The 55,254-nt window shown below is 65.0% G+C and carries 58 protein-coding genes and 1 pseudogene (2 of these 59 running past the window's edge); 20 read left to right on the top strand and 39 right to left on the bottom strand.

All coding sequences use genetic code 11. The annotated features are described in order from the left end of the window. From QCE63_RS02430 to QCE63_RS02415, 4 genes are all read right to left on the bottom strand, one after another. A protein-coding gene (locus QCE63_RS02430) for a dicarboxylate/amino acid:cation symporter (RefSeq protein WP_309830193.1) crosses the window boundary here: on the bottom strand, positions 1-341 show its 5' portion. 949 nt of this gene lie to the left of the window's left edge; 341 of the gene's 1,290 nt are visible here — the first part of the coding sequence; its start codon is at positions 339-341; its stop codon lies off the left edge, out of view. A 480-nt stretch (positions 342-821) separates the two neighbouring features. Continuing rightward, the gene (gene lipA, locus QCE63_RS02425) at positions 822-1,823 is read right to left on the bottom strand and encodes a lipoyl synthase (RefSeq protein ID WP_309830191.1); all 1,002 of its coding nucleotides are present in this window, start codon (positions 1,821-1,823) and stop codon (positions 822-824) included. Continuing rightward, positions 1,820-2,611, bottom strand: coding sequence for a lipoyl(octanoyl) transferase LipB (gene lipB / locus QCE63_RS02420; protein WP_309830189.1), 792 nt, complete (start codon positions 2,609-2,611; stop codon positions 1,820-1,822). The genes lipA and lipB overlap by 4 nt, the downstream gene beginning before the upstream one ends. Before the next feature lie 89 nt (positions 2,612-2,700). Further along, positions 2,701-3,027 (bottom strand): DUF2917 domain-containing protein, encoded by a 327-nt coding sequence (locus QCE63_RS02415; RefSeq protein WP_309830187.1) that lies wholly within the window; start codon positions 3,025-3,027, stop codon positions 2,701-2,703. A gap of 123 nt (positions 3,028-3,150) precedes the next feature. Between QCE63_RS02415 and QCE63_RS02410 the strand changes: the two genes are divergently transcribed. Next, positions 3,151-4,104 (top strand): transcriptional regulator GcvA, encoded by a 954-nt coding sequence (locus QCE63_RS02410; protein WP_309830185.1) that lies wholly within the window; start codon positions 3,151-3,153, stop codon positions 4,102-4,104. Here QCE63_RS02410 and QCE63_RS02405 read toward each other — a convergent pair. The 10 genes from QCE63_RS02405 to QCE63_RS02360 form a co-directional block, all read right to left on the bottom strand. Continuing rightward, the gene (locus tag QCE63_RS02405; protein ID WP_309830184.1) at positions 4,088-4,411 is read right to left on the bottom strand and encodes a DUF493 family protein; all 324 of its coding nucleotides are present in this window, start codon (positions 4,409-4,411) and stop codon (positions 4,088-4,090) included. The two genes, QCE63_RS02410 and QCE63_RS02405, sit on opposite strands and share 17 nt — an antisense overlap. Positions 4,412-4,422: 11 nt before the next feature. Continuing rightward, a complete protein-coding gene (locus QCE63_RS02400) occupies positions 4,423-5,334 on the bottom strand; it encodes a D-amino acid aminotransferase (protein WP_309830182.1) in 912 nt (303 codons plus the stop codon). A gap of 27 nt (positions 5,335-5,361) precedes the next feature. Beyond that, positions 5,362-6,564: a D-alanyl-D-alanine carboxypeptidase family protein gene (locus QCE63_RS02395; RefSeq protein ID WP_309830180.1), complete on the bottom strand. Its 1,203-nt coding sequence runs from the start codon at positions 6,562-6,564 to the stop codon at positions 5,362-5,364. 405 nt (positions 6,565-6,969) lie between these two features. Further along, on the bottom strand, positions 6,970-7,596 hold the full coding sequence (locus tag QCE63_RS02390) for an alpha/beta hydrolase (protein ID WP_309830178.1): 627 nt from the start codon (positions 7,594-7,596) through the stop codon (positions 6,970-6,972). After that, complete coding sequence (locus QCE63_RS02385) at positions 7,593-7,922, bottom strand: (2Fe-2S) ferredoxin domain-containing protein (RefSeq protein WP_309830177.1); 330 nt, start codon at positions 7,920-7,922, stop codon at positions 7,593-7,595. Before QCE63_RS02385 ends, QCE63_RS02390 begins: the two co-directional genes overlap by 4 nt. A 76-nt stretch (positions 7,923-7,998) precedes the next feature. Beyond that, the gene (locus QCE63_RS02380) at positions 7,999-9,162 is read right to left on the bottom strand and encodes a VanZ family protein (protein WP_309830175.1); all 1,164 of its coding nucleotides are present in this window, start codon (positions 9,160-9,162) and stop codon (positions 7,999-8,001) included. Positions 9,163-9,211: 49 nt separating this feature from the next. Next, positions 9,212-9,850, bottom strand: a complete 639-nt coding sequence (locus tag QCE63_RS02375; protein ID WP_309830174.1) for an ABC-type transport auxiliary lipoprotein family protein — start codon at positions 9,848-9,850, stop codon at positions 9,212-9,214. Positions 9,851-9,863: 13 nt separating this feature from the next. Further along, positions 9,864-10,823 carry an MlaD family protein gene (locus QCE63_RS02370; RefSeq protein ID WP_309830172.1) on the bottom strand — a complete coding sequence of 320 codons (960 nt, stop codon included), beginning with the start codon at positions 10,821-10,823 and terminating at the stop codon, positions 9,864-9,866. Between the two features lie 54 nt (positions 10,824-10,877). Continuing rightward, positions 10,878-11,756, bottom strand: coding sequence for an ABC transporter ATP-binding protein (locus QCE63_RS02365; protein ID WP_309830170.1), 879 nt, complete (start codon positions 11,754-11,756; stop codon positions 10,878-10,880). A gap of 6 nt (positions 11,757-11,762) precedes the next feature. Further along, positions 11,763-12,890 carry an ABC transporter permease gene (locus tag QCE63_RS02360; protein WP_309830168.1) on the bottom strand — a complete coding sequence of 376 codons (1,128 nt, stop codon included), beginning with the start codon at positions 12,888-12,890 and terminating at the stop codon, positions 11,763-11,765. A gap of 160 nt (positions 12,891-13,050) precedes the next feature. On the opposite strand from QCE63_RS02360, the gene QCE63_RS02355 reads away from it, so the two are divergent. From QCE63_RS02355 to QCE63_RS02335, 5 genes are read left to right on the top strand one after another with little or no spacing between them, the layout of a single operon-like run. Next, the gene (locus QCE63_RS02355; RefSeq protein WP_309830166.1) at positions 13,051-13,395 is read left to right on the top strand and encodes a type II toxin-antitoxin system RelE/ParE family toxin; all 345 of its coding nucleotides are present in this window, start codon (positions 13,051-13,053) and stop codon (positions 13,393-13,395) included. Continuing rightward, on the top strand, positions 13,388-13,720 hold the full coding sequence (locus QCE63_RS02350; protein ID WP_309830164.1) for a helix-turn-helix transcriptional regulator: 333 nt from the start codon (positions 13,388-13,390) through the stop codon (positions 13,718-13,720). Before QCE63_RS02355 ends, QCE63_RS02350 begins: the two co-directional genes overlap by 8 nt. Positions 13,721-13,767: 47 nt before the next feature. Next, positions 13,768-14,667: a biotin--[acetyl-CoA-carboxylase] ligase gene (locus tag QCE63_RS02345; RefSeq protein ID WP_309830161.1), complete on the top strand. Its 900-nt coding sequence runs from the start codon at positions 13,768-13,770 to the stop codon at positions 14,665-14,667. Continuing rightward, positions 14,664-15,473: a type III pantothenate kinase gene (locus tag QCE63_RS02340; protein WP_309830159.1), complete on the top strand. Its 810-nt coding sequence runs from the start codon at positions 14,664-14,666 to the stop codon at positions 15,471-15,473. Before QCE63_RS02345 ends, QCE63_RS02340 begins: the two co-directional genes overlap by 4 nt. Positions 15,474-15,502: 29 nt before the next feature. Then, the gene (locus tag QCE63_RS02335) at positions 15,503-15,742 is read left to right on the top strand and encodes a hypothetical protein (protein ID WP_309830157.1); all 240 of its coding nucleotides are present in this window, start codon (positions 15,503-15,505) and stop codon (positions 15,740-15,742) included. Between the two features lie 12 nt (positions 15,743-15,754). On the opposite strand, the gene rfaE2 is transcribed toward QCE63_RS02335, so the two are convergent. The 7 genes from rfaE2 to QCE63_RS02300 all read right to left on the bottom strand — a co-directional run bounded on the left by rfaE2 (position 15,755) and on the right by QCE63_RS02300 (position 22,963). Next, positions 15,755-16,237: a D-glycero-beta-D-manno-heptose 1-phosphate adenylyltransferase gene (rfaE2, locus tag QCE63_RS02330; RefSeq protein ID WP_309830155.1), complete on the bottom strand. Its 483-nt coding sequence runs from the start codon at positions 16,235-16,237 to the stop codon at positions 15,755-15,757. Positions 16,238-16,399: 162 nt separating this feature from the next. Further along, positions 16,400-17,278, bottom strand: coding sequence for a ferritin-like domain-containing protein (locus QCE63_RS02325; protein WP_309830153.1), 879 nt, complete (start codon positions 17,276-17,278; stop codon positions 16,400-16,402). A gap of 466 nt (positions 17,279-17,744) precedes the next feature. Then, entirely contained in the window at positions 17,745-18,677 is a 933-nt protein-coding gene (locus QCE63_RS02320; RefSeq protein WP_309830151.1) for a MerR family transcriptional regulator, read from the bottom strand. Between the two features lie 369 nt (positions 18,678-19,046). Then, positions 19,047-19,805, bottom strand: coding sequence for a PhaM family polyhydroxyalkanoate granule multifunctional regulatory protein (locus tag QCE63_RS02315; RefSeq protein WP_309830149.1), 759 nt, complete (start codon positions 19,803-19,805; stop codon positions 19,047-19,049). 45 nt (positions 19,806-19,850) lie between these two features. Then, positions 19,851-20,678 (bottom strand): enoyl-CoA hydratase/isomerase family protein, encoded by an 828-nt coding sequence (locus QCE63_RS02310; RefSeq protein WP_309830147.1) that lies wholly within the window; start codon positions 20,676-20,678, stop codon positions 19,851-19,853. A 19-nt stretch (positions 20,679-20,697) separates the two neighbouring features. Then, positions 20,698-21,864: an ABC transporter substrate-binding protein gene (locus QCE63_RS02305; protein ID WP_309830145.1), complete on the bottom strand. Its 1,167-nt coding sequence runs from the start codon at positions 21,862-21,864 to the stop codon at positions 20,698-20,700. A gap of 112 nt (positions 21,865-21,976) precedes the next feature. Further along, on the bottom strand, positions 21,977-22,963 hold the full coding sequence (locus QCE63_RS02300) for a fumarylacetoacetate hydrolase family protein (RefSeq protein WP_309830143.1): 987 nt from the start codon (positions 22,961-22,963) through the stop codon (positions 21,977-21,979). 91 nt (positions 22,964-23,054) lie between these two features. Between QCE63_RS02300 and QCE63_RS02295 the strand changes: the two genes are divergently transcribed. The 7 genes and pseudogenes from QCE63_RS02295 (at position 23,055) to QCE63_RS02265 (ending at position 30,971) form a co-directional block, all read left to right on the top strand. Further along, positions 23,055-23,897, top strand: coding sequence for an IclR family transcriptional regulator (locus tag QCE63_RS02295; protein WP_309830141.1), 843 nt, complete (start codon positions 23,055-23,057; stop codon positions 23,895-23,897). Between the two features lie 110 nt (positions 23,898-24,007). Further along, a complete protein-coding gene (locus tag QCE63_RS02290) occupies positions 24,008-25,240 on the top strand; it encodes a DUF3108 domain-containing protein (protein WP_309830138.1) in 1,233 nt (410 codons plus the stop codon). A 139-nt stretch (positions 25,241-25,379) separates the two neighbouring features. Further along, positions 25,380-26,168, top strand: coding sequence for an alpha/beta fold hydrolase (locus tag QCE63_RS02285; protein ID WP_309830136.1), 789 nt, complete (start codon positions 25,380-25,382; stop codon positions 26,166-26,168). A 133-nt stretch (positions 26,169-26,301) separates the two neighbouring features. Further along, entirely contained in the window at positions 26,302-26,559 is a 258-nt protein-coding gene (locus QCE63_RS02280) for a DUF3567 domain-containing protein (RefSeq protein WP_309830134.1), read from the top strand. 231 nt (positions 26,560-26,790) lie between these two features. Further along, complete coding sequence (locus QCE63_RS02275; protein WP_309830132.1) at positions 26,791-27,849, top strand: homocysteine S-methyltransferase family protein; 1,059 nt, start codon at positions 26,791-26,793, stop codon at positions 27,847-27,849. A gap of 28 nt (positions 27,850-27,877) precedes the next feature. Beyond that, a pseudogene (gene metH, locus QCE63_RS02270) lies at positions 27,878-30,584 on the top strand (methionine synthase). 198 nt (positions 30,585-30,782) lie between these two features. Continuing rightward, positions 30,783-30,971 carry a hypothetical protein gene (locus tag QCE63_RS02265; protein ID WP_309830130.1) on the top strand — a complete coding sequence of 63 codons (189 nt, stop codon included), beginning with the start codon at positions 30,783-30,785 and terminating at the stop codon, positions 30,969-30,971. 159 nt (positions 30,972-31,130) lie between these two features. Here the strand turns inward: QCE63_RS02265 and QCE63_RS02260 are convergent, their stop codons facing one another. After that, positions 31,131-31,457, bottom strand: coding sequence for a DUF1840 domain-containing protein (locus QCE63_RS02260; RefSeq protein WP_309830126.1), 327 nt, complete (start codon positions 31,455-31,457; stop codon positions 31,131-31,133). Between the two features lie 314 nt (positions 31,458-31,771). Here QCE63_RS02260 and argS point away from each other — a divergent pair, with 314 nt between their 5' ends. The 4 genes from argS (at position 31,772) to QCE63_RS02240 (ending at position 36,079) form a co-directional block, all read left to right on the top strand. Then, entirely contained in the window at positions 31,772-33,556 is a 1,785-nt protein-coding gene (gene argS, locus QCE63_RS02255; RefSeq protein ID WP_309830124.1) for an arginine--tRNA ligase, read from the top strand. Positions 33,557-33,697: 141 nt separating this feature from the next. Beyond that, the gene (locus QCE63_RS02250; protein WP_309830121.1) at positions 33,698-34,459 is read left to right on the top strand and encodes an SPOR domain-containing protein; all 762 of its coding nucleotides are present in this window, start codon (positions 33,698-33,700) and stop codon (positions 34,457-34,459) included. Positions 34,460-34,634: 175 nt separating this feature from the next. Further along, a complete protein-coding gene (locus tag QCE63_RS02245; RefSeq protein ID WP_309830119.1) occupies positions 34,635-35,282 on the top strand; it encodes a thiol:disulfide interchange protein DsbA/DsbL in 648 nt (215 codons plus the stop codon). 20 nt (positions 35,283-35,302) lie between these two features. Continuing rightward, positions 35,303-36,079: an SDR family oxidoreductase gene (locus tag QCE63_RS02240; protein WP_309830117.1), complete on the top strand. Its 777-nt coding sequence runs from the start codon at positions 35,303-35,305 to the stop codon at positions 36,077-36,079. A 57-nt stretch (positions 36,080-36,136) separates the two neighbouring features. Here QCE63_RS02240 and QCE63_RS02235 read toward each other — a convergent pair whose 3' ends face one another. The 15 genes from QCE63_RS02235 to flhD all read right to left on the bottom strand — a co-directional run bounded on the left by QCE63_RS02235 (position 36,137) and on the right by flhD (position 50,640). After that, positions 36,137-37,450 carry a DUF3443 domain-containing protein gene (locus QCE63_RS02235; RefSeq protein ID WP_309830115.1) on the bottom strand — a complete coding sequence of 438 codons (1,314 nt, stop codon included), beginning with the start codon at positions 37,448-37,450 and terminating at the stop codon, positions 36,137-36,139. An 18-nt stretch (positions 37,451-37,468) separates the two neighbouring features. Continuing rightward, positions 37,469-37,990, bottom strand: a complete 522-nt coding sequence (locus QCE63_RS02230; RefSeq protein ID WP_309830113.1) for a DUF2844 domain-containing protein — start codon at positions 37,988-37,990, stop codon at positions 37,469-37,471. Between the two features lie 251 nt (positions 37,991-38,241). Next, the gene (cheZ, locus tag QCE63_RS02225; RefSeq protein ID WP_309833649.1) at positions 38,242-38,934 is read right to left on the bottom strand and encodes a protein phosphatase CheZ; all 693 of its coding nucleotides are present in this window, start codon (positions 38,932-38,934) and stop codon (positions 38,242-38,244) included. Positions 38,935-38,957: 23 nt separating this feature from the next. After that, the gene (cheY, locus tag QCE63_RS02220) at positions 38,958-39,353 is read right to left on the bottom strand and encodes a chemotaxis response regulator CheY (RefSeq protein ID WP_309830111.1); all 396 of its coding nucleotides are present in this window, start codon (positions 39,351-39,353) and stop codon (positions 38,958-38,960) included. Between the two features lie 50 nt (positions 39,354-39,403). Further along, the gene (locus QCE63_RS02215) at positions 39,404-40,525 is read right to left on the bottom strand and encodes a chemotaxis response regulator protein-glutamate methylesterase (protein ID WP_309830109.1); all 1,122 of its coding nucleotides are present in this window, start codon (positions 40,523-40,525) and stop codon (positions 39,404-39,406) included. Next, positions 40,522-41,274, bottom strand: a complete 753-nt coding sequence (gene cheD, locus QCE63_RS02210) for a chemoreceptor glutamine deamidase CheD (RefSeq protein ID WP_309830107.1) — start codon at positions 41,272-41,274, stop codon at positions 40,522-40,524. The genes QCE63_RS02215 and cheD overlap by 4 nt, the downstream gene beginning before the upstream one ends. Beyond that, positions 41,271-42,197: a CheR family methyltransferase gene (locus QCE63_RS02205; protein ID WP_309830105.1), complete on the bottom strand. Its 927-nt coding sequence runs from the start codon at positions 42,195-42,197 to the stop codon at positions 41,271-41,273. Before QCE63_RS02205 ends, cheD begins: the two co-directional genes overlap by 4 nt. Positions 42,198-42,386: 189 nt before the next feature. Further along, complete coding sequence (locus QCE63_RS02200; RefSeq protein ID WP_309830102.1) at positions 42,387-44,246, bottom strand: methyl-accepting chemotaxis protein; 1,860 nt, start codon at positions 44,244-44,246, stop codon at positions 42,387-42,389. Positions 44,247-44,275: 29 nt separating this feature from the next. After that, positions 44,276-44,800 (bottom strand): chemotaxis protein CheW, encoded by a 525-nt coding sequence (cheW, locus tag QCE63_RS02195; RefSeq protein WP_309830099.1) that lies wholly within the window; start codon positions 44,798-44,800, stop codon positions 44,276-44,278. A 36-nt stretch (positions 44,801-44,836) separates the two neighbouring features. Continuing rightward, on the bottom strand, positions 44,837-47,134 hold the full coding sequence (cheA, locus tag QCE63_RS02190; protein WP_309830097.1) for a chemotaxis protein CheA: 2,298 nt from the start codon (positions 47,132-47,134) through the stop codon (positions 44,837-44,839). 75 nt (positions 47,135-47,209) lie between these two features. Beyond that, positions 47,210-47,587, bottom strand: coding sequence for a response regulator (locus QCE63_RS02185; protein WP_309830096.1), 378 nt, complete (start codon positions 47,585-47,587; stop codon positions 47,210-47,212). A 92-nt stretch (positions 47,588-47,679) separates the two neighbouring features. Then, complete coding sequence (motB, locus tag QCE63_RS02180; protein WP_309830094.1) at positions 47,680-48,678, bottom strand: flagellar motor protein MotB; 999 nt, start codon at positions 48,676-48,678, stop codon at positions 47,680-47,682. A 40-nt stretch (positions 48,679-48,718) separates the two neighbouring features. Beyond that, a complete protein-coding gene (motA, locus tag QCE63_RS02175) occupies positions 48,719-49,579 on the bottom strand; it encodes a flagellar motor stator protein MotA (protein WP_309830092.1) in 861 nt (286 codons plus the stop codon). A gap of 142 nt (positions 49,580-49,721) precedes the next feature. Further along, on the bottom strand, positions 49,722-50,297 hold the full coding sequence (flhC, locus tag QCE63_RS02170) for a flagellar transcriptional regulator FlhC (protein WP_309830090.1): 576 nt from the start codon (positions 50,295-50,297) through the stop codon (positions 49,722-49,724). A gap of 19 nt (positions 50,298-50,316) precedes the next feature. After that, positions 50,317-50,640, bottom strand: coding sequence for a flagellar transcriptional regulator FlhD (gene flhD, locus QCE63_RS02165; RefSeq protein ID WP_309807015.1), 324 nt, complete (start codon positions 50,638-50,640; stop codon positions 50,317-50,319). Positions 50,641-51,359: 719 nt separating this feature from the next. On the opposite strand from flhD, the gene QCE63_RS02160 reads away from it, so the two are divergent. The 3 genes from QCE63_RS02160 (at position 51,360) to QCE63_RS02150 (ending at position 54,052) form a co-directional block, all read left to right on the top strand. Continuing rightward, the gene (locus QCE63_RS02160) at positions 51,360-52,424 is read left to right on the top strand and encodes a glycosyltransferase family 4 protein (RefSeq protein WP_309830088.1); all 1,065 of its coding nucleotides are present in this window, start codon (positions 51,360-51,362) and stop codon (positions 52,422-52,424) included. Positions 52,425-52,678: 254 nt separating this feature from the next. Further along, positions 52,679-53,458 (top strand): aquaporin Z, encoded by a 780-nt coding sequence (gene aqpZ / locus QCE63_RS02155; RefSeq protein WP_309830086.1) that lies wholly within the window; start codon positions 52,679-52,681, stop codon positions 53,456-53,458. Between the two features lie 312 nt (positions 53,459-53,770). After that, on the top strand, positions 53,771-54,052 hold the full coding sequence (locus tag QCE63_RS02150; protein WP_309830085.1) for a hypothetical protein: 282 nt from the start codon (positions 53,771-53,773) through the stop codon (positions 54,050-54,052). A gap of 87 nt (positions 54,053-54,139) precedes the next feature. Here the strand turns inward: QCE63_RS02150 and QCE63_RS02145 are convergent, their stop codons facing one another. Both QCE63_RS02145 and QCE63_RS02140 read right to left on the bottom strand, forming a co-directional pair. Then, complete coding sequence (locus QCE63_RS02145) at positions 54,140-54,979, bottom strand: Cof-type HAD-IIB family hydrolase (RefSeq protein WP_309830083.1); 840 nt, start codon at positions 54,977-54,979, stop codon at positions 54,140-54,142. Positions 54,980-55,083: 104 nt separating this feature from the next. Continuing rightward, positions 55,084-55,254 carry the 3' portion of a BadF/BadG/BcrA/BcrD ATPase family protein gene (locus tag QCE63_RS02140; protein ID WP_309830081.1) on the bottom strand. It continues 759 nt past the right edge of the window, so only the last 171 of its 930 coding nucleotides appear in the window; its start codon lies beyond the right edge, outside the window; the stop codon is at positions 55,084-55,086.

Raw genomic sequence — 55,254 nt, 5'->3', positions numbered from 1 at the left:
TGGTCGAGCGTGGCCGGATCCACGTTGAAGCCGACGCCCGGACGCAGGATGTGGGTCGCGGCGAGGCCGAGGATCAGCGCGAAGGTGGAGACGATTTCGAAGTACAGCAGCGCCTTGCCGCCCACGCGTCCCACCTTCTTCATGTCTTCCATGCCGGCGATGCCGGTCACGACAGTACAGAAGATGATCGGGCCGATCACCATCTTGATGAGCTTGATGAACGCGTCGCCGAGCGGCTTCATGTCGGTGGCGAGCGCGGGATAGAAGTGCCCGAGCGCGATGCCGATGATGATGGCCACGATCACCTGCACGTACAGGATTTTATGGAGAGGTTTTTTCACGATGTTTCCAGGCAATAACCAGCAGTTGGCGGGAAGTCAGCCAGCGGCGAGCGTTGACGTGCGGGAGGAATCGTCCGTGCGCAGTGAAGCTTCGAGGGATGCGCCCGGTGAATCGCGCCGCGTAAGCGTTTAGCCGCTTCGTCGGCGAATTCAGGGACGTTGGGATGCGAGAGGGGTCATCGGCTTGTCTCCTTGACTTTTATGGGCGGCTCAGAGGCCGTGGCTTTCTTATTGCAAGGGGAGTGCCAGGATTGATTACCCTATAAGCCAATGATTTTTATGGATTATTTTTCCAGGCGGCGTGCGCGCAATCCGGGATTCCGGAAATCCGGAATGAAGGCGTCCGGCGATCCGGACAGGACATGACTGGACCGTCAAATGCTCCGTGCCGCGCGTTTCGCCTTCGCTGCTTCGACCATCCTCCGCACAAACAAAAAACCCACGTCTCCCGTGGGTTTCTCAAGAAGCGCAGAAACAGCCTTAAACCACGCCTGCTCCATGCGCCTGCACATCCGCGTGATAGCTCGACCGCACCATCGCGCCGACCGCCGCATGCGTGAAGCCCATCTTGTAGGCCTCTTCCTCGTACATCTTGAACGTATCCGGATGCACGTACGCGCGCACCGGCAAGTGATGTTCCGACGGTTGCAGGTACTGGCCGATCGTCAGCATGTCCACGTCGTGCGCGCGCAGGTCGCGCATCACCTGAAGGATTTCCTCTTCCATTTCACCGAGTCCGACCATCAGGCCCGACTTCGTCGCCACTTCCGGATGCAACGCCTTGAAGTCCTTCAGCAGCTTGAGCGAATGGTGATAGTCCGAACCCGGACGTGCTTCCTTGTACAGACGCGGCACGGTTTCGAGGTTGTGGTTCATCACGTCCGGCGGCGCGGCGGTCAGGATGTTGATCGCGCGATCCAGGCGGCCGCGGAAGTCCGGCGTGAGAATCTCGATGCGCGTTTCCGGCGACTGCTCCCGCACCTGCCGGATGCATTCGACGAAGTGCGCCGCGCCGCCATCGCGCAGGTCGTCGCGATCCACCGACGTGATCACCACGTACTTCAGTTTCAGCGCGCCGATGGTGCGGGCGAGGTTCATCGGTTCGTCGGCATCGAGCGGATCCGGGCGGCCGTGGCCCACGTCGCAGAACGGGCAGCGGCGCGTGCACTTGTCGCCCATGATCATGAAGGTCGCGGTGCCCTTGCCAAAGCATTCGCCGATGTTCGGGCAGCTCGCTTCCTCGCACACCGTGTGCAGGTTGTGCTCGCGCAGGATCTGCTTGATCTCGTTGAAGCGCGAATTGCCGGTCGCCGTGCGCACGCGGATCCATTCGGGTTTCTTGAGCTTTTCGATCGGGATCACCTTGATCGGAATGCGCGAGGTCTTCGCCTGCGCCTTCTGCTTCGCGGTGGCGTCGTAGGGCGTGGGAGAGGCCGAAGCAGCGGCGGTGTCGCCTGCCAGGTTTGCGGTTGCGTCAGTCATTCGGTCGATCCGGTTATTGCAGCGGCTGATGCGGGGACGCCGCCGATTTGATGCGCCAGCCGTTCGGCCAGCGTGAAGGCTACGTCGCGCCAGTCGCCCGCGACGCCGAGCGTCGCCATGTCGACCGTTTCGAGCCCCGCGTAGCCGCACGGGTTGATCGCGAGAAAGGGCTGCAGGTCCATCTTCACATTCAGGCTCACGCCGTGATAGCTGCAGCCGTTGCGAATCTTGAGTCCGAGCGCGGCGATCTTCGCGCCCTCATGCAGTGCGTGCAGTTCGTGCAGACGAACGTTCGCGCCCTGCGCCTCCGGACGTCCGGAGGGCTGCGCCACGTAGATGCCGGGCGCGCCGGCCTTGCGGTTGGTCGCGAGATTATACGTCGCAAGCGTTTCGATCACGGCTTCCTCGATGCGCCGCACCAGTTCGCGCACCATCAGCTTGCGCCGGCGCAGATCGATCAGCAGATAGGCCACCACCTGCCCCGGCCCGTGATACGTGATCTGTCCGCCGCGATCCACCTTGACGAGCGGAATACCGCTGTCGGCGAGCAGCAAGTGCGCGGGATTGCCCGCCAGGCCGAGCGTGAACACCGGCGGATGTTCGACAAGCCAGATTTCGTCGAGCGTATCGGGCGTGCGGGCGTCGGTGAACGCGCGCATCGCGTCGAAGCTGTGATCGTAGGATTCGAGCCCCAGCCAGCGCAGCGTGACCGGCCATTCACCGGCATCGAGGGCGGTGTCGGGCGTACCGGCGGTGTCTTGTGGGAGGGCGAGCGGTGTGGCGGACATGATCCCGATAGTTTACCGAAAGTGGATCATGCCCGCCGATGGTGAATTCGCATGCTTGCGATGACAAAACCGAATAGTTGCCGCACGCTTCAGACGGTTCTCCACCCGGCGCGGAAACGCTGCGCGAGCCGTTCGATGCCTGCCGACAGCCACTGGACCGCGCGTTCGTCGCAACGCGGGACGATCGTGAAGACGACATAGGCCGGCTGTTCGCCCTCCACCGACAGCCAGAGCCGCTCGCGTTCGCGCAGCTTCAGGCTGTCGCCGGGTTCGAGCCAGTAGTCGTCGATGTCGTTGCTGCGCGTCGCCCAGACCGCGTTGCCCTGCACCGCGAGACGCGTGCCGCGGGCGATGCGCATCGGCACGGTTTCGCCGGGCTTGATTTCGAAGGTGACGCTTGTTGAAATTTCTCGCATGACCGACTCCGCCAAAGGAACGTTTCGATGACTACAATCCTAGGCGTGGCAAGGCATCAGGCAAAACGATCAATTTTCACCGCTATGTGAGCCAATTTAACAACGGACCCGGCGACCCTGCATATGGACCTGCGACAGCTTCCTGCGTTGAACGCCCTGCGCGCCTTCGAGACCGCCGCGCGTCACGAGAGCTTTTCCCGCGCCGCCGACGAACTCTTCGTCACGCATGGCGCCGTCAGCCATCACATACGCGCGCTGGAGGCCGAACTCGGCGTGCCGCTCTTTGCCCGCGATGGCAAGCGCGTGCGGCTCACGGATCGCGGCCGGCAGTACGCCACGGAGGTGCGCGCGGCGCTGCTCGCGTTGGCGGAAGCCACTCGCCGCATCCGTTCCGGCGACCGCGACCGGCGTCTGATCGTGTCGATGCTGTCGTCGTTCGCGGCGCGCTGGCTGACGCCGCGCGTGGGCCGCTTCATCGAAAAGCATCCGGAGATCGACCTCGAACTGCTGTCGACGAACGCACTCACCGACTTCAACCGCGACGACGTGGACGTGGCCATCCGCTTCGGCTACGGCAAGTACGCGGGTGTGCACACGGAGGAACTGCTGGACGAGGTGTTCTTTCCGGCGTGCTCGCCGAACTTCCGCGGCGGCGCCCTGCCGCGCGTGCCGGCCGATCTGGCCAGCCTGCCGCTGCTGCGCTCGGACGAGGAACTGTGGCGGCCCTGGTTCGACGCGGCAGGACTGACCGAACTCGCGGAGCCGAAACGCGGCGTGCTGTATGAGGATTCGTCGAATCTGCTACAAGCGGCGATCGACGGTCAGGGCATCGCGCTCGTGCGCCGTTCGCTGTCGATGCAGGAGATTCTCGCTGGACGGCTCGTGCGCCTGTTCAACGTGGACGGACCGAGCCCGTGGAAGTATTTCTTCGTGTGCCCGCCCGCGCTGCTCGAAACGGCGCGGGTGCAGGCATTCAGGAACTGGGTGTTCGACGAGGCGGAGCAGTTCAGGCAGCTCTACGAGCGCACGCCCGCCGTCTGCGACGCCCCGGCCGCCACGCTCAAAGCACTATCTTGACCATCGGATGGCCGGTCAGCGCGCGATAGATGTCGTCGAGATGGGCGCGATTCTGCGCCTTCACCGTGCAGGTGAGGCCCGTGTAATTGCCGCCTGACGACGGCCGGGTCTCGACGCGCGAGGCATCGAAATCCTGGTCGAACTGCTTCAGCACGCCGACGATGGTGTCCTGGAACTCGGGATGCGACTTGCCCATCACCTTGATCGGGAAATCGCAGGGGAAGTCGAACAGTTCGTCGGCGCTATGCGCGGCGGAGTCGGTGGGATCGGTGGCTTGGGGCTTCGAGTCTGGTTTCGTATCGGACATGATGTTCTCCTTCACTTCGCGCGCGGCGCCTCGTCGGCGAATTCGCGCGCCTTGGCCCGCTGGTAGGCCTCATACAACGCAGCATAGACCGGACCGGGACGGCCGTCGCCGACGTGCGCCCCGTCCAGTGTCGTGACCGGCATCACTTCCTTGGTCGCGGAGCTGATCATGATTTCATCGGCGGAACGCAGTTCGGCTTCGCTGATGTCGCGTTCCTCGAAGGCGATGCCCGCATCCTTCGCCAGCGTCTCGATCAGGCTGTAGCGAATGCCTTCCAGAATGCGCGGTCCGCGCGGCGCGCCCAGCAGCACACCCTGCTTCACGATCCATACGTTCGACGACGAGCCTTCGGTCAGCAGCCCGTCGCGCAACTGGATGGTCTCCAGTGCATCGTGTTCGGCCGCGTGCTGCGCCATCAGCACGTTGCCGAGCAGCGAGGTCGACTTGATGTCGCAATGCAGCCAGCGCTTGTCCTCGGCGGTCACGGCCACGGCGCCTTGCGCGCGTTCGGCCGCGCTCGGGAACACCAGCTTGCCGAGCATGACGAACACGGTCGGCGTGATGCCCGCCGGGAACGCATGGCCGCGCCGCTTGGCAACGCCGCGCGTCACCTGGATATAGACGAGCGCATCGCCCTCGCCCGGATTCCCGGCAACCACGCGATTGATCAGCGCGCGCCAGCCCGCTTCGTCGAACGGATTGCCGATGCGAATCTTGCCGAGGCTGCGCTCGAGCCGCGCGAGATGCTGCTTCAGCCTGAACGGCAGGCGCGGACCTTCGGCCTGCGCGTAGAGCGGCACGACTTCATAGACGCCGTCGCCGAAGATGAAACCCCGGTCGAGCACCGGAATGCGCGCTTCGGAAAGCGGGCCCCACTCGCCGTTCAGATACACCGTGGGATCGAAATCGTCAGACTGGCTCATCGACACCGCTCCTCGTTTGTCCCGGCTTTACTTGCGCTTCTGCCACCACAGCAGCGCCGAATCCCACAGACGGCCGACCATGCCGGCTTCCGGCACGTCCTGCAGCGCGACCAGCGGGAACTGCGCGACTTCCTTGCCGTCCGCCATCATCTTCACCGAGCCGATCTGCTGACCCTTCTTGATCGGCGCGACGATCAGCTGATCCTGCGTGACGGTCGGCTTGACCTTGTCACCGAGGCCCTTGGGCACGGTGATGTACTGATCCGTCGTCACGCCGGCCTGCACGTTGTTGGCCGCGCCCTTGTAGACGCGCGGCGACGCGATCACCTGATCCGCCTTGTACAGGCGCAGCGCGTCATACGCGGTGTAGCCGTAGTTCAGCATCTTCAGGCTGTCCTGCACCCGATTGTGCTCTTTCGGCTCGCCCATCATCACGGACACCAGACGGCGGCTCGCATCGGGCACGCCCGCCAGCGGACGCTTCGCCGAGGCGATCAGGCAATAGCCGGCGGCCTTCGTGTGGCCGGTCTTCAGGCCGTCGACGGTCGGATCGAGCCACAGCAGGCGGTTGCGGTTCGGCTGCTTGATCTTGTTGTAGGTGAAGTCCTTCACCGAGAAGATGCTGTAGTACTCGGGGAAGTCGCGGATCAGGCGCGCCGACAGGAGCGCGAGGTCGCCGGCGGTCGTGTAGTGCTGCGCGTCCGGCATGCCGTTCACGTCGGCATAGTTGGTGTGCGTCATGCCGATGCGCTTCGCCGTGGCGTTCATCAGCTGCACGAAGTTGCTCTCGCTGCCGCCGACCAGTTCCGCCAGCGCGATGGCCGCGTCATTGCCCGACTGCACGATCATGCCGTACACGAGATCGTGCACGGTGACCGGCTTGTTCGCCTCGATGAACATGCGCGACTCGTCGGTCTTCACGCGGCGCACGGCCTCGCTCGGCATGACGGTCTGGTCCATGTTGATCTTCTTCGCCTTGAGCGCGTCGAAGACGAGGTAGGCGGTCATCAGCTTGGTGAGCGAAGCCGGTTCGACACGTTCGTCGGGATTGCCGGACGCGAGCACCTGATTGCTGGTGGCGTCGACGAGCACCCACGAGTTCGCCGTCACATCGGGCGGCGGGACCTGCGCGTAAGCGCTCGCCACGGCCAGCACGGCGGGCAGGACGAGCGCGGCTTTCGTGACAACGGAAACAGACGGAAGAGACAGGCCGGAAGGGACAAAGCGCATAGGATCGATCGGCGGAAAAAGCAGGCTGCGACGAATGGCGATCGGGGATCGGATGATCGGCGAAGCACGGGTTGAACAGGCAGACCGTCGCTGTTGGTCGGGCTTTTCGCATGACAGCGGCCATGACGGCGGCGCTGCGGCGAAAAGCGCTCGTTCGACAGACGGAAGCGAAATCGGTTCTCGGAAGCCGGTGCTCCCGAAGGCCGCGACGCGCGCCGGAAGGCGTCGCGCGGCCGGGAGCAGCGAAAAAATTCTGCGCCATTATACGCGCGGGCTGCTTGCGTCTTCCTTCGAATCTGCGTGCTGGCCGCGCGTTTTAACGTTTTTCCGATGCGGCTTCCGCGCTTTTCGAGGGTTTCGAGCGCTGTGCGGCAGGGCGCGCGGGCGCATTGCACGGGAGGACGATCAACGCCAGGCGTCGACGATCACGCGCTTGAGGATATGCAGCTTGCGATGGAAGAAGTGCTCGCCGCCGGGGATCACGACCACCGGCAGTTCCTGCGGCCGCGCCCAGTCATAGACCGACTGGATGGGCACGGTGTCGTCCACTTCGCCGTGGATCACGAGCGTGCTCTCGGGCACCGGCGCCACTTCCCAGCGGCTTGCCGCCGTGCCGACCAACACCATGCGCTCGATGGGCTTACCCGCTTCGAGCAGACGCTTCGCCACATGCGACAGCACGAAGGTGCCGAAGGAAAAACCCGCGAGGACGATCGGCACGTCGGACTGGCCGGGCTGCGCGCGCATGTGGTCGATCAAAGCGAGCAGGTCGTCCTGTTCGCCGATGCCGTTGTCATGCTCGCCGCCCGTTTGCCCGACGCCGCGAAAGTTCGAACGGTAGGTGGTATAGCCGAGTTGCACGAAGGTACGCGCGAGCGTCTGCGCGACCTTGTTGTCCATGGTGCCGCCAAACAGCGGATGCGGATGTGCGACCAGCGCGATGCCGCGCGGCGACGCGTCCGGCTGGTCGAGCGCGCATTCGATCTTGCCGACCGGTCCGTCGATCAGGAACTTCTCGGTCTGCGCGTTCATGCCGGTTGATCGATCAGCAGGCGTTCGACGATCTTGCCATTGGCCAGATGCGAATCCACGATTTCGTCGATATCGGTTTCATCGACATACGTGTACCACGTGCCCTCCGGATACACGACCACGACCGGGCCCAGTTCGCAGCGGTCGAGGCAGCCCGCCTTGTTGATGCGCACCTGACCTTCGCCCGCGAGGCCCAGTTTCTTGACGCGCTTCTTGGCATATTCCTGCATCGACTGCGCGTTGCAGTTGGCGCAACTCGGCCGCGCGGCGCCCGGTTCGCGCTGGTTCAGGCAGAAGAACACGTGATACTTGTAGAAGGAATCCATGAGTCTGGCACGCTGAGAGTATCGGCCGATTATAGCCAGCGATGTTCGTGCCCGCTCCGGGCGGTTTCATCCAAGCTCAGCGCGCGCGCTGCGCACGCCGCCGCGCGAGCCACGCGTGCTCCGCCGCCGACGCGAGCCAGCCGAGCGCCGCATATGGCCAGACCCACGACAGCCAGTGCGCCAACCCGTTGAAATGCACATAGCGGCCCTGTCGCCAGTCGGCGAGGACGATGTCGAAGTACGGGTTCACCGGCAGCAGGTTGACGAGTGCGAGCGACATCAGCAGCGCCGCCCCGGCGAGCGCCGCGCGCAGGCCGCGCGGCAGCGACACCGAGAGCAGCGCCGCCAGCATCGCGATGGCGACGCCTTCGAGCGCGCCGTCGGTGGCCCAGTCGAAGGTGAGTCCGGCGCGCGACTGCAGGAAGGTCGCGCCCGCCTTCGCGAACAGCGTCAGCGCAACGAGGCCCAGTATCAGGCGCATGCGCGGCGCGCGGGTGCGCGTGAGCAGCGTCGCCAGCACGAGCGCGCCGAACAGGCTGCTCGACGTGATGAGCGCTTCCCAGGCGTCGTCGGGCAGCAACGCGCCGAGCCGGTCCGGCCAGCTTTCCACGTCCCAGGCGACGGGCGTCCAGGCGAGAATCGCGTCCTGCATCGCCGGATCGAGCGTGTCCCACAGCACGCGCGGCAGATCGCCGCCGCCGAACAGATAGGGCGCCGGGAACATCGCCGCGAACGGCCACAGCGCGGTCAGCCCGATCACATAGGCCGCGTCGCGCTCGAACCAGGTGAAGCGGATGCGCCGCAGCAGGCCGCGGTCGAGCAGCGCGCTCGTGGCGGGCGCGGCCAGCACGCCGCCGAGCAGCGCGCCGAACGCGTTGGCCGCGAGATCGAGATTCGAGGCGACGCGCGTCGGCAGATAGGTCTGGATGGCTTCCATCGCGCCCGACAACAGCGTGCCGCCCGCCAGCGCCGCGCCCACCGCGAGCGTGCCGCGCCAGCGTGGATACAGCGCGAGCACGATCAGCGCGCCGAGCGGCATGTAGCCAAGCACGTTGGTGACGACGTCGAAGACCGTCAGGTATTGCGGCAGCGGATCCGTGAGATAGGCGAACGGGCTCAGGCCGAGCGAGCGCCAACCGGTGAACGGGTACAGCGAGCCATACACGACGAGCGCCGCATAGGCGGCGAGCGCCTGCCGGGAAAACGCCGACGGGCGGCGCTGCCATTGCTTGATCGTCATGAGCCGCCCGGATGCCTCCGTGCTGGGCGGAAGAGCGGACCGCCGCGCGTCATCGCGTGGCGGCTAGCGGTTGCGCGGCGAGCCACGCGGAGACCTGCGCGATCACATCGTCCGAGGCGGCCGCGAGCGCCTGCGCGCCGCCCGCCGCATTCGCGCTGCGCGCGGGCACGCTGGCGCTGAAGCTGCGCTGGCCCACCACGCGGCCCTGCTGCGTGAGCGTCGCGCGCACGTCGACGACGCCGCGGCTCTGCTCGGGCGCATCGAAGTCCTGTTCGAAACGGGTCAGTTCGACTTCGAGCAGCGGCACGGCGCGCACCGGGTCGGCGCCCGAGAGGATCGGACCGCGCGCCGCGAGCGCATCGCGCAGGCGCTGCGTCAGCAGGCGCGCCGGCGGCATCGTCCAGTGGCTGTCGGAGTAAGTCGCGATGCGCTGTGCGTCGACGTAACTGAGGCGATAGGCGAACGCGTCCGTCTCGAGATTGCGCGGTGCGGCCACGGCCAGCACCTTGACCGGCGGCAGCGGCAACGCCCCCGCCGACGCACTCTCGACCCGCAACGCGCCCAGGTCGTAGCGGGCATTCGGCATCGCGTCCGGTGTCGAGGCGCAGCCCGCCAGCAGCGCGACGCAGGCGCACGCGCCGATGAATGCGCGCGCCACCCAGGCGGTCTTCATGTCGATGTCTGGCATGTCGTTCTCTCACTCAATGCGCGGGCTGCGCGGGCCACGAGAAACCCGCCTCGCCCGGTCCCGGCGCCTGCTTCGGCGCGCCGAACAACACGCTGCGCGGATTGGTGCTGAAGGCATCGGCGGCGCGGTCCACCGAACGCGCGGCGGCGCTCACGTCGTCGCTGAAGGAATAGAAGCGCGGCAACGCCTCGAAACCCACCCGCGCCGTCACGAAGCGCAGCGATTCGTTCATGTCGGCAAGCGAGGCACTCGCGTCCTCGGCGGCCTTGCCCGCCTTGTTCAGATTCGTGACGAGCGGTCCGTCCGGGCGATTCAGGTTCTGCACCAGCTGATTGGTCGAGGCGAGCGTCGTGTCGAGCTGCTTGAGCGTCTGCGGCAGTTGCGCCGTCGCCGGCTGCACCTGGCTCGCGAGCGTCGCGATGCCGTCCGCCGCGCCCTGCAGACTCTTCGTGGTCGCCATCAACTGGTTGCGGACGTCGTCGGACAGGAACTTGTCGGCGTCTTCGGAGAGGCGTTCGAAGCGCTTCAGAATGACGTCGCCGCGTTGCTGCAACTGCTCGAACAGCCCGGGATGCATCGGCACTTCGGCGATGTGCTGCGCGGACGACGCCAGCGGGCTCGTATCCTTGCCGGTGTCGTCCAGCTGCACGAAGGCAATGCCCGTCACGCCCTGGAAGCCGAGCGTGGCGAAGGTCGAGTGCGTCATCGGCGCGTTCTGGTCGACGAGAATGCGGATACGGATTTGCCCTGGATGGGCCTTGTCAAAGCTGATCGACTGCACCTTGCCCACGCCCAGCCCGCGATAGCGCACGGCGGCATCCGTGTACAGGCCGGTCACGTTGGTGCGCGCGATCAGGTCGTACGGCACACGCACCGTGCGGTCCACGTTGAAGAAGAACACGGCGAACGCGATGGCCAGCACGAGGGCGATCGTGAACAGCCCGGTCCAGAACGCATGTGATTTGTTTTCCATCGGCAGGTTCCTTTGACTTCGCGGCGGCGCCGGCTTCGTCCATGCGTGATGCAGCTACTTGTTGACGGTAATCGGCGCGTCCTCGAGCGCCGCCGCGGGCAGCTTCGCGCGGCGCTCCGGCGGCAGCGCCTGCAGCGCGCGGCGCCCGCGCCGTCCGAGAAAATACTCGCGGATGAACGGATGATCCACCGCACAGGCTTCCTCCACCGGCGCCGCGACGAGCACGTGCTTGTCCGCCAGCACGGCGACGCGGGTGGACAGCGCCACCATCGTATCGAGATCGTGCGTGACCAGCACGACGGTCAGACCGAGCGCGCGATGCAGCGTGGCAATCAGGTCGACGAACTCGTCCGATGCCTTCGGATCCAGGCCGGCCGTGGGTTCGTCGAGAAACAGCAGTTCTGGCTCGAGCGCGATCGCGCGCGCGATGCCGACGCGCTTGACCATGCCGCCCGACAACGCCGAAGGCATCTTGGTCGCGTGCCTGCATGACAGCCCGACCATCTCCAGTTTGAGCATCACGAATTCGCGGATCAGGTCCTCGGGGATCTTGCCGAGTTCGCGGAACGGCTGCGCAATGTTGTCGTACACCGTCAGCGACGAGAACAGCGCGCCCTGCTGGAACATCATGCCGGAGCGCGTGCGCAGCATCTTGGCGGTGTCCTCGTCCATGCGCGCCCATTCCTCGCCGAGCACGTGGATGGTGCCCGAAGTTGGCGCTTCGAGCCCGAGCATCTGCCGCACGAGCGTGGTCTTGCCCGAGCCCGAGCCGCCCAGCAGCGCGACGATCTCGCCGCGCCGCACGTCGAGATTCAGATGCTCGTGGATGACCGTATGGCCATAGCGCTTGGTCACGTCGCGCACTTCGATCACCGGCTCCGCGATGACGGGCGGCGGCTGATGGCGGACGGCGGTGGCGAGCGTCGTGGACATGTGCGTCTACAGCCCCACGTTCTGGAACAGGATGGCGAACACCGCGTCGGCGAGGATCACCACGGTGATCGACGACACCACCGACGTGGTCGTGCCTTCGCCGAGACTCTGCGAATTCGCCTTGATGCGGAAGCCGAAATGACAGGCGGTCAGCGCGATCAGCATGCCGAACACGACGCCCTTGCCGAGCCCGATCCACAGATTGGCGATCGGCACGACCGAGGGCAGCGAGCGGACGAAAAAATTCATGTCGATGGACAGCACGAGCTTGGCGGCAAGCGCGCCGCCCATCAGCGCGACGATGTTGGTCCACATGACGAGCAGCGGCATCGCGACGCCCAGCGCGATCACGCGCGGCAGCACGAGCCGCAGGCCGTGCGGGATGCCCATGACCTGCATGGCGTCGAGTTCCTCGGTGACGCGCATCACGCCGATCTGCGCGGTGATCGCGGAGCCCGAACGGCCGGCGACCAGAATGGCCGAGAGCACCGGCCCGAGTTCGCGGATCACCGAAAGGCCGAGGATATTGACGATGTACTGGTTCGCGCCGAACGCGCGCAGCTGCTGCGCGGACAGATAGCTGAGCACGATGCCGATCAGGAACGCGACGAGCGCGGTGATCGGCAGCGCCTGGGCGCCGGCGCTATAGATGTTGGCGGAGATTTCGGTCCACGGGATGCGGCGCGGACGGCGCACGAGACCGAACAGGTCCAGCACGAAGGCGCCGAACAGCGCGAGGCCGCCGTGCAGGTGGTCGAAGAACGTGAAGATCAGCTGGCCGAGCCGCGTGACGGGATCGATGCGATCGACGGGTTCGGGCTCTTCGCGCTCGGCGTCGAGCAGCGCGACGCGCTCGAAGATTTCGCGCTGCGTGTCGGAGAGTTCGATGACGGCGGGCATCTTGCGCCCCCAGATGCGCCAGAGCGCCTGGCCGCCGACGTGATCCAGACGGTCGATGGCCAGCAGGTCCCATTTGCCGATCGCCTCCCGCCCGACGGCCCGCAGCCGCCGCGTGACGCCGCTCTTGGCCCGGTCGCGCGCGAGCGCGAGCGCGGTCCACTGACCCGAAAGCCGGACCACCTTGCCCTGCTGACCGGCTTCCACTCTCAGGCGCGGCGGCGTGTCGAAGTCCAAGGATCGATGGCGCGGTAAGACGCGGTTAAGGGTGAACGGACATTGTAGCGAAGGTTGGTTTGGGGGCGCGGGATGGGGGTTTCCTAGGCCGATCAGCTGAATGTTCAAGCGTGCGCGAAGACGGAACACTGAATGTCACGCCACAACGAACATAGCAAATATGCTAACATCCACCCGGCAACCGTGGACGATCGTCTATTTCAGCGAACGCGTCCGTCAACAGATCTTTGAATTGCCTCAAGGCATTCTCGGTGAGTACCTGCGCATGCTCGAGCTTTTGCAAAACCATGGTGCCGACCTGCGAATGCCCTTTTCGAAAGCGATGGGCAACAAGTTGTTCGAACTTCGCCCATGCGGCAGGGACGGCACGGGACGCGTGTTCTATTGCGCGTTGAAGGGTCGAAGAATCGTCATGCTCCACTCGTTCGTCAAGAAAACGGAGAAGACGCCCGCCCAGGAACTGCGCATCGCACGCAAGCGTTTGAAGGACGTTCAAAATGGCTAAAACCCGACTGCAATACGAACTCGACGAGCACTATAGCCCCGTGCAGCACACCGGTGAGGACACAGAGCGACTCCTCTCGGATCCGAAAATCAAAGGCGCGTACGAAGACCTCGGTCCCCAGTACGAAGCCCTCGACACACTCCTGCAAGCCCGCAAGGAAGCCGGCCTCACCCAGGCGCAGATTGCGAAACGCATGGGTACGACTGCGTCCGCCGTCGCCAGGCTGGAAGCCTCGCTCGTCAGCGAGAAACATTCGCCTTCCATCGCCACGCTCCGCAAGTACGCGGCCGCCTGCGGCAAGACACTGCGCATCACTTTCGTGTGACCGTTCACAGGCGTGGCGTCGCTCGGCGCGCGGCTACAATAGCCAGCATGAACCCGACTCCCTTCGCCCCCGACGCGCCGTGGCGCATCGACCTCACACGGCTTGCGACGCTCGCCGAGCGTCCCGCCCGCGACTGGACCATCGATATCGTCGACGAAACCGGCTCGACGAACGTCGACCTGATGACGCAACTGCGCGCCCTGCCGCGCGACAGCACACCGGCACCCTGCGCGCGCGTCGCGTATTCGCAGACCGCCGGACGTGGGCGGCGCGGCCGCGCGTGGCTCGCCGAACCGGGCAACGCGCTGCTGATGTCAGTTGGCTGCGTGCTGAAGCGGCCGGTCGAAGGGCTCTCCGGGTTGAGCCTCGCCATCGGCACCGCCGTGCTCGACGCGCTCTCGCGGCTGCCGCTCTCGCCGTCCGCGCGCCCCGCGCTGAAGTGGCCCAACGATGTCCTGCTCGATGACGGCAAGCTCGCGGGCATCCTGATCGAAACGGCGTGGAACACGCCCGGCGCCACGGCCGTCGTGATCGGCATCGGCGTGAACCTGCACGGCGCCGAACAACTCGCCACACAGGTCGAGGATGCGAACCGGTCGTCCGGGGCGTCCTCATCGTCGTCCACGCCCGGCGCCGCGCCGGCCGCCCTCGCGCGCGCATGGCCCGACGCGAACCTGACCGAAACGCTCGCGGCCCTGCTCGACGCGCTCGACAGCGCGCTGCCGCGCTTCGAGGCCGAAGGCTTCCGGCCGTTCCGGCAACGCTGGCTCGACGCGCACGCGTGGGCCGGCCGCGAAGTCGCGCTGCTCGACCAGGGTCTGGAAGTGACGCGCGGCATTGCATCGGGCGTCGACGAACGCGGCCAGTTGCTGATCGACGCGCCCGAAGGTCCGCGCACCGTCACCACCGGCGAACTCACGCTGCGGCTCGCGAGGGAGCGTCCGTGAGCGATGCGCCCTGCTTGCTGATCGATGCCGGCAACAGCCGCATCAAGTGGTCGCTGGTCGGGTCGGACGGCGCGCCGCTTGCGAACGGCGCATTCGAGCACGCACACCATTCCACCGCCGCCGATGACGCCGCGTTGAACGCCTGGTCCGCGCTCGCCGCGCCGTCGGGAGTCTGGATTTCCAACGTCGCCGGCTTGCCGGTGCAGAACCGCATCCAGCGCCTCATCGACGCGCGCTGGCCTACCGTCCCGCGCACCGTCGTCAAGGCGCAAGCCGAGCAATGCGGCGTGCGCAACGGCTACACCGAACCGTCGCGGCTCGGCAGCGACCGCTGGTGCGGCCTGATCGCCGCGCGGGCCGCCTACCCCGGCGAACACCTGCTGGTCGCGACCTTCGGCACCGCGACGACGGTCGAAGCCCTGCGCGCCGACGGCCTGTTCACTGGCGGACTGATCGCGCCGGGCTGGTCGCTGATGATGGAATCGCTCGGCAGCCACACGGCGCAATTGCCCATGCTCGATCCCGCCGCCGCGCACGCCGCGCTGGACCGGACCCGCAGCCAGTTCGCCACGGACACGGCTGCGGCGCTCTCGTCCGGCTGCCGGCTGGCGCAGGCGAGCCTGATCGAACGTGCGTGGCGCGACTTGAAAGCAGACTGGCACGCCGAGGTCCGTCTCGTGCTCGGCGGCGGCGCGGCGCATGAAATCGCGGACGCGCTCGACGTGCCCTGCACACACCGCGACTCGCTCGTGCTGTCCGGTCTGGCGCTCATCGCGCGCGACGCCGCTGCACGCCATTCATCCTGATTCGCTGATTCGACGGACGGAGCCCACGAATGCTGCGCTGGCTGATCGCCTTACTGATACTCGCCAACTTGCTGATGTTCGCGGTAGTGCGCGGCATGGTCGGACCACTGCCCGCCGCAGGCACGCGCGAGCCCCATCACCTGTTGCAGCAAGTGCATCCCGAGGCGCTGAACACGCGCCCGATCCATCCGGAAGAAGCGTTCGACCAGCCACGCGTAGGCGGTCCGGCGCCGGCCGCCAACGTGCAGTCCACACCGCTCGGACAATGACGCGGGGGCGCTTCAGGACTGCGCGCGAACCTTCCTGAGCAGCGCGGTGGTCGAGCGGTCGTGTTCGAACGCAATGGCGAGCGCCTTGCCGCCCCAACCGCGCACGAGCGCCGCTTCGGCGAGCTTGTCCATGTCGTAGTCGCCGCCTTTCACGAGCACGTCCGGGTGCAGCGCGCCGATCAATTCGAGCGGCGTCGATTCACCAAACTTCACGACCCAGTCCACGCTTTCCAGCGCGGCCAGCAGAGCCATGCGATCGTCCTCGTGATTGATCGGGCGATCGTCGCCCTTGCCGAGCGTGCGCACCGACGCATCGCTGTTCACCCCGACGATGAGCGTCGCGCCCAGCGCCTTGGCATCGGCGAGATAGGTCACGTGACCGCGATGCAGGATGTCGAACACGCCGTTGGTGAACACGACGGGACCGGTCAACCCTGGGCGCCGCGCGGCGAGCGCCTCGCGCGTGATGAGCTTGCGTTCGAAGATGGCGGACATGACGGGGCTCGTTGCAAGTTTCTGAAAGCGCGCATTGTGCCACGGCGGCTCGGCCACGCATGACGTGGCGGCCAAGGTGCGGGGCACCAAGACAAACGGCCCGCCGACATGCGCCGGCGGGCCGTTCCCGAATCACTGCGCGATGCGCGTGTACCTGACGGATCAGGCAGGCTGTTCAGCCGATCCGCCGGCCGTTCCGGCCTGCAGACGCTGCACCACTTCCTTGCGATAGCGATTCAATTCCTGAGCGGTAGCGAACGAACGCTCGAACAGAATGGACAGATTGTGCAGGATGCGTTCGACGACCTTGCGCTCCCAGCTGTCATCGAAGCGGATCTGGTCGTCCAGCCAGCGTTCGAGCCATTCCGGGTCGGGCAGGCGGGATTGCACGGTGTCGCGCGGAAACAGCGCCTGGTTGACATGCAAGTTGGTGGGATGCAGCGGCTTTTCGGTGCGCCGCGCCGACGCCATCAGAACGCCGATCTTCGCGAACGCGGCGCGCGCCGTGTCGCCGGCGTTCGTGAGCGCCTTCTTCATGTAGCGCAGATACGCACCGCCATGCCGCGCTTCGTCTCGCGAGATGGTTTCGTAGATATGCTTGATGACCGGTTCGGTATGCCATTCGGCCGCGCGGCGATACCAGTGGTTGAGGCGGATCTCGCCGCAGAAGTGGAGCATCAGCGTTTCAAGCGGCGGCGCCGGATCGAACTCGAAGCGCACCGCGTGCAGTTCTTCCTCGCTCGGCACGAACTCGGGCCTGAAGCGGCGCAGATACTCCATCAGCACCAGCGAATGCTTCTGTTCCTCGAAGAACCACACACTCATGAACGCGGAGAAGTCGCTGTCATTGTGGTTGTCGCGCAGGAACATCTCGGTTGCGGGAAGCGCGGACCATTCGGTGATCGCGTTCATCTTGATGGTCTTGGCCTGCTCGTCGGTCAGCAGGGACGCATCGAACCTGTCCCATGGAATGTCCTTCTCCATGTCCCAACGGACGGATTCCAGCGATTTGTACAGTTCCGGATAAAGCATGGTGTTCATAGATCACCCTTGATGCCACTTATGCGACGTTATATCTGTAATGACTGTCGGTTCTCGCGTGCCGAAAACCCGGCCCGCGAACGACGAAGCTTTCAATTTTACGCGGGATTCGGTCGGCCAAAGACAAAAAACGACAACGAAGCGCCTCGATCTGCGCTGCGACAACGCGTCGCGTGCCGCCTGAAACACTGCACTTCCCCGTGCAAATGTCGCGTGTCGTACGTCTTGTTCTACCGTGGGTGAGGAGCGAAACCTGTGCCTGAGGTATGGTCAAGCGGCGCTGAGACTGCCACCGTCGGCGTGCCGGCGACGCAGTATGGCGTATCCATGTGACAGTTCACGTGGCAGTGACCGGATACGCCGGCAGTCGCTTGAATCGTGCTTGCCGAGGCTGCGCGGACCTGACAGTCCGCCCGGTGCCGGGCCCGCATCGCGTGCCAACGCTCGCCTGAACGAGCGTGATTGATCATAGCATGGCGGAGTCACGCCACTCGGCGACCACTTCGTCGATCGGCGTAAGCCCGGCCACGTGCTGCACGCCGTCGTGAATCTTGCGGCGCAGCGCGGGACTGCTGCCGCCCGCCCAGATGTGCACCTGCGGCGGCAACAGCTTGCGAAGATCGTTCAGACCATTGGCAACGGACTGCGCCGGCATCACCGCCGTGAACGACAGCGCGACGATATCCACCTCGTGCGCCGTGACCGCGGCCGCGATGTCGTGCAACGGCGTCTGCAAGCCCAGCTGGACGCACTCGCATTCGGAGAGCACGAACATCGCCTCGGCCATCAGGATACCGAGGCTGTGCCCTTCGCCCGAAAGCGTCGTGAGCAGCACGCGCGGACGGCTGCCGCGCCCGCGCGTGGCGTCGGCGAGCGGACGCATCAGATTGCGCAGCGTGGTCTGGATCGATTCGCTGAACAGATGTTCGTGGAACACCTGCAAGGTCCCGGCAGCCCACGCATTGCCGACGCGCGCGGACAACGGCGCCACGACGTCCAGTACGAAGCGTTCCAGGCCGTCGCGCGTGGCGCGCTTCAGAAGGCCAAAGCGAAAGTCGTCGTATTTGCTGGCGCGCAGCAGCGAAATCAGATGGTCGAGTTCAACGTCCGGCGCATCCTGGCCGATGCCCGAGCTTTCGGCGAGGTGCTGCAGCGTATCGATCGATTGGCCGAGCACCTTGCTCGGACGATGCCCCGCGTCGAGCAGACGCTTGACGAGCCGCAGTTTGGTCACCTGCTCCTGCGGATAAAGCCGCTCGCCGCCCGGCGAACGCATGGGCCGCGGAAAGCCGTAGCGACGCTCCCAGACACGCAGTGTGTCCTTGGTCAGACCAATCTCCTGCGCGATCGCGCCAATGCCGATGCCCACTCCCGCGGCGACTGCGGCGGGCCGTGGCATGGACTCGGGAAGGCCGGCGCCATCCGGGAGTGGCTTCGAAATGAGTTCTTGTTGTGGCGAAGTTGTCATGGACAAATTGATTGAAGCAATTCGAGTCGGATCGAAAATACCTGCCTCTTCGACCAACAACATGGACAAAGTTCAGCACCGTCTACTTTTCATCATAGACAGAATTTGATCGATTGGGTGCGTCGAAACGCCCTGCCGCCCGTTTTCGATACGGAGCAGCGAGGCGTTTGGATGCGGGCGGGGACGCAAAGTGTTCGACGGGGGATGAGAGGCGGGCGGGTCTTCCTGGCGAACCGGAAGCTAAAACGGCGACGCAGGATGCGTCGCCGTTTGATCGGATCAATTGTCCACCACAGGAATTCAGGCAGGTTTCTTCCTGGGCGGCGCTTTCCGCGCGGGAGCCTTCTTCGCCGCTGCGGCCGGAGACGCGTGTTCAGCGTCGGCCGCGGCTTGCGCGCCCGGTTCCGCCGCCGGGTGCGGCGGCTCGCCCGCGCCCGCCGGACCCGGCGGCGGCGTCATGCCGGGCTGAAGCATCGCCAGATGCGCGAGCTGGTTGAATTGCGATTGCAGCACATTCCACCAGCCCGACGGATCGAAGCCGGGCGGCGGCGCAGCCGTTTCCTTGTCTTGCGCCTCTTCTTCATCGACGGGAGCCTGCGGTGCAGCCTCCTGCTGCGCCCGCGCTTCGGATTTCGTGGCGGAAGTCCCGCCCATCGGCCATCCGGCAGCCGCGCCGCGCGACTGTTCCGCCGCCTGCTGCGCGCTTTCCACCGAGGTCTGCGCATACGCGCCGAACGCGCGCAGCGTTGCGAGCGTCGCGCGCTGCACTTCAAGCGCCTGAATTGCCGACTGCAACATGTTGAGATTGAGCTTCAGCCATTGCTCGACGGCGCGCATGTCGGTCACGCGCTTGTCGAGCTCCTCGATATTCGTGAGCGGCGCGAGCATGTCCGACATCATCGAAAGAGAAGGTCCCACGCCCTGCCCGCCGCCCGGCATCGCGGCGGCGAACGGATTCAGGCGCATCAGTTCCCACATCTTGCCCATCATGTCCGCCTGACCGAATCCGGGAAAACCGGGAATCGTGTAGGGCGGCGTTCCGCCAGGGTGATCGGTCATTCGACTCTCCTTGTTTGCGTGTGTGTTCGCGCTCGCCGCCCAGGCTCAGAACGGCGCGCCGCCGGGAAAGTCCGGCGCGCGCCGCTCGCGCAGCGAGCGCATGCCTTCATGCACATCGGGTCCGGCAAAGCCCATGAATTCGAGCGCGAGCGATGTATCGAAGGTAGGCCCGGCCAAGCGCAGCCAGTTGTTGAGCGCGTACTTGGTCCAGCGGATCGCGGTCTGCGAGCCCTGCGCCAGCCGGTTCGCCACTTCGATCGCCTTCGGCATCAATTCGTTCTCGTCCACCGCGAGCGACACCAGCCCGACGCGCTCCGCTTCCTCGCCGCTCACCGGCTCGCACAGCAGCAGATAGTACTTGGCCTTCGCCATGCCGCACAGGAGCGGCCAGACGATCGCCGCGTGATCGCCGGCCGCGACGCCCAGCCGCGTGTGCCCGTCGATGATGCGCGCCGACTTCGTCGCGATCGAGATATCCGCCAGCAATCCCGCCACCAGCCCCGCGCCGACTGCCGGGCCGTGCATCGCGGAGACGATCGGCTTGCCGCAGTTGATCACGTTGTACACGAGATCGCGCGCCTCGCGCCAGACGCGCGCGCGGACGTCGAAGTCGTTCGCCATCTCCTCGACGAGCCCGAGGTCGCCGCCCGCCGAGAAGCCCTTGCCTTCGCCGCGGATCAGCGCGACGCGCGTCTCCGGATCGCGATCGATGTCGCGCCAGATGTCGGCGAGTTCACGATGCATGTTGGCGTCGGCGGTGGACAGGCCGCTCTTGTTCGCGCCCGCGCCGGGCATCACCACTTCGAGCACGCCGTGCGGATGGCGGCGCAGTTCGAGCGATCGATAGCCCGAGTACATGGAGAGGTCGCTCATGATCCTGTCAGATGAAGAGTCAGCGCGGCTGGTAGATCCATTTGCCGTCGCGAATCTCGACCATCACGCGCGCGCGCTGGTCGAGGCCGATATGGTCGTTGGGCGTCATGTTGACCTGGCCGTTGGTGTCGGCGAACTGCTTCGTGCCTTCGAGCGCGTCGCGCAGCGCGCTGCGGAACGCCGGCGTGCCGGGCGCGCCCGCTTTCATCGCGATGGGCACGGCGCGGTTCAGCAGCATGCCCGCGTCCCACGTGTACGAGCCGAACGCCGATACCGTGCCCGCGCCCTGCTTCGCCTCATACAGTTTGATGTAGTCGAGCGCGAGGCGCTTCGCGGGATGATCATCGGGCAATTGGGCGGCGACCAGCACGGGGCTCGTCGGCAGGAAGGTGCCGTTGCAGTCCGCGCCGCACACGCGCAGGAAGTCGCGGTTGCCGACGCCGTGATTGTGATAGACCAGCCCCTTGTAGCCGCGCTGCGCCAGCGTCTTCGGCGGCAGCGCGGCGGGCGTGCCGGCGGCGCCGACCACCACTGCATCCGGCTTCGTCGCGAGGATCTTGAGGATCTGTCCGGTGACGCTCGGATCGGTGCGGTTGAAGCGCTCGTTCGCGACCACGCGGATCTTGTGCAATTCGGCGAACTTCGCGACTTCGGCATAGAAGGTCTCGCCGAGCGCGTCCGCCTGGCCGATGTAGGCCAGCGTCTTCACGCCGTGATTGCTCGCATGTTCGGCGATGGCGGAGGCCATCATCGCGTCGGTCTGTGGCGTCTTGAAGACCCAGCGGCGCTTGTTGTCGACGGGCTCGATGATCTTCGCCGACGACGCCAGCGAAATCATCGGCGTCTGTCCCTGCGCGACGACGTCGATCATCGCCAGCGAGTTCGGCGTGATGGACGAGCCGATGATCGCGTCGACCTGGTCCTCGCTGATGAGCTTCTTGGTGGTCTGCACGGCCTGCGTGGTGTCCGAGGCGTCGTCGAGGACGATGTAGTCGACCGGCCGGCCGCCCATCTCCTTCGGCAGCAGCGCGACGGTGTCGCGCGCCGGAATCCCGAGCGACGCGGCCGGCCCCGTCAGCGAGAGCACGAGGCCGATCTTCACGTGCTGCGCGCTCTGCGCGAAGGCTGCCGTCGCGGCCAGCGTCATTGCCGCACTCACCAGAAACTTCCACTTGCCTGCCGCCATGCGTGTCTCCTTTTCTTGTTTGTTCTGATTGCTGCAAAAAGCAGCCCGGCAAAGTGTAAGGCGCGGCTCGCGCGCACCGCATCGGGCGAAACCCGTTGCGGCGCGCGGCCCTTCAGTGTTCCGGCTGCACCACCGCCTGATCGATGGCGCCGAAGATCGACTTGCCGTCGGCGTCGAACATCTCGATCTTCACGCTGTCACCGAACTTCATGAAACCGGTCTCCGGCGCGCCGTGCTCGATGGTCTCCAGGCAGCGCTTCTCGGCGATGCAGCAGTAGCCCCGCGTTGCGTCTTTATTGGAGATCGTCCCGGAGCCGACGATCGCGCCCGCGCGCAGATTGCGTGTCTTCGCGGCGTGCGAGATCAGCTGGCCGAAGTGGAACACCATGTCCGTGCCGCAATCCGGGTGACCGACTTTCTTGCCGTTCCAGTGCACGGTCATCGGGCGGTGCACGCGGCCTTCGCGCCAGGCATCGCCGAGCTCGTCGGGCGTCACGGCCACCGGCGAGAACGCGGTCGCGGGCTTGCTCTGGAAAAAGCCGAAGCCCTTCGCCAGTTCGGCGGGAATCAGATTGCGCAGCGACACGTCGTTCACCAGCATCAGCAGGCGAACGCTCTTCACGGCTTCGTCGGGCATCGCGGCCATGTGGACGTCCGACGTGATCACGGCGACTTCGGCCTCGAAGTCGATGCCATACGATTCCGTCGCGCAGACGATGTCGTCCGCCGGGCCGATGAAATCATCGCTGCCGCCCTGATACATCAGCGGATCGGTCCAGAACTCGGGCGGCATCTCGGCGTTGCGCGCGCGGCGCACGAGTTCGACGTGATTCACGTACGACGAGCCGTCGGCCCACTGGAACGCGCGCGGCAGCGGCGCCATGCAGGCTTTGGGATCGAACGGAAACGTGTTGCGCGCGCGGCCGAGGTTCAGCGCCTCGTAGAGATCCAGCAGTTGCGGCGCGTAAAAAGGCCAGTCGTCGAGCGCGCGCTGCAGCGTCGCGACGATTCCGTCGGCGATGGCCGCCGTGCGCAGATCGCGCGAAACGACGACGAGCTGGCCGTCGCGCGTGCTGTCCTTCAGCGTGGCGAGTTTCATAGAGCGGGGAAGTGGCGTGGGATGACGTTAGGGGAAATGTATTTTACGATGGTGAATCCCCAAGGCCGCGTTTTCCCCGCACTTCTCATTCATGCCATCGACCCGCTCCGCCGCGCCCGACGACGACGACACGCTCGACGTCAACGACCCCAGCGATCCCGACACCGCCGAAGAGAAGACGCGCTCCGGCATTCAGTCGATCGAGGTGGGCTTCCGTCTGCTCGACGTGCTCACCAACGAACCCCGCGCCATGATGCTGCGCGATCTGGCACAGCGCGCCGGCATGAGTCCGGCGAAGGCGCATCGCTATCTTGTGAGCTTCGTGCGGCTGGGCGTGGCGTCGCAAGATCCGGTGTCGGGGCGCTATGAGCTCGGCGGCTTCGCGCTGCAAATGGGCCTGGCGCGGCTCGCGCGCGTGGACGGCGTGCGGCTCGCGCGCATCGCGCTCGCGGAACTGCGCGACCGGCTGGATCAGACGGTCGGCATCGCGGTGTGGGGCAATCAGGGGCCGACGGTCGTGCACTGGATGGAATCGAGCCATCCGGCGAAGGCGTCGCTCAAGCTCGGCGACGTGATGCCGCTGCTGTCGTCCGCCACCGGCCTGCTGTTCGCCGCGTACCTGCCGCGCAGCAAGACGCAGCCGATGCTCGAGCGCGAACTCGCCGCGACGAAGCAACGCCTCGCCGATGTCGAGCCGCTGCTGGCCGAGGTGCGCGAGCACGGCGCGGCGCGCGTCGAAGGCATGTTGCTGCCGACCATCCACGCGTTTTGCACGCCGGTGTTCGACGCCACCGGCGAACTCGCGCTGGGTCTCATCGCGCTGGGGCACGAGGGCGCCTTCGACACGCGCTGGGGCGGCGACATCGACACCGCGCTGCGCGACTGCGCCCGCAGTCTGTCTTACGAACTGGGGTACACGGAGAGCGAACGCTGAGCGCGCGCGGATGGCATGTGCCGAGGAACATCGGTCCCGTCGCGCGTGTCGTAGTGCTTTCGCGTTTCTCGTCGCGTTGACTGTCATACGCGCACCTTACCCTTCGTTCGATGCCATTTTTTCCGTTCCGCCGCCCTCGCCCGAATGCCGGCGAGCCGTCCGATGCCGTCCCCGAATCCGCCGCGCCGCGTCGCTGGGGGCGCTGGGCGCTGGCCGTGCTGATCGTCGCGGGACTGCACTGGAGCGCGGTGCGATGGTTCGAGCGGAATCGGCAGCCAGAAAACCCGCCGCCGGTGACGCCGCCGGTGCAGATCGAGTTGCTCACGCCGAAACCGGTCGCGCCTGCGCCGACGCAAGCGCCCGCTCCAGCGCCCGCGCCCGCTCCGAAGCCCGCCGCCCCCGTGACGAAGCCCGCGCCCGCCGCCCCGCCGCCCGCGCCGATCCTGAGCGCGGCGACACCGCAAGCCGATGCGCCCGCCGCCTCATCGGGCGTGGCGGCCTCTGCGCCGGCCGTCGCCGCGTCCGGCCCCGCGCAGCCGGCGACGCCCGCGCCGGCATCGGCCTCGCAGGCCGCGCAAGCCGCGGCCTCGGGCGACACATTCAACGTTCCGCCAAGCGGCGAGCTGCGCTACGACACGCTCGTGAACGGCATGATGAATCAGACCGGCACGATCCACTGGACTCACGACGGCCCGCGTTACGAGATGGTCGTGTCGATTCCGCTGCCTTTCGTCGGTCCTTATGTGTATTCGAGCAAAGGCCATGTCGACGGCTTCGGCATCGCGCCGGAGCAGTACTCCGAGCAGCGCGGCCGCCGCGCCGCCGACGTCGCCATCTTCAATCGGGAAACGAAGCAGATCGTCTACACGAAAACGCCGCAAGCGCAGCCCCTCGCCGACGGCGCGCAGGACCGCTTCAGCGTCGTCATGCAGTTGTCGAGTCTCGTGCGCGGCGCGCCCGACCGGTATAAGCCGGGCGTGACCCGGCAATTCAGCGTCACGGACAACGACAGCAGCGAGATCTGGTCGATCGAAACCGTCGGCGACGAAACCGTGCAGACTCGCGGCGGTATCACGAGCGCGCGGCATTTCACCCGTCTGCCGCGCAAGGAAGGCGACCGCCGCAAGCTCGACATCTGGCTCGCGCCGTCGATTGGCTGGTTGCCCGTGCGGATTCTGCAAACCGAGCCAAACGGAATGCAGTTGGAACTGCTGTGGGCAGGCACGCTCGACACGCCCGCTGCGCCCGCCGCGCCCGCTGCGCCCGATCAAGGCGCCGGTGCGGGCACGCCGGATGCGTCAGAGGAATCCGCGCCGGGCGCCCAGGACGCGGCCAAGCCGTAATGGCGACGTAACGCTGACGTAACGTCCCGCCATTGCAGCCGTAACACCCCGTGACATCCACACGCCGCGCGCAGGCATTGAATGCAGCAGAGCACAGTCATTCGACAACATCGCAAACCGCAGTCTTGACGGAGCCGATATGCAGTTGACCATCAATCGCATCGACACCCGCTATGTTCTCGACAACGAAGGCGGCGGCCCATGGGTCGTCTTCATTCATCAACTGGCCGGCGATCTGTCCGTCTGGGACCAGATGGCCGGATATTTCCGCAACGATTTCACCGTGCTGCGCTATGACCTGCGCGGCCACGGGGAAACCACCGCTTCGCCCGACAGCTTCACGATCGACGATCTCGCCGACGACCTGGCCCAACTGCTCGACCGGCTCGGCGCGCCGACGGCGCATGTAGTCGGGCTGTCGATCGGCGGAATGGTCGCGCAGAAGCTGGCCATTCGCCACCCGGACAAGGTCGCCACGCTGACCGTGGCCGGCGCGCCCGCCTTCATTCCCGACGACGCGCGCCCGGTCTTCGCGCAACGGGCAGCCTCCGTGCGCGAAAACGGCACCGCGAGTATCGTGGAACCGACGCTCGAGCGCTGGCTCTCGCCCGAGTTTCGCCGAGCCCATCCTGAAGTCGTCGAGCCGATCGCGGAAACCATTGCGCGTACGCCCGCCGAGGGTTTCGCACGGGCCGCGGAAGCGGTCAGCGGCTTCGACGCCCGTGAGGGATTGTCATCCGTGGCGAAACGAACACTGGTCATTGCCGGTTTGCGTGATGTTGGCACGACACCTGCTGCATCCAGAGTGATCGCGGACACGATCCCGGACGCGCAATTCGAAACACTCGACGCCGCGCACCTCACGCCAGTCGAGGAATCGCAACGTTTCAGCGCGTTTCTAGGAAACTTCCTACGCGATTCCGCGTGATTCTTACCGTAGCTGCTGCAAAAGAACGCCTCGATACCACGGCATCACATCGGGGCCACCCCTTGAATTCCCACTCTCTCGCTCCACTTACGGTTCAGGCTGCAGGAGCAATCAAGGAATAAGGAGTGTCGCCATGCAAATGATCTACAACAGCCCCAACTATTGCGTCGTCGAGTTTCCGCCGCAGGACAACCATCTCGCGATGCGCGCCGGTGGTTACGAGATCGTCGACAAGAACACGCAGCGCGAAATCTTCATCGACGGCGCGCTCGCCGCCAAGTTTCGCGAGACTGTGCAAAAGCTGATCGAGGAAGAACCGTCGCTCGAGGACGTGGACGAATTCCTTGGCCAGTTCGATATGTTGATGAACATGCCCGTCGTGCTTCACTGATTCACGGTTCGCGCGTGCCGGCATGCCGCCGGCGCGCGCCCGCCGCCGTACGGTCATGCGGCGCCGGCGACACTCGCCTCCCCGAAGACCCCGCCCATGCAACCGGCGGGGTTCTTTTTTTCCCGGCACTGCCTCGTTGCGCGCCGCCGGCCGCGCCCGTCCGCCGGAGCGACCGCCCGTGGCTACCGCTACAATGGCAGGCTCTCCCATTTGGTGCAGGCCTCGTCCGTCATGACCCAGAACGCCATTCCAACCACCGCGCGCGCCTACACGCGCGGCGCAGTGCTGCCCGAACTGCTGCAGAAGCGCATCCTGATCCTCGACGGCGCAATGGGCACGATGATCCAGCGCTACAAGCTCGACGAAGCCGCCTATCGCGGCGAGCGCTTCAAGGACTACGAGCGCGACATCAAGGGCAACAACGAGTTGCTCTCGATCACGCAGCCGCAGGTGATCCGCGAGATCCACGAGCAGTATCTGGCGGCGGGCGCGGACATCATCGAGACGAACACTTTCGGCGCAACGAGCGTCGCGCAAGCCGACTACGGCATGGAAAAGCTGGCCGCCGAGATGAATCTCGAATCGGCGAAGCTCGCGCGCGAAGCCTGCAACCGCTACTCGACGCCGGACAAGCCGCGCTTCGTCGCGGGCGCGATCGGACCGACGCCCAAAACCGCGAGCATTTCGCCGGACGTGAACGATCCCGCCGCGCGCAACGTCACCTTCGACGAACTGCGCAACGCGTACTACGAACAGGCGAAGGCGCTGCTCGACGCGGGCTGCGACCTGTTCCTCGTCGAAACCATCTTCGACACGCTGAACGCGAAGGCCGCGCTGTTCGCGCTGGATCAGTTGTTCGACGACACCGGCGAACTGCTGCCGATCATGATCTCGGGCACCGTCACCGACGCCTCAGGCCGCATCCTGTCGGGCCAGACGGTCGAGGCCTTCTGGAATTCGCTGCGTCATGCGAAGCCGCTGACCTTCGGGCTGAATTGCGCGCTCGGCGCGGCGCTGATGCGGCCGTATATCGCCGAGCTGGCGAAGCTGTGCGATACCTATGTGTCCTGCTATCCGAACGCCGGCCTGCCGAACCCGATGAGCGACACTGGCTTCGACGAAACGCCGGATGTGACCTCGGGCCTGCTGAAGGAGTTCGCTTCCGCCGGCCTCGTGAACCTCGCGGGCGGCTGTTGCGGCACGACGCCGGAACACATTGCCGAGATCGCCAGGGCGCTCGCCGACGTGAAGCCGCGCGCGTTCCCGTCGCAGTATCGCGACGCAGCCTGACACCGACACTCACACAACCCCGCACACCATGACCGATCACACGATGCGTCTTTCCGGCCTCGAGCCGTTCAACGTCAACGAGGGTTCGCTCTTCATCAACGTCGGCGAGCGTACCAACGTGACCGGCTCGAAGGCGTTCGCGCGCATGATCCTGAACGGCCAGTTCGACGAGGCGCTCGCCGTCGCGCGCCAGCAGGTGGAAAACGGCGCGCAGGTCATCGACATCAACATGGACGAGGCGATGCTCGATTCGAAAGCCGCCATGGTGCGCTTCCTGAATCTGATCGCGTCGGAGCCGGACATCGCGCGCGTGCCGATCATGATCGACTCGTCGAAGTGGGAGGTGATCGAAGCGGGCCTCAAGTGCGTGCAGGGCAAGGCCATCGTCAACTCCATCTCGCTCAAGGAAGGCAAGGAGCAGTTCCTGCATCACGCGAAGCTGATTCGCCGCTACGGCGCGGCGTCGGTCGTGATGGCCTTCGACGAGAAAGGCCAGGCCGACACCTTCGAGCGCAAGACCGAGATCTGCAAGCGCTCGTACGACATCCTGGTGAACGAAGCGGGCTTCGAGCCGGAAGACATCATCTTCGACCCGAACATCTTCGCCATCGCGACCGGCATCGAGGAGCACAACAACTACGCGGTCGACTTCATCAACGCGACGCGCTGGATCAAGCGGAACCTGCCCTATGCGAAGGTGAGCGGCGGGGTGTCGAACGTGTCGTTCTCGTTCCGCGGCAACGATCCGGTGCGCGAGGCGATCCATACCGTGTTCCTGTATCACGCGATCCAGGCAGGCATGGACATGGGCATCGTCAATGCGGGCCAGCTGGGCGTGTATGCCGATCTCGACGCCGAACTGCGCGAGCGCACCGAAGACGTGGTGCTGAACCGCCGCGACGACGGTACCGACCGGCTGCTCGAAGTCGCCGACAAGTTCAAGACCGGTGCGGCGAAGAAGGAAGAGAACCTCGAATGGCGCAACCAGCCGGTCGAGGCGCGGCTGTCGCATGCGCTGGTGCACGGCATCACGAACTTCATCGTCGAGGATACGGAAGAGGTCCGGCAAAAGATCGACGCCGCCGGCGGCCGTCCGATCAACGTGATCGAAGGCCCGCTGATGGACGGCATGAACATCGTCGGCGACCTGTTCGGTCAGGGCAAGATGTTCCTGCCGCAAGTGGTGAAGTCGGCGCGCGTGATGAAGCAGGCCGTCGCGCATCTGATTCCGTTCATCGAGGAAGAAAAGCAGCGGCTCGCCGAAGCCGGCGCGGAGGTGCGCTCGAAGGGCAAGATCGTCATCGCGACCGTGAAGGGCGACGTGCACGACATCGGCAAGAACATCGTCTCCGTCGTGCTCCAGTGCAACAACTTCGAAGTGGTCAACATGGGCGTGATGGTGCCCTGCGCGACCATCCTGCAGAAGGCCAAGGAAGAAGGCGCGGACATCATCGGACTGTCGGGGCTGATCACGCCGAGCCTCGAGGAAATGGCCTATGTCGCCTCTGAAATGCAGCGCGACGACTATTTCCGCGGCAAGCAGACGCCGCTTCTGATCGGCGGCGCAACGACCTCGCGCGTGCACACCGCCGTGAAGATCGCGCCGCATTACGAAGGACCCGTGGTGTACGTGCCGGACGCGTCGCGTTCGGTGTCGGTGGCGTCGAGCCTGCTGTCGGACGAAGGCGCGGCGAAGTATCTCGGCGAGTTGAAGAGCGACTACGACCGGATCCGCACTCAGCACGCGAACAAAAAAGCGCAGCCGATGGTCACCTACGACGAAGCGCGCGCCAACCGCACGAAGATCGACTGGAGCGCGACCACGCCGAAGAAGCCGAGCTTCATCGGCCGTCGCGTGATCCGCAACTACGACCTGGCCGAGCTGGCGAACTACATCGACTGGGGTCCGTTCTTCCAGACCTGGGACCTCGCGGGTCCGTATCCGGCGATCCTGAACGACGAGATCGTCGGCGAGTCGGCGCGGCGCGTGTTCTCCGACGGCAAGTCGATGCTCTCGCGCCTGATCCAAGGCCGCTGGCTGACGGCAAACGGCGTGATTTCGCTGCTGCCCGCGAACACGGTGAACGACGACGACATCGGACGAATCCCGCACGCAGGTGGCGATGACCTGGCGCAACCTGCGGCAGCAGAGCGTGCGTCCGGTGGTGGACGGCGTGATGCGTCCGAACCGCTCGCTCGCCGATTTCATCGCGCCGAAGGAGTCGGGCGTGAAGGACTATATCGGCCTGTTCGCGGTGACGGCGGGCCTGGGCGTCGACAAAAAGGAACAACAGTTCGAGGCCGATCACGACGACTACAGCGCGATCATGCTCAAGGCGCTCGCCGACCGCTTCGCCGAGGCCTTCGCGGAAGCGCTGCACGCGCGCGTGCGGCGTGAGCTGTGGGGCTATGCGCAGAACGAAGCGCTCGACAACGACGCGCTGATCGCGGAGAAGTATGTCGGCATCCGGCCGGCGCCGGGGTATCCGGCGTGTCCGGATCACCTCGTCAAGCGCGCCATGTTCGACGTGCTGCAGGCGGAGGAGATCGGCATGGAACTGACCGAATCGCTGGCGATGACGCCCGCCGCCAGCGTGTCCGGGTTCTATCTGGCGCATCCGGACAGCACGTATTTCTCGGTCGGCAAGATTGGCGACGACCAGCTGGCGAGCTATGCGCAGCGCATGAACATGCCGTTGACCGAAGCCGAACGGGCGCTCGCGCCGCAGCGCTGAACTAGCGCCCGGCGGCGCGGCTGACCAGTCGGACTTCCACGCAGCGTGTGGCGAAAAACCATATGCGCGGCGTTATAAAGGGAAAAAGACGCGAAAAATCGGCAGGCTGGCGGCGGGAAATTTTGTCTTTCCGTAGACTGTCGCTGCGATACGCCGTCATGACGACGGACACGCATAATTCGTCTCGGAGAGAGTCGCATGAAAAAGCTGACGTCCGCCGCCACCCTAGCGATCGCAGCCGCCGTTCTCGCTTGGAGCCCGGTTGCCTTCGCGCAGCCTGCCAGCAGCACGACTGCATCGTCGTATTCGCCGCCGCAGACCGAGCACAAGAAGAAGCCCAAGAAGCCCCGGAAGCCCAAGTCGGCGACCAACGGGCAGTCGCAGTAAGCGGGGCTGCATAGTACGCAACAGCACGGCCGGCATCGACGCGACAAGAGCCGTTCGACGCAGCAGAAACACCTGTTGGAAAAAAACCCGCATCGGCGAGATGCGGGTTTTCGTTTTCAGCGAACGGACAAGCGCGGGCTAAAAGCCGGCCAAGCGCGTTCAGACGCCCCAGAGGATATCTTTGCCGTCCTTCTGCGCGAGCCGCATCATGTCCAGGAACGGGTAGGCGCGCTGCGCGAGTCCGATCGGAATTTCATGCGGCTCGTGGCCTTCCTCGCCTTCATGAAAGTGGCCGTCGTGCTCGGCGCGCTCTTTCTTGTCAGTGCTGACCGCGGCTTCGAGTTTCTGGATGGCCGAGGGCAGTTCCTCGTGCGTGATGACGCCGCGCTCCGTGAGCTTCTTCCCGATGATGCCGAGCAGGTATTCCGCCAGGTTCTCCAGCATCATGACGTCCGGTGCGGCGGGTGATTTGAATGTGATCAGCATGGCATGGTCCTTTGCTTTATGTTGGGTTATAGGCGGTTTGCAAGAAGGCGGTTTGCAAGCAGCGCGCCGATGAGCCGGTCTCCCTGACAACGTGACAACACCCTGATTCGACATATTAGCACCTGCTAAAATCCCCACTTCATAGGGTTAAAACCGGGCCAACCGCCGCTCAGCGCGCCACCGAAGCTTGCGCTGAGCAATGAACATGGCAAGCGGCGCTGCTCGCATCGCGAATCGCGAACGCGCGGTTCACCCGCGGTTCACAATCAGGGCGCCGCACCCTTCCGGACCCGCTCCACTGGATCACTTTCAGCATGCTGCCCGCACACAAACACACTCTCGAAACGCTCCTCACCGACGCGGTCAAGCAGGTCGCCCAAGCCACTCAGGGCGCCAGCGAAGCGGCTTTCGTCGCGCCGGCCATCGTGCTCGAACGGCCGAAGGTCGCCGCGCACGGCGACGTCGCCTCGAACGTCGCGATGCAGCTCGCCAAGCCGCTGCGCGCCAATCCGCGCCAGCTTGCGCAGCAGATCGTCGATGCCTTGCTCGGCGCCGAGCAGGCCAAAGGGCTGGTCGAGAGCGCTGAAGTTGCAGGTCCCGGCTTCATCAATCTGCGTCTTGCCGCGACGGCGAAGCAAGCCGTGATCCCGGCCGTGCTGGACGAAGCCGCCGCCTACGGCCGTTCCACCCGCGACGCCGGCCGGCGCGTGCTGATCGAGTTCGTTTCGGCGAATCCCACCGGGCCGCTGCACGTCGGCCATGGCCGTCAGGCAGCGCTCGGCGACGCGCTGTCCAACCTGCTCGGCACGCAAGGCTACGACGTGCACCGCGAGTTCTACTACAACGACGCGGGCGTACAGATCAACAACCTCGCCATCTCCACGCAGCTGCGCGCGCGCGGCCTCAAGCCGGGCGACGCGCAATGGCCCGACGCGGCCTACAACGGCGAGTACATCGGCGACATCGCGCGTGATTATCTGGCGGGCGAAACCGTCGCGGCGAAGGACGGCGATCCGGTGAAGGGCCGGGGTGACGTCGAAGACCTCGAAGCCATCCGTCATTTCGCGGTCGCGTATTTGCGTCACGAGCAGGACATGGATCTGACCGCGTTCGGCGTGAAGTTCGACCAGTTCTATCTGGAGTCGTCGCTGTACAAGGAAGGGCGCGTCGAGAAGACGGTCGCGGCGCTCGTCGATGCCGGCAAGACCTACGAGCAGGACGGCGCGCTGTGGCTGCGCACCACTGACGACGGCGACGACAAGGACCGCGTCATGAAGAAGTCCGACGGCACCTACACGTACTTCGTGCCGGACGTCGCCTATCACGTGACCAAGTGGCAGCGCGGTTTCACGAAGGTCATCAACGTGCAGGGCTCGGACCATCACGGCACCATCGCGCGCGTACGGGCCGGGCTGCAGGGACTGGGCGTCGGCATTCCGAAGGGCTATCCCGACTACGTGCTGCACAAGATGGTGACCGTCATGCGCGACGGCGAGGAAGTGAAGATCTCCAAGCGCGCGGGCAGCTATGTGACGGTGCGCGACCTGATCGAATGGTCGGGCGGTCTCGCGCCCGGCCACGAGACCGCGCCGGACCAGATCGACGAAGCGACGATCCGCCGCGGCCGCGACGCCGTGCGCTTCTTCCTGATTTCGCGCAAGGCGGACACCGAGTTCGTGTTCGACATCGATCTCGCGCTCAAGCAGAACGACGAGAACCCGGTCTACTACGTCCAATACGCGCACGCGCGCATCTGCACGATTCTCAACGACTGGACGGAACGCTACGCCGGCGATCTCTCGCAGGCCGCGCAAGCCGATCTCTCGCCGCTGTCGAGCGACCGCGCGATGGCCCTGCTCAACAAGCTCGCCGAGTACCCGGACACGCTCCAGCACGCGGCCCTCGAACTCGCGCCGCACGCGGTGGCCTTCTACCTGCGCGATCTCGCTGGCGAATTTCACTCGTTCTACAATGCGGAGCGCGTGCTCGTGGACGACGAGAAAGAACGCAGCGCGCGTATCGCGCTGCTGGCCGCCACCCGCCAGGTGCTCGAGAACGGTCTCGCGACGATCGGCGTCTCCGCTCCCCAAAAGATGTGATGTCTGCCGCCCCCGGCACCGCGCGCCCTGCGAAATCGGACTTTTCGGCGCGCGCGGACGGGAGGCTGGCGCGGATCGGTATTAAGCCACGGCTATAATCGTCGGCCAAACCAGAAGACTTTCTCGCAGGTGATCCAAACGATGGCAAAACCACGTCGCACGACCAGTCAATCCAAGCAGTCGAAGCAAACCGGGGGAACCTTCATCGGCATCGTGCTGGGGCTGATCGTCGGCCTGGCCATCGCGGTCATCGTCGCGCTGTACATCACCCGCGCGCCCACCCCGTTCGTCGCGAAGGTCGCGCCGCCGGCGGCGGATACCAACTCCGCGCCCGCCGCCGCGCAGCCCTACGACCCGAACCGTCCGCTGCAGGGCAAGACGCCGGGCCAGCCGGTGCCGCAAGCCGCGCAGCCCACGCCGCCGAATACCGCGCCGGGCCAGACCAACAATCAGACGCAGTCGTCGGGCATGCTCGACGAACCGCAGATCGTCGAAGTGCCGCCCTCGGGCGCGACCGATTCGAACCCGAAGGCCGCAAGCTCGAGCGCCGCGAGGAAGCCCGAGAACGCGCCGAACGCCACCAGCAACGCCGCCGCTACGCCGCCCAAGGGCGGTTCCGCACCGGGCACCGCCAAGACCACGCCGCCCGCGCCGGGCGACGTGAATACAGGCTACTTCTTGCAGGTCGGCGCATACAAGACCCAGGCCGACGCCGAACAGCAGCGCGCGCGTCTTGGCTTCCAGGGTTTCGAGTCGCGCGTCACGCAGCGCGATGCGGGCGGCGTGACGTACTATCGCGTGCGGATTGGCCCGTTCGCGAAGTTCGAAGACATGAACACGGCGCGTCAGCGTCTGTCCGATGCCGGCGTCGATACCGCCGTGATCCGTTTCTCGCGGCAGTAAGCGGCACATCGAGTTCGGGCGCCCGCGCTACTGTTCCGTGGCGCGGGCGAACGCGAGGATCGGCGACGCCGGACTTCGTTCAAGCCTGGTTTAAGCATGGCTTAAGCATCGTGTGTCCCACTTGAGGGCCTCTTTTTTCCAGCCTCCGCGACTCTTTTGCTTTCACTCTCCCATCATGAAAAAACTGTTTAGCGCGTTCGCCCTGTCCCTCGGCATTGCTGCCGCCTCGATGAGCGTCGCGAGTTCGGCCATGGCCGAGCCCACCGCCGGCAAGGACTACTCCGTGCTGCAGGCGGCCCAGCCGGTCGGCGCGCCCGCCGGCAAGGTGGAAGTCATCGAGTTCTTCTGGTACGGCTGCCCGCACTGCAACGAGTTCGAGCCGTATATCGAGGCATGGGAGAAGAAACAGGGACCGGACGTCGTGTTCAAGCGCGTACCGGTGGCGTTCCGCGACGACTTCATTCCGCACTCGAAGATGTATCACGCGCTGGACGCGCTCGGCGTCGCCGAGAAGGTCACGCCGGCCGTGTTCAACGAGATCCACGTGAAGAAAGACTATCTGCTGACGCCGCAGGCACAGGCGGACTTCCTCGCGACGCAGGGCATCGACAAGAAGAAGTACCTGGACGCCTACAACTCCTTCTCGACGCAAAGCGCCATCCAGCGCGACAACAAGCTGTTGCAGGACTACAAGATCGACGGCGTGCCGACGGTCGTCGTGCAGGGCAAGTATGAAACGGGCCCGGCCATGACCAACAGCCTGCAAGGCACCACGCAGGTGATGGACTTCCTGGTCCAGCAAGTTCGCGACAAGAAGCTCTGATCCCCTCGTCAAGCGCCGGTATGAAAGCAGTTCGCCTGAAAGTCTTCATCACTGGCGCATCGAGCGGCATCGGCCAGGCGCTGGCCGAGCATTATGTGCGGCGCGGCGCCGCGGTCGGTCTGGTCGCCCGGCGCGCCGACTCCCTCGCGGCGTTCGCCGCCCGGTTTCCAGACGCCTCCCTCTCGCTGTATCCCGTTGACGTACGCGACGCCGCCGCGCTCGCCGATGCCGCGCGCCGCTTCATCGCCGAGCACGGCCCCGCGGACGTCGTCATCGCCAATGCCGGCGTGAGCCGCGGCGTGCTGACCGGCGAAGGCGATCGCGACACCTTTCGCGCCGTGATGGACATCAACTATTACGGCATGGTCGCGACCTTCGAGCCGTTCATCGCCTCGATGACGGCCGCGCGAAGGGGCACGCTCGTGGGCATTGCGAGCGTTGCAGGCGTGCGCGGGCTGCCGGGCTCGGGCGCGTACAGCGCCTCCAAGGCCGCCGCGGCGAAGTATCTGGAGTCCTTGCGCGTGGAGATGCGGCCGCTCGGCGTCGCTGTCGTCACGATCGCGCCAGGCTATGTGCGCTCGGAGATGACCGCGCACAATCCCTATCCGATGCCCTTTCTCATGAATGCCGACCGCTTTGCCGGGAAGGCTTCGCGCGCGATCGAGCGCGGGGTGCGCTATGCGACCTTCCCGTGGCAGATGCGTGTCGCCGGCATGCTGCTGCACGCGCTGCCGCGCTGGCTCTATGACAGGCTCTTCGAACGCGCGCCGCGCAAGCCACGCACGAGCGAGCACTAAAAAAACCGGCTGCGCATTGACGCAGCCGGTTTCATTTTCAAGCGGGCGTTTCTGGAATCAGAACGCCACGTAAGCCGAGCTGTTCGACAACTCATACCCCACATACACGTGCCGGCCGAAGAAGAACGGCAAGCCGAAGTCGAACATGTTCGTCAGACCCAGTTGACCGCCCAGGCTGTCGAACGCGTACTTCGAGCCATCCGCCGTCAGCGTGCGCGCGCTGACGAGCTGGAACGGCACGATCGAGGCGTTGCCTTCGTCGCCGCTGATCGTCGCCGACAGCGATTGCTCCGAACCCGGGCAATAGAACGCGCTGTCACTCGAGCACAACGTGTAAGTGTCCGGGAAGAAGTTGCCGTTCGATCCGGAATCGAAGAAGGTTGAGTAGGTCTTGCCTTTGTAGACGCCCTTCAGGTTGCCGTACTGGTCGGTGCCGAACTTCGTCACGCCCGCGAGCGCATTGTTGCTTTGCGTGCCTATGCCGAATATCAGCACGCCGGTCGCGCTGGTTGCGCCGCCGTCGGGCACTGGCGGCAACTGCACGATCACGCCGTTGTTGTCGGTCGCGAAGCGAGTGACGGGATTGGTGACCTGCTGAGCCACCGGCACCGTGGTGCCCGCGCAGTTCGCGCCGTTGCTGCACGAGTAGTACATCTGGTTGAGGGCCGTCGTGCTGCACAGGCTGCCGCAATCCGACGCCTGCGGCCCGATGCCGAGAATGCCGTTCGCGCCGATCTGATCCGTCGAGTTCTCGTCGTTGCCGGACGGGCAGCCGTTGTCGCCCGTCGGCGCAGCCGACGCGTTCAGGTCGCCGATGATCTGGATCGGCACGTTCGACGCCACCTCTGAGCCGATCTTCACGTCGGCCGTGCGAACTGTGCCCCAGGTATAGCCGTCCGCGAAGCCCGCGCATTCCGCAAGTTGGCCGCCGTTCGCCGCAGCCACGCCCGGCAGGCTCGTGAGGACGGGCTGCGCTGCGGAGCCGAGCACGCGCAAGCCATACGATGCGGTGTCCACCTGGATGTTGTTGATCGTCTGGCACACCGTGGTGCCCGGTGCGCAGACGGTGACCGAAACATTCGGAATGTTGACGAAGCCGGCCACGCCTGAATTGACGTTGATCGGCACGGCGTTGGTGCCGTTGGGCTGGATCGGCTGGGCCGTCGCCAGGCTGGTGGGGGTACTGCCGCCGCCCGATCCGCCGCCTCCGGACGAGCCGCCGTTGTTCGAGCTGGAGTTGTCATCGCCGCCGCCGCCGCAGGCTGCGAGCATGATCGAAAGGAATAACGCGCTCATCCACCGCGCCCACCGGTCGAAACCGCCGGCGCGTTGCGGGTTGATGGCGGGAAAGCCGAGTGTCGTGTGCTGCATGCCGGTATCTCCCGTCGCTTACTGGATGTCGCTGGCGTCGACGCCGGCGGGCAAGGACTGCGGCAGATACGCACGGCCTTCGAATGCGCCCATGTGACCACCGGATTCGACGACCAGACCGCTGCCTTGCAGGCTCACGGGTCCGCGGCCGCCGCGCGCGGCGCGTTGCGCTTTCAGGCCTTGCTGATACTCGGGGAAATAGCTGCCGAGCAGCGAGGCGAGGTCGGGCATGCGCGGCCCTTTCCAGGCGATGCCGAACACGACGTCTTGCACCGACAGATATTCGTTGATGGTGGTGCCGCTCGCGAGCAGGGTGGACCGCACGGTGTAACCGGCTGACGAGCTCGAGGATGCGCCGCTTGCGGTGGCCGCCCGCGCGACCGCCTTCGCGGTGGGGGGCGTGGCGCCTGGCGGCACGGCCATCGGTGCGCCGCCGAGCGCTGCATAGGCGGGCGCGGCCGCCCAGACGCACAGCGCGCCGGCTGCGCCAGCCAGTGCCTTTGCCAGACGCCCAGGACGGGTTTGCTTCGGTGCTTTCACTGCGCCTCCTGTCGGATTGCCGGCCTGCCGCCCTCTCAAAAACGACCGGCCTCGTGACAATAGAGTGACTGATACGCCACTGTTTTTTGCACGCCCCAACTCACGACGTGACTACCGTCAGTATGCCAGCCGCGAGGAATAGGCCTAGCGTTCGCAACCGCGCACAATGAAAAAACGCGAAGCGCAAGGGCATGCGCTTCGCGTTATCCGCAAGGACCGAGCCCGTCGGGCCGACACCTCGCAAAAGACCGTCAGAAGCCGAGGCTGGCCAGCAGATCGTCCACTTGCGACTGATCCTGCACGACGTCGCTGCGTCCTTCCGGGTTGATCTGCGGCCCGTTGAGGAGCCCTTCCGGACTGCCGCTCGCAGACGACATCAATGCCGCCGCCGATGCCGCGAACTGCTCGCGGCGCTCGGGCGCGATGTTCTCGAGCAGCACACCCAGCAGTTGTTGCTCGATCAGATACACGACGTCCGTGATCTTCTTGATCACCTGACCGGTGAGATCCTGGAAATCCTGCGCGAGCATGATCTCCAGCAGTTGCGCGTTGGTTGCCTGCGTGCGTTCCGGCACGCTCTGCAGGAACGTGCGGGTGTCCGCGAGCAGCGCCCCGGCCTCGGCCTGTGCGAGCGGCGCGTCGTACCAGCGGGACCAGCGGGCATCGAGCGCCTGGGCTTCGCCCTGCATCGCTTCCTGCACCGGCTTGGCGAGTTCGATGGCGTTCAACGCGCGCTCGGCGGCCTGCTCGGTCATCGTCGCGACGTACTTGAGGCGGTCGCGGGCGTCGGGCACGGCCTGCGCCGCGGCTTCGACCTGCTTGTCGAGACCGAGCTCGCGCATCGAGTCGCGCAGTGTGCGCGTCAGCTGGCCGATGCGCGCGAGAATGCGGTCGCTCGACGCGTCGCCCTCGGCTTCGGCCGCGGAGGCGACCGCGGCGGCCAGTTCAGTGGTCAGATCGTTCACGATCAGCTCCCCGCTTTGGCCATCTTCTCGAGAATCTTGGTCAGCTTCTCGTCGAGCGTCGCGGCGGTGAAAGGCTTCACCACATAACCATTCGCGCCCGCCTGCGCCGCCGCGATGATGTTCTCTTTCTTCGACTCGGCCGTGACCATGAGCACCGGCAGATGCGAGAGCGCCGCGTCCGCGCGGATCTGCTGCAGCATCGCCAGGCCGTCGAGGTTCGGCATGTTCCAGTCGGTGATCACGAAGTCGAAGCCGCCGCCGCGCAAACGCGCAAGACCGGCCGCGCCGTCTTCGGCTTCATCGACGTTCCCGTAACCCAGCTCCTTGAGCAGGTTGCGCACGATACGGCGCATCGTCGGAAAATCGTCGACGACGAGGATCTTCATGTTCTTGTCCATCATTACTCCCGTGTGTTCTCAATGCGGCTGCGCCGCTCAATCCAGACAAATCAGACGCGCTGCACGCGTTCGCCCATCGAGGCGAGCCGCGCCATGACGCGGCGGCTCATTTCCGTCAGCGGCGCGATTTCACTCGCGCCACCCATTGCAATTGCTTCGCGCGGCATGCCGAACACCACGCAACTCGCTTCGTCCTGCGCCAGTGTGTAGGCGCCTGCCTGCTGCATCTCGAGCAGACCGGCCGCGCCGTCGCGGCCCATGCCGGTCAGGATCACGCCGATCGCGTTCTTGCCCGCGTGCTGCGCCGCCGAATGGAACAGCACGTCGACCGACGGCCGGTGCCGGTTCACCGGCGGCGCATCCGACAGATGCGCGACATAGTTGGCGCCGCTGCGCGCAAGCACGAGGTGCGCGTGACCCGGCGCGATGTACGCATGACCCGGCAATACACGCTCGCCGTGCTCCGCTTCCTTCACGGTGATGCGGCACAGGCCGTTCAGCCGCTGCGCGAACGACTTCGTGAAACCTGGCGGCATGTGCTGCGCGATCATGACCGCGGGCGCGTCGGGCGGCAGCGGCGTCAGCACTTCGCGAATCGCCTCGGTGCCGCCCGTCGAGGCGCCGACGATCACGAGCTTTTCCGTCGAGACCAGCGGATTGTTGAAATGCGGCGCCGGCTTGTGCGGGCTCGCCTGGGCCGGCGCGCTCGCCGGATGTGCGTGCTGCCTGACGCGTGCGCGCGACGCGGCGCGGATCTTGTCGGCGAGCTTCTCGGCATAGTCGAGCATGCCGTCGCGAATGCCGACCTTCGGCTTCGTGACGAAGTCGACCGCGCCAAGTTCGAGCGCGCGCAGCGTGATTTCGTTGCCGCGCTCCGTCAGCGACGACACCATCACGACCGGCATCGGCCGCAGGCGCATCAGCTTTTCGAGGAAATCGAGACCGTCCATGCGCGGCATTTCCACGTCGAGCGTCAGCACGTCCGGGTTATGCAGCTTGATGAGTTCGCGCGCGACGAGCGGGTCCGGCGCGGTCGCGCACACCTGCATGTCGGGTTGCGAATTGATGATCTCGGTCATCAGGCTGCGCACGAGCGCGGAGTCATCGACGCACAGCACCTTGATCTTCGGTGCAGCGGATGGTTTCGCAGGGAGCGCGTGATTCAGGCTCATGCTTCCTCCTGCGTGTTCGCGCCGCGCACGCTGCGGGCCGCGTTGCCGAACAGTTCCACGCGCGGTTTGGCGAGCGTGCTTGCCGAGTTCGTGAAGAGTTCGACGCGCGGTTTGGCGGCGCTGCCGTTCGACTGGAACAATTCGACGCGCGCACGCGCCTTGGCGAGCCGTTCGGCGCGCTCTTCCGGCGTGCGCTGCACCAGCGCCTGCTCGCGCTCGACCACCACGGGATCGTGCTGTGTCTTCAGTTTCTTGACCATGACCTGACCCGAACGCGGCATGAACGCGACCTTGCGCGGATGCATACCCTGCAGGTCTTCCGCCACGATGCGGATCTTTTCGAGCGCGAGGTAGCGGCGCACGAATTCCGAGTTGCGGTCGCCGATGTTGATCGTGGTCATGCCCGCGAGCACCGCGCCGCCGCCGAACACTTTCGCCTCGAAGCGCTCGCGCCGGCCGCCGCGCTTGATGAGTTCGTTGATCAGCACTTCCATGGCGTAAGCGCCGTAGCGCATCGAATCGGACGAGGCATGCGAAGCGTCGGAACCGTCGTCAGGCAGCATGAAGTGATTCATGCCGCCGATGCCCGCCGTGCGGTCGTTGATGCACGCCGCCACGCACGAGCCGAGCACGGTAACGAGGACCATGTCCTCGCTCGTCATGTAGAACTCGTTCGGCAGCAGCTTGACGCCCGGCTTTTTGAAGTGATTGTCGTAATAGAGATTCGACGCGATCGGCAGTCCGCTCATGCTGCCTCTCCCGTCAGTGCGCGTGCAGTCTTCGGCGCGGCGCCCGGTTTGGCATCGCGCGCCAGTTCGTACACGGTCTGGCCGCGCAGCCTGAAGGCCTGCGACACATAGGTGAAGTTCTCCGAATGCCCCGCGAACAGCAGCGCACCCGGCTTCATCAGGGGCTCGAAGCGCGACAACACCTGACCCTGCGTCGGCTTGTCGAAGTAGATCATCACGTTGCGGCAGAAGATGACGTCGAACGGGCCTTTCACGTCGTAGCGCGCATCGGTCAGGTTCACGCGGCCGAAGTTCACCATCGCGCGCAGTTCAGGACGCACCTTCACCAGGCCCGCATGCGAACCCGTGCCCTTCAGGAAAAAGCGCTTCAGGCGCTCGACGGGCATTGTCTTGACCTGGTCCAGCGAATACACGCCCGCATCTGCCTTGGCCAGCACCTGGCTGTCGATGTCGCTTGCGAACACCGTGCACTGGCGCGCAGCGTGTTCGCCGAGCGCTTCGACCAGCGTCATCGCGATCGAATACGGTTCCTCGCCGGTGGACGCCGCTGAGCACCACACCGAGAACGGCTGCGAGCGGCGCTTGACGAACTCCGACAGGATCGGAAAATGATGCGACTCGCGGAAGAACGCGGTGAGATTCGTGGTCAACGCATTGACGAATGCTTCCCACTCGGCGTTGTCCTCGTGGGTTTCGAGACGGTCGAGATAATGCTTGAACGTGTCGATGCCGCAGGCCCGCAGACGGCGCGCCAGACGGCTGTAAGCCATGTCGCGCTTGTGGTCCGAGAGCGAGATGCCCGCGCGCCGGTGAATCAGCTCGCGGATGCGGGCGAAGTCCGCCGCCGTGAATTCGAAATCGCGCTCGACTTCACCGCGCACCGGGGCGGGCATGTCGAGACGCGCGTTGCGCGTGGCCGTCATGATGTTTGATGCTTCCCCGGCATCGCTGCCGATGCCTGATGTGGCGTGTCCGTCGCGCTCGCAACCTGCGTGGCGTGCGAAGACCGTGAGCCCGCGCGACGTCCTTGCGTTCCGAAGAAACGCTGCTCGTCGAGGGTATCGCGCGCTGCCTGCATGGTCGTTCCGTTTCGCACTTGATTGAATGAAGGCTTAGAAGGTTTCCCAGTCGCCGTCGTCGGCGGTCGTCGCCTTGACGCGCGGCGCGGGCATCGCTGCCGGCGCGCTTGCACGCGGCGCGGGAGCGGTCGCTTTCTTCACGGCTACCTTTGCAACTTCCTTGATAACGGCCGCATCCGTCGCGACGTTAGGCTCTGCCACAACTTTCGCGGACTGAACGGGCTTCGACGGCTTGAACGCGCTTTTCACGACAGCGGCCCGGGCCGGCGTCGGCTCGATGCGCGCAGCCGGCGTGAGCCGCGCGGCGGCCGTCGTGGCGCTGCTGCGCACGGGCGCGGCGCCCTCGACGCGCCATTGCGCGACGACGCCCTTCAACTGTCGCGTCTGCTCTTCGAGCGACGCAGCGGCGGCCGCCGCCTGCTCGACGAGCGCGGCGTTCTGCTGGGTCACGCTGTCCATCTGCGTGACGGCGCGGTTGACCTGCTCGATGCCGTCGGACTGCTCTTCCGACGCCGCGCTGATCTCGCCCATGATGTCGGTCACGCGGCGCACGGCCTGCACGATCTCGCCCATCGTCGCGCCGGCACGCGCCACGAGTTCCGTGCCGCTGTCGACCTTCGCAGACGAATCGCCGATCAGCGCCTTGATTTCCTTTGCCGCCGCCGCGCTGCGCTGCGCGAGCGAACGCACTTCGCCCGCCACCACCGCGAAGCCGCGGCCTTCCTCGCCGGCGCGCGCCGCTTCCACGGCCGCGTTCAGCGCGAGAATGTTGGTCTGGAACGCAATGCCCTCGATCACCCCAATGATGTCGACGACCTTGCTCGAACTCGACGCAATGGCGTGCATCGTATCGACCACCTGCTCGACCACTTCGCCGCCGCGCGACGCGATGTCCGATGCATTCACGGCCAGCTGGCTCGCCTGGCGGGCGTTGTCGGCGTTCTGCTTCACCGTGCTGGTGAGCTGCTCCATGCTCGACGCCGTTTCCTGCAGCGATGCCGCCTGCTCTTCCGTGCGTTGCGAGAGATCCGTGTTGCCGCTTGCGATCTCGTGCGCGCCGACGTCAATCGATTCCGCGCCGCGATGCACCGCGCCCACCATCGTGGTCAGGTTGCCGCGCATGCGTTCGATGCCTGCGAACAGACGGCCGATCTCATTGCCCTGGTCGCTGTGCGCGGTGTGCATGAGATCGCCGTTCGAGATGCGGTCGAAATGCTCGACGGCCTCGTTGATCGGCTTGACGATCAGGCTCGCCAGCGCCAGGCGCGTACCGATCAGCATCAGCACCGCCAGCGCGAGCACCGCGCCGATCATCACGTTGAGCGCGGCGACATGCGACGCCGTGCTCGCACGCGCGTTCTCGGCGTGATCCTGTTGCGCGGCGACGGCCGTCGTCACAGCTTGGTCGAAGGCGACGAACATCGGGCTGATCTTCGTATCGGCGATTGCGTGATACGCGGCCATGTCCTTCGCGCGGATCGCGGCGAACTCCGGCTCCACGCCCGTCTTGAGCAGCGCGTCGTGCTGCGTGACGAGCGCGTCGAGAATGTCCTTCGGCAGCGTCGGCTTCGACGTGTCGAGATAGAGCTTCCAGTTCTCATTGCTTTTGCCGAGCAGATACTGGCCGCGTTCGATCGCCTTCTGCGCTTCCGCATCGTTGCCCGCTTCCGCGAGCGAACGCACGCGGTCGAGCGTGATGCGCGAGCGCAGCAGATACGACGAGGTTTCGGACAGCGCGCGCATTGCGGTCATGTCCTCTTGCGCGAGCGACGTAAGCGCCGAGCTTGCGGCGTTGAGACCGGTGAGCGCGAGCGCGCCGATCACCGCCGCGCAGCCGGCGAACAGGAGACCGACGAGCGTGAGCGTCGTACGGATCGACAACTTTTTCAGCATGGCTTCGTTCCTGCTTGGCTAAGTTCGTTTCATGCGCCGACGGCGTCGATCAATGCCATCTCGCGGCTCGTCATGAGCTTCTCGATATCCATCAGGATGAGCATGCGGCCCTCGACGGTGCCGAGGCCCGTCAGGTATTCGGTGGCCAGCGTGCCGCCGAATTCCGGCGCGGGCATCACCTGTTCGGGCGAGAGCGTGAGCACGTCGGACACGCCGTCCACCACCATGCCCACCACGCGATGCGCGACGTTCAGGATGATCACGACAGTCTGGTTGTCGTAGTCGACCCGGCCGAGATTGAACTTGATGCGCATGTCGACGATCGGCACGATGATGCCGCGCAGGTTGATCACGCCCTTGATGAACGCGGGCGCGTTGGCGATGCGCGTGACGTTGTCGTAGCCGCGGATCTCCTGCACCTTGAGAATGTCGATGCCGTATTCCTCGGCGCCGAGCGTGAAGACGAGGAATTCCTGTCCGGCGGCTTCGGCCTGTTGCGCGTCGCGGCGCGTAACGCTCGACGGCGCTGCGTTGATCGATTGAATGTCTGCCACGAGAGCTCCCTGTGTCTTTCGTCTGGTCGGGTAGTGTTAATGTGCGTGCGCGGCGTGCTGGACGCGCGACTCGCGATTGAGCGCGGCCACGTCGACGATCAGCGCAACGCTGCCGTCGCCGAGGATGGTCGCCGCGGAAATGCCGTGCACCTTGCGGTAATTCGTTTCGAGGTTCTTGACCACCACCTGCTGCTGACCGACGAGTTCGTCGATGAGCATCGCGAAGCGGCGCCCTTCCGTCTGCATGATGGTGACGATGCCCTGGGTCGGTTCGGTGCGCGCGCCTTCGACATCGAAGACACTGTGCAGCGCGACCAGCGGCAGGTATTCGCCGCGCACGCGCACCACGCGCTCGCCGTTGGCGACCGTGTAGATGTCCTCGGCCACCGGTTGCAGCGACTCCATCACGAAGTTGAGCGGCAGGATGAAGATCTCGTTGCCGACCTTGACCGACATGCCGTCGAGGATCGCGAGCGTGAGCGGCAGCACGATCTTCGTCGTCGTGCCCGCGCCCTGGCGCGAGCTGATCTCGACGTGACCGCCCATCGACTGGATGTTGCGCTTGACCACATCCATGCCGACACCGCGCCCGGAGATGTCCGTCACTTGTTCTGCAGTCGAGAAGCCCGGCATGAAGATGAGTTGCCAGACTTCTTCGTCGCTTATCGACTCGGACACCTGCATGCCCTGCTTCTGCGCCTTCGCGAGAATCTTGTCGCGGCGCAGGCCGGCGCCGTCGTCGCTCACTTCGATCACGATGTTGCCGCCGTGATGCGCCGCCGACAGCACGAGCTGGCCGGTCGCGGACTTGCCCGCCGCACGGCGCGCTTCCATGGTTTCGATGCCATGGTCGAGCGAGTTGCGCACGAGGTGCGTGAGCGGATCGATGATGCGTTCGATCAGGCTCTTGTCGAGTTCGGTCGCCTGACCGAACGTGACGAGTTCCACTTCCTTGCCGAGCTTGCCGGCGATGTCGCGCACGAGGCGCGGGAAGCGGCTGAATACGTAATCCATCGGCATCATGCGGATGGACATGACGGCCTCTTGCAGGTCGCGCGCGTTGCGCTCGAGCTGCGCCATGCCGTTGAACAGACGGTCGTGCAAGGCGGGATCGAACGTGCTGGTGGTTTCCGCAAGCATGGCCTGCGTAATCACGAGTTCGCCCACCAGGTTGATGAGCTGATCGACCTTCTCCACACCGACGCGAATCGAGCTGCCTTCCGCCGATGCGGCGGCTTGCGGCCGAGCCTTTTTCTCGGCGTCGCCCGTTGCGGCCCTGGACGGCTGGGCGGCGGGCTGCCCCGCCGCCGTCGCCGCTTCTTGTTGTACTGCTTCGTGAGCGGCCACGGATGCAGGCGACGGTTCCGCCTGCGATTGCTTCTGCTCTTCCTGTAGCGTGGGTTGCATCGCTTCTGGCGCCGCCGCTGCCGGCTGCGCCTCGATGGCTTGCGCCGCGCCGTCGCCCCGGCCGATCGTGATCTGTGTTTCATCGATCACGAAGCAGCACACGGCGACGATGTCGTCGGCGGGAACGTCCGAGTCGAGCCATACGACGTACTCGGCTTCCGCCTTCTGTTCCCCGACGATGCTTCCCAGATTTCCCAACTCCTCGATCAGAGTCGTCAGGTCCTTCTCGCCCACCCCCCGTAGCGTAATTTTCAGGTGGGGTCCAACTTCCGCGCGCGGCGCGCCGGTGTGTCCCGGCGTCGCTTCAGCGACGGTTCCTGCATGCGTGACGGCGTTGCTGCTGTCGGCGAGTTCGAACGCGCCGTCCCAGTTGCCGTTGTCTTCGAGAATGTCCATGGCCTGCGCGAGCACGTGCGCGGGCGGTGCGTTCGGGCCGTCGTATGCCGGCGCGAGCGGCGCCGCGGCCTCGTTGTGCCCGACGCCCGGCAGCGCGGGCGGTTCGATGTGCGCCGCTACCGGCGCTACGTTGGCTTCCGCGCTCTCGGTCTTCAGGCGTTCGAGCTTCGCGCAGATCGCGGCCGCCGCGGCGGCATCGGGCTCCTCACTCGCGCGATAGGCAGCGAGCTGGTCGGAGAGCACGTCCTTGGTCGCCAGGAAGGTGTCGATCATGTCGCGGCGCAGGACCAGCTCGTTGTTGCGCGCGCGGTCCAGCAGCGATTCGAGAATGTGCGTGGTTTCGGTGAGCGCGGTGAAGCCGAAGGTCGCCGCGCCGCCCTTGATGGAGTGCGCCGCGCGGAAAATCGCCGCGAGGTCTTCGGGATCCGGATTCGCGATGTCGAGAACGAGCAGCAGTTGCTCCATCTGCGCGAGCAGTTCATCGGCTTCGTCAAAGAACGTCTGATAGAACTGGGTAATGTCGAGTGTCATGCTTGAGTCACCGCTGGAATGCTGTTCAATCGGCGCCGTGCTGCGCGCATTTCTATGCCGTTTTTTGCGACGTTTTCAGTGCTGCGCGTCTTCCGAAAGCGCCGCGACCAGTTCGGTCAGCAAGTCCGGATCGAGCGGCTTCTCGATCCAGCCCGTCGCGCCCGCGCTGCGCGCCGCGTTCTTGAACGGTTCGCCGTCTTCGGTCGTGAGCACCAGGATTGGCGTCGCACGGTACGCGTGGTTCGCGCGCAAAGCCATGATGAGATCGAGCCCGCTCTTGCCCGGCATGTGATGGTCGGTCAGGACGAGATCGAAGCGCTCGGCGAGCGCCCATTCCAGCCCTTCGTCGCCGTCGGACGCGACCGTCACTTCGTAGCCGGCTACCGCCAGCGTCGCCGAGATGATTTGCCGCATCGCGGCCGAGTCATCGATTGCCAGAATGTTCTTGATCATGTTTGTCTCTTGCCGTTGCCGTGATGACGGTCGAAACGGGTCCGGTCTTGAGGCTGATTTTTCGAGGGCTGCTGTTTCGCGGGCCAATGCGCTCAATGCGCCGCGCTCTTCGCCCTGATGCCCGGAATTAACTGCCCGAGCGTCGCCGGCGCGCCGTTCGCGTCCGCGCCGTTGTCGAGCGTCGCGCCCGCGCCGCCGTCGTCGCGCAGCATCGCCAGTTCCGTCTTGTGATTGAGCACGATGACGCTGATGCGCCGGTTCTCCGGATCGAACGGATCCTTCTTGTTCAGATTCTGCGTGGATGCGAGACCGAGCACGCGCATCACCTTGATTTCGTCCATCCCGCCCGCGACCAGCTCGCGACGCGATGCGTTCGCGCGGTCCGCCGACAGTTCCCAGTTGCTGTAGCCCTTCTCGCCGCCCGCGTATTTCACGGCGTCGGTATGGCCCTGCACGACGATGCGGTTCGGCACGTCGTTCAGCGTCCGGCCGATCTCGCGCAGGATGTCGCGCATGTAGGGCTGCACGGCGTTGCTGGAGAGCGCGAACATCGGGCGCTTCTGCGTATCGACAATTTCAATGCGCAAGCCCTGCTGCGTCGCTTCGATGCGGATCTGCTGCTTGAACTGGCGCAAGGTCGGATTGGCTTCGATGGCGGCCATCAGCTTGACCTGAAGATCGTGCAGACGCGCCTGCTCGCGGCGTTCGAGTTCGCCTTGCGCGGCCTTCAGCAGTTCCTCGTCGGTCGTGGACGACGCGCGCTGCGCCAGCCGCGTGCTGCCGTCCGAGCGGCGCGCGGCGCCCGGCTCTTCGCTGGAGATATCGCGGCCGCCGCCCATCAGGATGCTGTCGTCCATGCCGACGGTCTTGCCGCCGACCATCGCCGCCTTGAGCGGCATGTTGAAGTATTCGGCGATGCCGCGGCGCTGCACGGGCGAGGTCGAGGAAAGCAGCCACATGAGCAGGAAGAACGCCATCATCGCGGTCATGAAGTCCGCGTAAGCGAGTTTCCAGGCGCCGCCGTGATGACCCTTGGCACTCTTGCCAACGACGCGCTTGATGAAAATGGGACGTTCGCTGTCGTTGCTCATGGCTGAGTCCTGACCGATGGATCGTGCGCGAAGCGTCGCATCACTTCGCCTTGACCCGGCGCACGTGTTCCTCGAGTTCGGAGAACGACGGACGTTCGGTCGAGAACAGCACCTTGCGGCCGAACTCCACCGCGATGGCGGGCGCGTAGCCGTTCAGGCTCGCGAGGATCGTGACCTTGATGCACTGGAACATCTTGGTCTGCTCGGCCACGCGCTGCTCGGCCACGTTGGCGAGCGGCCCGATGAAACCGTAGGAAAGGAGAATGCCGAGGAAGGTACCGACCAGCGCCTGCGCGATCATCTCGCCGAGGATGGCGGGCGGCTGATCGGCCGAGGCCATCGTGTGCACGACGCCCATCACCGCCGCGACGATGCCGAACGCCGGCATCGCGTCGCCGACCTTGGTCAGCGCGTGCGCGGGCGCTTCGCCCTCGACGTGATGCGTTTCGATTTCCTCATCCATGAGGCTTTCGATCTCGAACGCATTCATGTTGCCGCTGACCATCAGACGCAGGTAGTCGGTCAGGAATTCGACGATGTGGTGATCCGCGAGAATCTGCGGATACTGGCTGAAGACCGGGCTCTTGGACGGATCCTCGATGTCGCCCTCGAGCGCGAGCGTGCCTTCCTTGCGGGCCTTCGCGAGCAGCACGTAGAGCAGGCCCATCAGCTCCATATACATGCCCTTGTTGTACTTCGCGCCCTTGAAGAGCGTCGGAAGGACCTGGATCGTCGCCTTGATGGTCTTGACGTTGTTGCCGAGGATGAACGCGCCGACGCCCGCGCCCACGATCATCAGGATCTCGACCGGCTGCATCAGCGCGCCGAGGTGTCCGCCTTCGATGGCATAGCCGCCGAACACGGACAGCAATGTCACGAGCGCTCCAACAAAAATCAGCACAGTCGAGTCCTCACGTTTTTGATGCGGTAAGACCGCCGTTAGGTGGTTTACGGCACTCGACTGGAAAACTTTGATGGCGCGTCAGGGCAGCCGGCAAACGTTGAAACCCACGCCGCAGAACGGGCGCGGGCCGGGTGCGGCGTCAGGCCGCAAGACTCCGCGCGGGTTCCGCAGCAGCGGCCGCTGCCTGGATCTTGCGCGTCTTGCCGGCGCGCGACGGCGGCTGGCACAGGCCGCAGACATAGCCCGCGCGCAGTTCGTATGCATGCGCGACGAAGCGTCCGCCGCAGCGGGTGCACGCGTTGGTCTGGAGCATGCCGGATTCGAAATAACGCACCAGGGTCCACGCGCGCGTGAGCGAGAGCACGGGTTCGTCGCCATACAGGGCGGCGTGTTCGAGATAAAGCCGGTAACTCTTCACGATCGCCTGGATCGTACTCTGCGCGCCGTCGGCGCCACCGTGTTCATCGATGAAACGGTAGATGCCGTGGAACAGCGACGAATGGATGTTCGGCTGCCAGGTCATGAACCAGTCGGTCGAGAACGGCAGCATGCCCTTCGGCGGCGACGCGCCCTTCAGCTCCTTGTAGAGCTTGATGAGCCGGTCGCGCGACAGGCTCGTCTCGGCTTCGAGCAGTTGCAGGCGCGCGCCGAGCTCGATGAGTTCGATCGCGAGCGTGATCTCGCGGACTTCCGCCACTACGCTTCGGGTTGCCATCGGCCGTTCGCTTCGTGCGTCAGCCGATCTGCGCGACAGGACTGTCGGCCAGCAGGATCGCCGCGTGCGCCTGCGTGAGCGCCGCGCTCTTGTCCTTGTCGGCCAGCGACGAAAGAATGGTGTGATCGTCGAAGCGGAAACGGCACAGCAGATGGCTCGACGATGCCACCTTCACGGCCTGCGCGAGCGTAAGCGAGGACAGCACCTGTGCCACTTGCTCGGACAGGCCGAGCCGGTACATCGCCGAGACGCGGTCTTCCTGCAGAAGACGCTGGGCGAGAAGCACATACGACAGATTCACCTCGCGGATTTCCACGAGCGTACTCGTAGCGCTGTTCGTCATCTTTTTCCCCGAATCGTTACGTGGCTGGTCAGGCCGGCGGGGTAACGTTTGCTCGGTTCGCAACAGTCGCGGCGAAACCGGCCCCGCACGTGTTCTCTTGTGCCAGACGATTGTCGCCGATGCTCGAAGGCGCCGCTGTCGGAGAACGTGTCCGAAGCATCGCAGGATTTCAAGGAGGTTTTGTGTAGGAATTCTTCCTACACGGCGCGAAAACGGGCCGTGACGCACCCGTGGATGCAAGAACCGGATATCGGCAGCTATTCGTCTGACTTAATGGACATCTGGCGAGTTTATTCGGTGTGAAGTTGTGCCAGCGGCGCCCGAAAGCCGGGTTCAGCGTTCGGGAACGCGACGTGCTACACACTGCCGCGCGGTCATTTTCCAGATGTGTGATTCGTCTACATTGCTGACAACACTGCAATTTCTGACTTCGTAACAGCGTTTGTTTCGTGCTGTAACAACGATAAGCGATTGAAAAATGACGTGAAATGCCGCTCTCGATCCTGATAATGAGCAGTAAGGGATAACCCGGTCGCGATGTAATCTTCATCTCCGGGCCGATCTCGGGCGGCGTCTTACCTGCGCGGCCCGCCCGAAATGGCATGTGTTGAGCGCTCGACCGGAGCGTGACTGCGATGCCTTAAATGACGCCTTAACCGGCATGGGTCCTGAGCCTGACGCGAAAGCGCCCGCTCCGCCCGAAACAGGAGAGTCACGTTATGCGAATCGCACAAATTGCACCGTTGCACGAAGCAGTACCCCCGAAGTTCTACGGCGGCACTGAGCGGGTGGTGTCCTACCTGACCGACGCACTCGTCGATCTGGGTCACGACGTCACCTTGTTCGCCAGCGGCGATTCGCAAACCAAGGCGACTCTGGAAGCCGCATGGCCGCGCGCCCTGCGTCTGGATCCGACGATCCGCGACGCCCTCGCGCCGCATATGCTGCTGCTCGAAACCGTCCGCCGCCGTGCGCACGAGTTCGACGTACTGCATTTCCACCTTGACTACATGCCGTTCCCGCTGTTCACGCAGCTGGATACGCCGTTCGTGACGACGCTGCATGGCCGTCTCGACCTGCCGGAGCTGCAACCGATCTTCAACACGTTCACGAAGGCGAACGTGATTTCGATCTCCGACAACCAGCGCGGACCGCTGCCGCAGGCCAACTGGCTGAACACCGTGTATCACGGCCTGCCGAACGAACTGCTGACGCCGCAGCAGCACAAGAAGCCGGAGTACCTGGCTTTCCTCGGCCGCATCTGCCCGGAAAAGCGTGCCGATCTGGCCATCAAGATCGCGGCGCAAAGCGGCCTGCCGCTGAAGATTGCCGCCAAGGTGGACAAGGTCGACCAGGAGTATTTCAAGACCACGATCGAGCCGCTGCTGTCGCATGCGGACGTCGAGTTCATCGGCGAGATCAACGAGGCGCAAAAGCCGGATTTCCTGTCGGGCGCAAAGGCCCTGCTGTTCCCGATCGACTGGAACGAGCCGTTCGGTCTGGTGATGATCGAATCGATGGCCTGCGGCACGCCGGTGATCGCGTTCAATCGCGGTTCGGTGCCCGAGGTGATCGATCATGGCGTGACCGGCTTCATCTGCGAGGACGTGCAGGGTGCCGTGGGTGCGTTGCAGCGTCTTGACGAACTCTCGCGCACCGAGATTCGCGCGCAGTTCGAACGCCGCTTCAGCGCGCAGACGATGGCGCAGAATTACGTCGACAGCTATACCGCCATGCTCCAGGCCGCCAAGCGCCCGGTGCTGCGCCAGGTTGCCGTCGGCTAAGCAGCCTTCCCATCCAGGCGGTCTTCGATGACCGCAGCAAGAGCCGCCCTTTGGGGCGGCTTTTTTTTCGTCTGGTGTTTGCTGAGAGCGTTACGCACGAACAATCCTAAAATTCTTCATGACGTCGTGAATACGCCGAATAACCGATCAATTTTGACAATTTGCAAAAGAAAGCGCGCTTAAACTGCGCTCGACGCGCTCATTAAGTGCTCTTTTCGAAACAGCGGCAATTCACATTTCACGAAGGCGGAAACATGAATTTATCGAAACGTCTCGGGGCCGAAATCTTCGGCACGTTCTGGCTCATCCTGGGCGGCTGTGGAAGCGCCGTGCTTGCCGCCGCCTTCCCCGAGCTCGGCATCGGATTCGCGGGTGTCGCACTGGCATTCGGTCTCACCGTGCTGACCATGGCTTATGCCATCGGCCATGTGTCCGGCTGCCATCTGAATCCAGCGGTGAGCATCGGCCTGGCAACGGCGGGGCGTTTTCCCGTGCGCGACCTCGTGCCATATATCGTTGCGCAGGTGATTGGCGCGACATTGGGGGCGTGGGTTCTCTACCTGATCGCGATCGGCAACCCGAGTTTCGATTTCACGTTGAGCGGCTTTGCCGCCAACGGCTTCGGCGAGCACTCGCCGGGACACTTCACGATGGTCGCCGCGCTGATCTGCGAGATCGCCATGACCTTCTTCTTCGTCTTCGTGATCCTCGGCGCCACCGACGAACGGGCGCCGAAAGGCTTCGCGCCGCTCGCCATTGGCCTCTGCCTGACGCTCATCCACCTGGCCTCGATTCCGGTGACCAATACCTCAGTCAATCCCGCACGCTCGACGAGCCAGGCACTCTTCGTCGGCGGCTGGGCGCTGGATCAGTTGTGGCTGTTCTGGATTGCGCCGATCGTGGGCGCAATCATCGCCGGCCTGGTCTATCCCTCGCTTACGCGTCAGGCATCCCGGCAAGATCCTCTCGAGGTACACAGCGGCGCGAGCACGATAGGGTTTCCGCTCGCCGAGACCGCCCGCGAGGCCGAATGACGGGCTGTGTGCCGAGTTGTTTGCCGAGCGTATTGATGCGCCTGTTGACGTCGAACGATTAAACCGGCGCGATAAATGTAATGCTGAATTACGAAGCATGCTTATGATTCGTCGCGCCGTTGAGTTCCATCTGCGGACCGCATGCGTGTGAGGCCCATCTGACGGGACTCACACGCGTGCGCTCCGAATCTCCGCGTTTCTTTTTCTCCTTACTGGCCCTTGCATACGGTAACAAGTCGTCGAAGCGTGTAAGACGCTGCGCCCGTACATTGGACTCATGCGACATACACGTCGCCTTCAAGGAGAAACACAATGAAGCGCATCGTCACTCACATGCTCGTCGTCGCCGGTCTTGCCATGGGTGCAGTCGGCGCAGCTCAGGCTCACAGCGACCTGCACATCGGCGTGTCGCTCGGCGGGCCCGCTTATGTGGCACCGGCTCCCGTTTATGTTCGCCCGGCTGCGCCGGCCTACCGTGCGCCGTACTACCGTCATGAAGCGCCGCGCTGGCACGACGGCCGCGACCGGGGCCATTGGAATCGCACCGGCTGGGATCATCGCGGCTATGGCAACAACTGGGGACATCGCGGCTAAGTACGCGTGACCCGCTCGCGGGAGACCACTCAAGAGCGACGGGCGGCTGGATCACACCAGCCGCCCGTTTTGCGTTGCGCGTTTCGTTCAGTCCGGCGTGTGCTCAGGCGGCGCCAGTTCGTCACGAATCTCGAACAGCTTGCGCAATTGATGCGCAACCCCCGCCTCGAAATTGTTGCCGACGCGCGGCACATCGGGCAGCCGCTTGATGAGGTCAGGATTGGCGTTGTTCATCATGAACGGATGCCCTGCGGTCTCGAGCAGATCGATGTCGTTCATGTTGTCGCCGAATGCAATGCACTGCGACGGATCGACGTCGAGCCGTTCCAGCACGAAACGCAGCGCGCGGCCCTTCGAGACGTCGGAGGTCATGACTTCGAGACAATCCGGCAACGAATACGTGACATACAGCGAGTCTCCAAACTCGCGCTCCAGACTCGCCGCGGTTTCTTTGAGATCTTCCGGCTCGCCGATGTACAACACTTTCGCGATGTTCTCGCCGTCGTGTTCGCGCAGGTCCATCACTTCGTATTTGAATCCCGAATCCTGATGGAAGACCAGCAGTTCGGGCGCATGACGGTCGATCAGCCAGGCGTCGTCGGCGAACAGATTGACGATGACGCGCCCATGCGCGCCCGCGAGCTCCGGTTGCACGAGGCGTCGCACGGCGGCCGGGTCGAGGTCGCGCGAATAGATGCGCTGATCGCCCGGCGCATGCACGCGCGCACCGTTCGACGTAATCAGATACGCGTCGACGCCAAGCACGTCGCGAATGCCGGCGACATCGCGATAATGCCGTCCCGTCGCGATGACAATGGGCACGCCGCGCGCCGCGAGCGTGCGCACGGTTTCGGCGGTGAAGGGGTCGAGCTGATGGTCGCTGTTGAGAAGCGTGCCGTCGAGATCGGTAGCGATGGCCGAGTACATGCCTGCCTTGGTCGTAGGCTCAGGCGCCGGGTGCGCTGCGTACGCGATGCGCGCGCCCTGCGTGGAGCGATGAGCGGAGGGAACCTGCCGCGAAGTGCGCCATTTTATCGTGCCGGGTCCGCGACTTCTTCGGACCCGGCTGCCGCCCGGCGTGCCAGTTCGAGCGCGCCCGCTGCCGAATCGGCACGCGGCGCGCGCATCCGCTTGCGCAACCCAACCGGCACGAACGGTTCGTACGGAACGGCGAGCCCGCCACACAAGGCAATGGGCAAGGC

Origin of the sequence: Caballeronia sp. LZ065 (assembly GCF_031450975.1) — a bacterium.
Classification (GTDB): domain Bacteria; phylum Pseudomonadota; class Gammaproteobacteria; order Burkholderiales; family Burkholderiaceae; genus Caballeronia.
This window is presented reverse-complemented; position numbering and strand designations above follow the sequence as displayed.

Excerpts from the sequence above, each read along its gene's own strand:
- lipA (WP_309830191.1), bottom strand. The coding sequence starts at position 1,823 with ATGACTGACGCAACCGCAAACCTGGCAGGCGACACCGCCGCTGCTTCG.
- lipB (WP_309830189.1), bottom strand. The coding sequence starts at position 2,611 with ATGTCCGCCACACCGCTCGCCCTCCCACAAGACACCGCCGGTACGCCC.
- QCE63_RS02415 (WP_309830187.1), bottom strand. The coding sequence starts at position 3,027 with ATGCGAGAAATTTCAACAAGCGTCACCTTCGAAATCAAGCCCGGCGAA.
- QCE63_RS02410 (WP_309830185.1), top strand. The coding sequence starts at position 3,151 with ATGGACCTGCGACAGCTTCCTGCGTTGAACGCCCTGCGCGCCTTCGAG.
- QCE63_RS02405 (WP_309830184.1), bottom strand. The coding sequence starts at position 4,411 with ATGTCCGATACGAAACCAGACTCGAAGCCCCAAGCCACCGATCCCACC.
- QCE63_RS02400 (WP_309830182.1), bottom strand. The coding sequence starts at position 5,334 with ATGAGCCAGTCTGACGATTTCGATCCCACGGTGTATCTGAACGGCGAG.
- QCE63_RS02395 (WP_309830180.1), bottom strand. The coding sequence starts at position 6,564 with ATGCGCTTTGTCCCTTCCGGCCTGTCTCTTCCGTCTGTTTCCGTTGTC.
- QCE63_RS02390 (WP_309830178.1), bottom strand. The coding sequence starts at position 7,596 with ATGAACGCGCAGACCGAGAAGTTCCTGATCGACGGACCGGTCGGCAAG.
- QCE63_RS02385 (WP_309830177.1), bottom strand. The coding sequence starts at position 7,922 with ATGGATTCCTTCTACAAGTATCACGTGTTCTTCTGCCTGAACCAGCGC.
- QCE63_RS02380 (WP_309830175.1), bottom strand. The coding sequence starts at position 9,162 with ATGACGATCAAGCAATGGCAGCGCCGCCCGTCGGCGTTTTCCCGGCAG.
- QCE63_RS02375 (WP_309830174.1), bottom strand. The coding sequence starts at position 9,850 with ATGCCAGACATCGACATGAAGACCGCCTGGGTGGCGCGCGCATTCATC.
- QCE63_RS02370 (WP_309830172.1), bottom strand. The coding sequence starts at position 10,823 with ATGGAAAACAAATCACATGCGTTCTGGACCGGGCTGTTCACGATCGCC.
- QCE63_RS02365 (WP_309830170.1), bottom strand. The coding sequence starts at position 11,756 with ATGTCCACGACGCTCGCCACCGCCGTCCGCCATCAGCCGCCGCCCGTC.
- QCE63_RS02355 (WP_309830166.1), top strand. The coding sequence starts at position 13,051 with ATGCTAACATCCACCCGGCAACCGTGGACGATCGTCTATTTCAGCGAA.
- QCE63_RS02350 (WP_309830164.1), top strand. The coding sequence starts at position 13,388 with ATGGCTAAAACCCGACTGCAATACGAACTCGACGAGCACTATAGCCCC.
- QCE63_RS02345 (WP_309830161.1), top strand. The coding sequence starts at position 13,768 with ATGAACCCGACTCCCTTCGCCCCCGACGCGCCGTGGCGCATCGACCTC.
- QCE63_RS02335 (WP_309830157.1), top strand. The coding sequence starts at position 15,503 with ATGCTGCGCTGGCTGATCGCCTTACTGATACTCGCCAACTTGCTGATG.
- rfaE2 (WP_309830155.1), bottom strand. The coding sequence starts at position 16,237 with ATGTCCGCCATCTTCGAACGCAAGCTCATCACGCGCGAGGCGCTCGCC.
- QCE63_RS02325 (WP_309830153.1), bottom strand. The coding sequence starts at position 17,278 with ATGAACACCATGCTTTATCCGGAACTGTACAAATCGCTGGAATCCGTC.
- QCE63_RS02320 (WP_309830151.1), bottom strand. The coding sequence starts at position 18,677 with ATGCCACGGCCCGCCGCAGTCGCCGCGGGAGTGGGCATCGGCATTGGC.
- QCE63_RS02315 (WP_309830149.1), bottom strand. The coding sequence starts at position 19,805 with ATGACCGATCACCCTGGCGGAACGCCGCCCTACACGATTCCCGGTTTT.
- QCE63_RS02310 (WP_309830147.1), bottom strand. The coding sequence starts at position 20,678 with ATGAGCGACCTCTCCATGTACTCGGGCTATCGATCGCTCGAACTGCGC.
- QCE63_RS02305 (WP_309830145.1), bottom strand. The coding sequence starts at position 21,864 with ATGGCGGCAGGCAAGTGGAAGTTTCTGGTGAGTGCGGCAATGACGCTG.
- QCE63_RS02300 (WP_309830143.1), bottom strand. The coding sequence starts at position 22,963 with ATGAAACTCGCCACGCTGAAGGACAGCACGCGCGACGGCCAGCTCGTC.
- QCE63_RS02295 (WP_309830141.1), top strand. The coding sequence starts at position 23,055 with ATGCCATCGACCCGCTCCGCCGCGCCCGACGACGACGACACGCTCGAC.
- QCE63_RS02290 (WP_309830138.1), top strand. The coding sequence starts at position 24,008 with ATGCCATTTTTTCCGTTCCGCCGCCCTCGCCCGAATGCCGGCGAGCCG.
- QCE63_RS02285 (WP_309830136.1), top strand. The coding sequence starts at position 25,380 with ATGCAGTTGACCATCAATCGCATCGACACCCGCTATGTTCTCGACAAC.
- QCE63_RS02280 (WP_309830134.1), top strand. The coding sequence starts at position 26,302 with ATGCAAATGATCTACAACAGCCCCAACTATTGCGTCGTCGAGTTTCCG.
- QCE63_RS02275 (WP_309830132.1), top strand. The coding sequence starts at position 26,791 with ATGACCCAGAACGCCATTCCAACCACCGCGCGCGCCTACACGCGCGGC.
- QCE63_RS02265 (WP_309830130.1), top strand. The coding sequence starts at position 30,783 with ATGAAAAAGCTGACGTCCGCCGCCACCCTAGCGATCGCAGCCGCCGTT.
- QCE63_RS02260 (WP_309830126.1), bottom strand. The coding sequence starts at position 31,457 with ATGCTGATCACATTCAAATCACCCGCCGCACCGGACGTCATGATGCTG.
- argS (WP_309830124.1), top strand. The coding sequence starts at position 31,772 with ATGCTGCCCGCACACAAACACACTCTCGAAACGCTCCTCACCGACGCG.
- QCE63_RS02250 (WP_309830121.1), top strand. The coding sequence starts at position 33,698 with ATGGCAAAACCACGTCGCACGACCAGTCAATCCAAGCAGTCGAAGCAA.
- QCE63_RS02245 (WP_309830119.1), top strand. The coding sequence starts at position 34,635 with ATGAAAAAACTGTTTAGCGCGTTCGCCCTGTCCCTCGGCATTGCTGCC.
- QCE63_RS02240 (WP_309830117.1), top strand. The coding sequence starts at position 35,303 with ATGAAAGCAGTTCGCCTGAAAGTCTTCATCACTGGCGCATCGAGCGGC.
- QCE63_RS02235 (WP_309830115.1), bottom strand. The coding sequence starts at position 37,450 with ATGCAGCACACGACACTCGGCTTTCCCGCCATCAACCCGCAACGCGCC.
- cheY (WP_309830111.1), bottom strand. The coding sequence starts at position 39,353 with ATGGACAAGAACATGAAGATCCTCGTCGTCGACGATTTTCCGACGATG.
- QCE63_RS02215 (WP_309830109.1), bottom strand. The coding sequence starts at position 40,525 with ATGAGCCTGAATCACGCGCTCCCTGCGAAACCATCCGCTGCACCGAAG.
- cheD (WP_309830107.1), bottom strand. The coding sequence starts at position 41,274 with ATGAGCGGACTGCCGATCGCGTCGAATCTCTATTACGACAATCACTTC.
- QCE63_RS02205 (WP_309830105.1), bottom strand. The coding sequence starts at position 42,197 with ATGACGGCCACGCGCAACGCGCGTCTCGACATGCCCGCCCCGGTGCGC.
- QCE63_RS02200 (WP_309830102.1), bottom strand. The coding sequence starts at position 44,246 with ATGCTGAAAAAGTTGTCGATCCGTACGACGCTCACGCTCGTCGGTCTC.
- cheA (WP_309830097.1), bottom strand. The coding sequence starts at position 47,134 with ATGACACTCGACATTACCCAGTTCTATCAGACGTTCTTTGACGAAGCC.
- QCE63_RS02185 (WP_309830096.1), bottom strand. The coding sequence starts at position 47,587 with ATGATCAAGAACATTCTGGCAATCGATGACTCGGCCGCGATGCGGCAA.
- motB (WP_309830094.1), bottom strand. The coding sequence starts at position 48,678 with ATGAGCAACGACAGCGAACGTCCCATTTTCATCAAGCGCGTCGTTGGC.
- flhC (WP_309830090.1), bottom strand. The coding sequence starts at position 50,297 with ATGGCAACCCGAAGCGTAGTGGCGGAAGTCCGCGAGATCACGCTCGCG.
- flhD (WP_309807015.1), bottom strand. The coding sequence starts at position 50,640 with ATGACGAACAGCGCTACGAGTACGCTCGTGGAAATCCGCGAGGTGAAT.
- QCE63_RS02160 (WP_309830088.1), top strand. The coding sequence starts at position 51,360 with ATGCGAATCGCACAAATTGCACCGTTGCACGAAGCAGTACCCCCGAAG.
- aqpZ (WP_309830086.1), top strand. The coding sequence starts at position 52,679 with ATGAATTTATCGAAACGTCTCGGGGCCGAAATCTTCGGCACGTTCTGG.
- QCE63_RS02150 (WP_309830085.1), top strand. The coding sequence starts at position 53,771 with ATGAAGCGCATCGTCACTCACATGCTCGTCGTCGCCGGTCTTGCCATG.
- QCE63_RS02145 (WP_309830083.1), bottom strand. The coding sequence starts at position 54,979 with ATGTACTCGGCCATCGCTACCGATCTCGACGGCACGCTTCTCAACAGC.